This window comes from Mycobacterium sp., assembly GCF_004298145.1.
Lineage (GTDB): Bacteria > Actinomycetota > Actinomycetes > Mycobacteriales > Mycobacteriaceae > Mycobacterium.
This window is the reverse complement of the sequence record NZ_SCRH01000015.1, coordinates 115,344-173,014: the sequence shown is the minus strand read 5'-3', so window position 1 is coordinate 173,014 and position 57,671 is coordinate 115,344. Positions and strand designations below refer to the sequence as shown.

45 protein-coding genes and 1 pseudogene (2 of these 46 cut by a window edge) are annotated in these 57,671 nt (G+C 66.0%); 29 read left to right on the top strand and 17 right to left on the bottom strand.

Annotated elements, in window-relative coordinates:
* The 6 genes in view from EPN51_RS06385 to EPN51_RS06360 are tightly spaced (at most 10 nt apart) and all read left to right on the top strand, a layout consistent with a single transcriptional unit that may run on beyond the window.
* A protein-coding gene (locus tag EPN51_RS06385; protein ID WP_293038757.1) for a tubulin-like doman-containing protein crosses the window boundary here: on the top strand, positions 1–3,237 show its 3' portion. Its footprint begins 339 nt before the window's first position; 3,237 of the gene's 3,576 nt are visible here — the last part of the coding sequence; its start codon lies beyond the left edge, outside the window; it ends in the stop codon at positions 3,235–3,237.
* Positions 3,238–3,239: 2 nt separating this feature from the next.
* Entirely contained in the window at positions 3,240–5,861 is a 2,622-nt protein-coding gene (locus EPN51_RS06380) for a hypothetical protein (protein ID WP_293038755.1), read from the top strand.
* The gene (locus tag EPN51_RS06375) at positions 5,861–7,864 is read left to right on the top strand and encodes a hypothetical protein (RefSeq protein ID WP_293038753.1); all 2,004 of its coding nucleotides are present in this window, start codon (positions 5,861–5,863) and stop codon (positions 7,862–7,864) included. Before EPN51_RS06380 ends, EPN51_RS06375 begins: the two co-directional genes overlap by 1 nt.
* Positions 7,861–8,937: a hypothetical protein gene (locus tag EPN51_RS06370; protein ID WP_293038751.1), complete on the top strand. Its 1,077-nt coding sequence runs from the start codon at positions 7,861–7,863 to the stop codon at positions 8,935–8,937. Before EPN51_RS06375 ends, EPN51_RS06370 begins: the two co-directional genes overlap by 4 nt.
* Positions 8,937–9,857: a hypothetical protein gene (locus tag EPN51_RS06365; RefSeq protein ID WP_293038749.1), complete on the top strand. Its 921-nt coding sequence runs from the start codon at positions 8,937–8,939 to the stop codon at positions 9,855–9,857. Before EPN51_RS06370 ends, EPN51_RS06365 begins: the two co-directional genes overlap by 1 nt.
* Positions 9,858–9,867: 10 nt before the next feature.
* Entirely contained in the window at positions 9,868–11,028 is a 1,161-nt protein-coding gene (locus EPN51_RS06360; RefSeq protein ID WP_293038990.1) for a hypothetical protein, read from the top strand.
* Positions 11,029–11,085: 57 nt separating this feature from the next.
* Here EPN51_RS06360 and EPN51_RS06355 read toward each other — a convergent pair whose 3' ends face one another.
* The 5 genes from EPN51_RS06355 to EPN51_RS06335 all read right to left on the bottom strand — a co-directional run bounded on the left by EPN51_RS06355 (position 11,086) and on the right by EPN51_RS06335 (position 16,216).
* A complete protein-coding gene (locus EPN51_RS06355) occupies positions 11,086–11,910 on the bottom strand; it encodes an LLM class F420-dependent oxidoreductase (RefSeq protein WP_293038747.1) in 825 nt (274 codons plus the stop codon).
* Between the two features lie 8 nt (positions 11,911–11,918).
* On the bottom strand, positions 11,919–12,998 hold the full coding sequence (locus tag EPN51_RS06350) for a poly-gamma-glutamate hydrolase family protein (RefSeq protein ID WP_293038745.1): 1,080 nt from the start codon (positions 12,996–12,998) through the stop codon (positions 11,919–11,921).
* The gene (locus tag EPN51_RS06345) at positions 12,999–14,240 is read right to left on the bottom strand and encodes an Nramp family divalent metal transporter (RefSeq protein WP_293038987.1); all 1,242 of its coding nucleotides are present in this window, start codon (positions 14,238–14,240) and stop codon (positions 12,999–13,001) included.
* A gap of 83 nt (positions 14,241–14,323) precedes the next feature.
* Entirely contained in the window at positions 14,324–15,400 is a 1,077-nt protein-coding gene (locus tag EPN51_RS06340) for a diacylglycerol kinase (protein WP_293038743.1), read from the bottom strand.
* A gap of 24 nt (positions 15,401–15,424) precedes the next feature.
* On the bottom strand, positions 15,425–16,216 hold the full coding sequence (locus tag EPN51_RS06335) for an SDR family oxidoreductase (RefSeq protein ID WP_293038741.1): 792 nt from the start codon (positions 16,214–16,216) through the stop codon (positions 15,425–15,427).
* A gap of 244 nt (positions 16,217–16,460) precedes the next feature.
* Between EPN51_RS06335 and pstS (EPN51_RS06330) the strand changes: the two genes are divergently transcribed.
* The 4 genes from pstS (EPN51_RS06330) to pstA all read left to right on the top strand — a co-directional run bounded on the left by pstS (EPN51_RS06330) (position 16,461) and on the right by pstA (position 20,866).
* On the top strand, positions 16,461–17,567 hold the full coding sequence (pstS, locus tag EPN51_RS06330; RefSeq protein ID WP_293038739.1) for a phosphate ABC transporter substrate-binding protein PstS: 1,107 nt from the start codon (positions 16,461–16,463) through the stop codon (positions 17,565–17,567).
* A gap of 254 nt (positions 17,568–17,821) precedes the next feature.
* Positions 17,822–18,934: a phosphate ABC transporter substrate-binding protein PstS gene (pstS, locus tag EPN51_RS06325; protein ID WP_293038737.1), complete on the top strand. Its 1,113-nt coding sequence runs from the start codon at positions 17,822–17,824 to the stop codon at positions 18,932–18,934.
* A 6-nt stretch (positions 18,935–18,940) separates the two neighbouring features.
* Entirely contained in the window at positions 18,941–19,939 is a 999-nt protein-coding gene (gene pstC / locus EPN51_RS06320; protein WP_293038735.1) for a phosphate ABC transporter permease subunit PstC, read from the top strand.
* 24 nt (positions 19,940–19,963) lie between these two features.
* A complete protein-coding gene (gene pstA / locus EPN51_RS06315; protein ID WP_293038733.1) occupies positions 19,964–20,866 on the top strand; it encodes a phosphate ABC transporter permease PstA in 903 nt (300 codons plus the stop codon).
* 15 nt (positions 20,867–20,881) lie between these two features.
* On the opposite strand, the gene EPN51_RS06310 is transcribed toward pstA, so the two are convergent.
* The gene (locus tag EPN51_RS06310; protein ID WP_293038731.1) at positions 20,882–21,775 is read right to left on the bottom strand and encodes a Ku protein; all 894 of its coding nucleotides are present in this window, start codon (positions 21,773–21,775) and stop codon (positions 20,882–20,884) included.
* Positions 21,776–21,928: 153 nt separating this feature from the next.
* Positions 21,929–22,870 (bottom strand): carbohydrate kinase, encoded by a 942-nt coding sequence (locus tag EPN51_RS06305; RefSeq protein ID WP_293038729.1) that lies wholly within the window; start codon positions 22,868–22,870, stop codon positions 21,929–21,931.
* A gap of 11 nt (positions 22,871–22,881) precedes the next feature.
* On the opposite strand from EPN51_RS06305, the gene EPN51_RS06300 reads away from it, so the two are divergent.
* The 3 genes from EPN51_RS06300 to EPN51_RS06290 all read left to right on the top strand — a co-directional run bounded on the left by EPN51_RS06300 (position 22,882) and on the right by EPN51_RS06290 (position 28,093).
* Positions 22,882–25,158, top strand: coding sequence for an ATP-dependent DNA ligase (locus EPN51_RS06300; protein WP_293038727.1), 2,277 nt, complete (start codon positions 22,882–22,884; stop codon positions 25,156–25,158).
* Positions 25,155–27,098 carry a fumarylacetoacetate hydrolase family protein gene (locus EPN51_RS06295; protein WP_293038725.1) on the top strand — a complete coding sequence of 648 codons (1,944 nt, stop codon included), beginning with the start codon at positions 25,155–25,157 and terminating at the stop codon, positions 27,096–27,098. Before EPN51_RS06300 ends, EPN51_RS06295 begins: the two co-directional genes overlap by 4 nt.
* Positions 27,099–27,286: 188 nt before the next feature.
* Positions 27,287–28,093, top strand: a complete 807-nt coding sequence (locus tag EPN51_RS06290; RefSeq protein WP_293038723.1) for an enoyl-CoA hydratase/isomerase family protein — start codon at positions 27,287–27,289, stop codon at positions 28,091–28,093.
* A gap of 38 nt (positions 28,094–28,131) precedes the next feature.
* Here the strand turns inward: EPN51_RS06290 and EPN51_RS06285 are convergent, their stop codons facing one another.
* From EPN51_RS06285 to EPN51_RS06270, 4 genes are all read right to left on the bottom strand, one after another.
* The gene (locus tag EPN51_RS06285; protein ID WP_293038721.1) at positions 28,132–28,998 is read right to left on the bottom strand and encodes an LLM class flavin-dependent oxidoreductase; all 867 of its coding nucleotides are present in this window, start codon (positions 28,996–28,998) and stop codon (positions 28,132–28,134) included.
* Between the two features lie 98 nt (positions 28,999–29,096).
* Positions 29,097–29,861, bottom strand: coding sequence for an STAS domain-containing protein (locus tag EPN51_RS06280; RefSeq protein ID WP_293038719.1), 765 nt, complete (start codon positions 29,859–29,861; stop codon positions 29,097–29,099).
* A 397-nt stretch (positions 29,862–30,258) separates the two neighbouring features.
* The gene (locus EPN51_RS06275) at positions 30,259–31,239 is read right to left on the bottom strand and encodes a DUF4873 domain-containing protein (protein WP_293038984.1); all 981 of its coding nucleotides are present in this window, start codon (positions 31,237–31,239) and stop codon (positions 30,259–30,261) included.
* 251 nt (positions 31,240–31,490) lie between these two features.
* The gene (locus EPN51_RS06270; RefSeq protein WP_293038717.1) at positions 31,491–32,396 is read right to left on the bottom strand and encodes a diiron oxygenase; all 906 of its coding nucleotides are present in this window, start codon (positions 32,394–32,396) and stop codon (positions 31,491–31,493) included.
* A 128-nt stretch (positions 32,397–32,524) separates the two neighbouring features.
* On the opposite strand from EPN51_RS06270, the gene cobF reads away from it, so the two are divergent.
* From cobF to EPN51_RS06245, 5 genes and pseudogenes are all read left to right on the top strand, one after another.
* Positions 32,525–33,292, top strand: a complete 768-nt coding sequence (gene cobF / locus EPN51_RS06265) for a precorrin-6A synthase (deacetylating) (protein ID WP_293038715.1) — start codon at positions 32,525–32,527, stop codon at positions 33,290–33,292.
* A 44-nt stretch (positions 33,293–33,336) separates the two neighbouring features.
* Complete coding sequence (locus EPN51_RS06260) at positions 33,337–33,987, top strand: helix-turn-helix domain-containing protein (protein WP_293038713.1); 651 nt, start codon at positions 33,337–33,339, stop codon at positions 33,985–33,987.
* Positions 33,988–34,122: 135 nt separating this feature from the next.
* Positions 34,123–34,365: pseudogene (locus tag EPN51_RS06255) on the top strand (DNA-formamidopyrimidine glycosylase family protein); the annotation flags it as partial.
* Positions 34,366–34,518: 153 nt separating this feature from the next.
* Positions 34,519–34,986, top strand: a complete 468-nt coding sequence (locus EPN51_RS06250; protein ID WP_293038981.1) for a zinc finger domain-containing protein — start codon at positions 34,519–34,521, stop codon at positions 34,984–34,986.
* A gap of 41 nt (positions 34,987–35,027) precedes the next feature.
* Positions 35,028–35,777 (top strand): SDR family oxidoreductase, encoded by a 750-nt coding sequence (locus EPN51_RS06245; RefSeq protein WP_293038711.1) that lies wholly within the window; start codon positions 35,028–35,030, stop codon positions 35,775–35,777.
* A 71-nt stretch (positions 35,778–35,848) separates the two neighbouring features.
* On the opposite strand, the gene pgi is transcribed toward EPN51_RS06245, so the two are convergent.
* From pgi to ric, 3 genes are all read right to left on the bottom strand, one after another.
* Positions 35,849–37,513, bottom strand: coding sequence for a glucose-6-phosphate isomerase (gene pgi, locus EPN51_RS06240; protein WP_293038709.1), 1,665 nt, complete (start codon positions 37,511–37,513; stop codon positions 35,849–35,851).
* A 67-nt stretch (positions 37,514–37,580) separates the two neighbouring features.
* Entirely contained in the window at positions 37,581–37,901 is a 321-nt protein-coding gene (locus EPN51_RS06235) for a chorismate mutase (protein WP_293038707.1), read from the bottom strand.
* 510 nt (positions 37,902–38,411) lie between these two features.
* Positions 38,412–39,089: an iron-sulfur cluster repair di-iron protein gene (gene ric / locus EPN51_RS06230; protein ID WP_293038705.1), complete on the bottom strand. Its 678-nt coding sequence runs from the start codon at positions 39,087–39,089 to the stop codon at positions 38,412–38,414.
* A 151-nt stretch (positions 39,090–39,240) separates the two neighbouring features.
* On the opposite strand from ric, the gene pcrA reads away from it, so the two are divergent.
* Positions 39,241–41,688 carry a DNA helicase PcrA gene (gene pcrA / locus EPN51_RS06225; protein ID WP_293038703.1) on the top strand — a complete coding sequence of 816 codons (2,448 nt, stop codon included), beginning with the start codon at positions 39,241–39,243 and terminating at the stop codon, positions 41,686–41,688.
* Positions 41,689–41,770: 82 nt separating this feature from the next.
* Here the strand turns inward: pcrA and EPN51_RS06220 are convergent, their stop codons facing one another.
* Both EPN51_RS06220 and EPN51_RS06215 read right to left on the bottom strand, forming a co-directional pair.
* Complete coding sequence (locus tag EPN51_RS06220) at positions 41,771–42,361, bottom strand: hypothetical protein (protein WP_293038701.1); 591 nt, start codon at positions 42,359–42,361, stop codon at positions 41,771–41,773.
* 1 nt (position 42,362) lies between these two features.
* The gene (locus EPN51_RS06215; protein ID WP_293038699.1) at positions 42,363–43,430 is read right to left on the bottom strand and encodes a M23 family metallopeptidase; all 1,068 of its coding nucleotides are present in this window, start codon (positions 43,428–43,430) and stop codon (positions 42,363–42,365) included.
* Between the two features lie 323 nt (positions 43,431–43,753).
* Here EPN51_RS06215 and sucC point away from each other — a divergent pair, with 323 nt between their 5' ends.
* The 3 genes from sucC to EPN51_RS06200 all read left to right on the top strand — a co-directional run bounded on the left by sucC (position 43,754) and on the right by EPN51_RS06200 (position 47,460).
* Positions 43,754–44,917, top strand: a complete 1,164-nt coding sequence (gene sucC / locus EPN51_RS06210) for an ADP-forming succinate--CoA ligase subunit beta (RefSeq protein ID WP_293038697.1) — start codon at positions 43,754–43,756, stop codon at positions 44,915–44,917.
* Between the two features lie 12 nt (positions 44,918–44,929).
* The gene (gene sucD, locus EPN51_RS06205) at positions 44,930–45,844 is read left to right on the top strand and encodes a succinate--CoA ligase subunit alpha (RefSeq protein WP_293038696.1); all 915 of its coding nucleotides are present in this window, start codon (positions 44,930–44,932) and stop codon (positions 45,842–45,844) included.
* A 95-nt stretch (positions 45,845–45,939) separates the two neighbouring features.
* On the top strand, positions 45,940–47,460 hold the full coding sequence (locus EPN51_RS06200; RefSeq protein WP_293038694.1) for an acetyl-CoA acetyltransferase: 1,521 nt from the start codon (positions 45,940–45,942) through the stop codon (positions 47,458–47,460).
* 36 nt (positions 47,461–47,496) lie between these two features.
* Here the strand turns inward: EPN51_RS06200 and EPN51_RS06195 are convergent, their stop codons facing one another.
* Complete coding sequence (locus EPN51_RS06195; RefSeq protein WP_293038692.1) at positions 47,497–48,345, bottom strand: LLM class F420-dependent oxidoreductase; 849 nt, start codon at positions 48,343–48,345, stop codon at positions 47,497–47,499.
* 253 nt (positions 48,346–48,598) lie between these two features.
* Here EPN51_RS06195 and EPN51_RS06190 point away from each other — a divergent pair, with 253 nt between their 5' ends.
* The 7 genes from EPN51_RS06190 to EPN51_RS06160 all read left to right on the top strand — a co-directional run.
* Positions 48,599–49,486 (top strand): DUF5336 domain-containing protein, encoded by an 888-nt coding sequence (locus tag EPN51_RS06190; RefSeq protein WP_293038690.1) that lies wholly within the window; start codon positions 48,599–48,601, stop codon positions 49,484–49,486.
* 38 nt (positions 49,487–49,524) lie between these two features.
* A complete protein-coding gene (locus EPN51_RS06185) occupies positions 49,525–50,925 on the top strand; it encodes a DUF6350 family protein (RefSeq protein ID WP_293038688.1) in 1,401 nt (466 codons plus the stop codon).
* A gap of 138 nt (positions 50,926–51,063) precedes the next feature.
* Entirely contained in the window at positions 51,064–51,693 is a 630-nt protein-coding gene (gene purN, locus EPN51_RS06180) for a phosphoribosylglycinamide formyltransferase (RefSeq protein ID WP_293038685.1), read from the top strand.
* Positions 51,694–51,706: 13 nt separating this feature from the next.
* On the top strand, positions 51,707–53,290 hold the full coding sequence (purH, locus tag EPN51_RS06175; protein ID WP_293038683.1) for a bifunctional phosphoribosylaminoimidazolecarboxamide formyltransferase/IMP cyclohydrolase: 1,584 nt from the start codon (positions 51,707–51,709) through the stop codon (positions 53,288–53,290).
* Positions 53,291–53,543: 253 nt separating this feature from the next.
* Entirely contained in the window at positions 53,544–54,113 is a 570-nt protein-coding gene (locus EPN51_RS06170) for a hypothetical protein (protein ID WP_293038680.1), read from the top strand.
* Between the two features lie 201 nt (positions 54,114–54,314).
* Positions 54,315–55,709: a sigma 54-interacting transcriptional regulator gene (locus EPN51_RS06165; protein WP_293038677.1), complete on the top strand. Its 1,395-nt coding sequence runs from the start codon at positions 54,315–54,317 to the stop codon at positions 55,707–55,709.
* Positions 55,702–57,671, top strand: the 5' portion of a protein-coding gene (locus EPN51_RS06160; protein WP_293038674.1) for a VWA domain-containing protein. Its footprint extends 67 nt past the window's final position; 1,970 of the gene's 2,037 nt are visible here — the first part of the coding sequence; the start codon lies at positions 55,702–55,704; its stop codon lies off the right edge, out of view. The genes EPN51_RS06165 and EPN51_RS06160 overlap by 8 nt, the downstream gene beginning before the upstream one ends.

The window sequence follows — 57,671 nt, the reverse complement described above, 5'->3', positions numbered from 1 at the left end:
TCGGCGGGCGCCGGCCAGTATCGCGCCATCGGCCGGATGATCACGCTGAGCAAGGCCGGCGAAATCCGCCAGCAGCTGCAGACCGCCTGGGATCAGCTGTTCCGGGTCGAGGCGATGTCTGAGATGGCGCAGCTGGATGTGCCCGGCATGGGGGACTTCGACCCCAACGAGCCGCCACTGGTGCTGGTGGTGTCGTCGATGGCCGGCGGCGCGGGCGCATCGATGGCGCTGGACATCTGTCGGCTGTTGACGCTGGTATCCGGACTGGACCCCAAGCTGATGGGCGTATTCATGGTCACCCCCGATATCTTCGACTCGCTGCCGGAAAGCGCACGAATCGGCGTGCGTGCCAACGCCTTAGCTCTGTTGGGCGAGGTCGTGGCCAGCCAGTTGGGGTCGGCGCGCGAACACGACGTGCGCATCCTGCGCGCGCTGGGTCAGCAACACGGCGAAGGCGAAGCGATCCCGTTCGCGCGGGTCTTTCCGGTCGGCCGCTATGTGGGTGCCGAACGGACCCTGTTCGGTGACGGCTCACAGAACGCGGTCTATCGCGGCCTGGGCCGGGGCCTGGCCGGCCTGATGATGAGCGGCATCGCTAGCGATCAGTTCGTTTCCTACGACCTGGGCAACACCTCGTCACCGGCCGGTGACCGGGATCTGTTGGGCTGGGGCAATCAGGTCTGGGATCCGTTGCCGTGGGGGACGTATGGGTTTTCCAGTCTGTCGATGGGCCGCGACCGCTACGCGGAATATGCCGCCCAGCGACTGGCCCGCAGCTGCGTGGACAAGCTGTTGTCCGGCCATTTGCAGCCAGGCAACCCCGCGTCGGGAACCGAGCAACTCGACTCGCTGATAGACAGCCAGTGGACCGCGATCTGCGACCGTCTAGGTCTACCGGCGACCTCCGGCGACGAGAAGAACCGGATGCGATTGCTCGGCGGCTGGATGACAAACACGGCGTTCCCTTCTCGCGGTGTCACCGCCACCACCGGCGCGCTCATCGACCACCAGCTGCGTGGGTACCTGCCAAACCCCGAGGGGATGACCGCCGAGCAGTGGGTACCGATCTTCCGCCAGGCGATCGCCAACCGCCGGGCATCGTTGAGCAAAGCCATCACCGACGCCGCATACCGAATGGCCTTCGGCTGGCACTGCGAATTCGTTGATCGCATCGACGCTCTGGTCGCATACGCCATCGCGAACTTCAGCCTTCCTTACGCACGCGGGGTGGTCGACAACCTGCGCCGCTACATCGACGACGAACTCGCCACCTCGATGTGCGATCTGGGGTCGATGGGGCCCAAAGACGTTGTCGCGCTGGCTCCGAACGTCGAGTCAACCATAGCCGCACTACGCGGTTCGATTTCCAACGCCGACCAGCTTCTGCACACCGCACTCGAAGGGTTCCAGGGCAACATCCGGCGGGCGGTGTACGCCGGCGCATCGGCCAAGGTGGCCGATGTGCTGAAGGTGGTCGGCGGTGAACTGCTCGCCTCGCTGAGCACCGCGATCGGCGAAGCGCAGGTGATTTTGGAGCGCGCAGAGTCCGAGCCGCCGTCGGACGTCGGGCTGGCGCGACTGGCCACCGACCAGTACGCGGCCTGGCCGGCGGACGCCGACGAGCTGGCTCCCGGCCGGTTCGCCGAAGCTAACAACGAAGTGCTGCTGATCAATTCGACGGCGTTCAAGGCGCGCTACGAACTCGATCTGCCGCAGGCACTGGTGACCGGGCAATCGGCGCCACCGTTTGCGGTTGCGGTTACCGAGAGTACCGCCCGCGTGATCGTCGGCGAGTGGCAGACCACCGGTGGCATCGCCGCCCCCGGGGGGCTACTGGAACGCACCGCGAACTGGGTGACCCGCGCCTTTGGCACTGATCCCGAGACGAGGGCGTCGCTGGTGCCGTCGCTGGCCCGGTACGACGTGCACACTCGGCCCGCCGAGCTGCTGGAGCGGGCACGCCTGTATGTGGGCCGCCCGGGTGAGGCGTTCCACGAGTTCTGCAAGCTCTCGCTGCGCGACTATGTGCAAGGTGTGGGCGCCGCCGAGTCCGAACTCGCCATGCGCCGCAACGACATCGTCGCCAAGTTCAGCGAGGCGCTGTCACTGGCGCGGCCATTGGCCAGCGTCAACGACCAGGCGCTACAGGCCGTACATCCAGGCCGACAGCTGGTGTACCGCTACAAGTTCTCCGATGTGCCCTTCCTCGGCCAGTCCGTGGCCCACGAACTGGGCAAAGTGTTGCGGTCCAACCCGCGAATCGACCAGGCATCCAAGGACAACTTCCAGCGGTCGTTGTCCGACGAGGACAGCATGACCCGCGTCGACATCTTCGGGTCGTACCCGAATTATTCACCGCTGGCTTTCGATTCGGTCCTCGGCCCGGCCGCGCAGCAGTGGTCGTCGACCGCTGGTCCGGGCCGTTCCGCGTTCTGGCGGTTCCGTCGCACCCGGCCGCTGCAGGCCTCGTTGCCGATGACTGATGCCGAACGCCGCGCGATGACGGCCGGATGGTTGCTCGGGCAGATGACCGGTCGGGTCCGTCTGCCGGTATCGCCGTACACCGAGCCGGTCCGCATTTATGACGACGACAACCAGCGCTGGATACCTTTCCCCAACCCGCTGCTCACCCCGCCGTCACAGTTCACCGCGTCGTATGACTGGTTGCCTGCGGTGCTGGAGTCGATCTTGCTCGCGATTGCGCAATGCCATGAGCCGCCGGTGATGCGCTCGCTGCGGCCCTACCGTGTGCTGCGCGAGCTTTTCGACGCCAATTCACAGGATCCGGCCAGCGGCATCGTGCAACCGGCGGCGGCCGAACGCCTCGTGGACTTCTTACGCGGCGAGGACGGCACGCAGCATGAGCTTTCGCGGATTCCCGAACTCCTGTCGGCACGGACCGCCAGGGAGCGGGCGGACACGGCTATCGAGTGGTTGACAACGGTGCGACAACTCGCCGCCGAGTATCTGCCCGAAGGCAGCGACGGAATGACAGGGTTGGGACGCTACTCGGTCATTGCGACTCGCACCAAGGCCGGCAAGACACCGATTTTCCGCGACCTCGCTCCGGATGTGTTGTGGGCCACCGAAACTCTCATCCAAATGATCCAAGAGGCCAGGGTCCGAGCCGAGGCTCAGATCCGCAACCAGTCCGTTGCGCAGCCGAATTCGGTGCCATCCGATCGGATCGCCCTTGACGCCGAGAGCATTTTGGTTCCCAATACGGGGACGTTCTGAAGGTGATCGTGCATCCGGATCCACCAACGCTGGCACTCGTGCTGGCACCACATGGCGACGTCGACGAGATCTTCGCGGTCCTCACCGATTACTCCGCTGCCGGGCTCATCGATCCATTCATCTGGGTAAGCTCGGGCGACATCGGCAGCGCATCGGTGCCCGCGACGCTGGTCACCTCTGGGCGTTCGTCCGCGGTGGTTCTGCAGCACGTGTTGACCGGTCGGCGGCATCACCGACTGCGCGTGGCGGTTCTGGTTCCCGTTGACGAATCGGAGGGTCGGCCGGCTGCGCGCGCCGCTGAGCAAACCCTCGAGCAGATCGTGCGCGCCAGCGCAGTCGGAACGCCAATCACCTTGTTGCGCTTACTCTTCAATCATGGTGCCGCCCTCGACGCGAACTACGATCCAACCCTGGTGCTGGAGGGTTGGCACAATCTCCTCGTTGCGCCCGAGGACTCCGCCGGACCGGGATTGGGGTCCATGGCGCTGGACCGGCTGACCGATCCCTTCGAGGTAGCACGGTACGTCGCACCGGTCGTCGCCGCCGCAGCCGGCCTATGGAGTGGCATCGACCGTGTCGTGTTCGACGACCTGGCGATACTGCCCGGCAGCACGCTGCGCACTGTCCGCTCTTTCTATCGTCGACTCGACGCCACGGGTGTCGAAGACCAACTACGACTCAAACTATTCGACAGTGGCGGACGGCTACCGCTGCCGCGTGGCGGCCCGGTCCCGGTGGGATACGCACCCGATGATGCGTTAGCCGCCCAAACGGTCGCGCGTGCACTGTGGACCAAACACCGCGACGTCTTGCGCGGCGCGCGTGTCGAGATCGGCAAGCCCAAACCGCAAGCGATCTCAGTGCGGGCGGCGTTGAAGATATTCTTCTCGTTCCTGTGGGCGGCGCTGCGTAATGCGCCGTCGGTGTGGCTGTCGGGTCTGGTGGGCTCGATGTCGTCGGCGCTGGCGACTACCGTGCAGCACACTGTGTTCGGCTGCTCCGATTCGGCGTTCGCGGTCGTTGCCGGCAGCGAACTCGCAAACTGGCAAGAATTCGCGCGCAGCGCCGACGAAATGAGCACCGTTCTCGAAGCGGAACGAGGAATACGGCAGCTCGCCCCGACAGATCTCACTGCACTGTGGGTCGACTACATCAACGGAGCGTTGACCCTGGCCGACGGAGGTCGGCGGTCATCGGGCATCGAACCGGTCACCGTGGGTGCGGGGGTGGGTGTGCTGCACAACAGCGCCGACGTCGTGCCAAGCGCTGCCGACGCGTTCACCGAGATCCCCGCATCACTCGCCGCGGTCATCGGGGTTCCGCAAGTCACCGCCGGTGACGTGATTGCGATTGAGGACCTCAAGAGCCGGCTGGAAAGGACATTCAACGACGGCGCCGCCGGAATTGAAGCTCGGCAAGCCTCCGCAAAACTGATTTCTTGGGAGGCGGCGGCCGAGCGAAGTTATGCGTCCCAAGTGAGTTCGATTCTCGCCGACTTCCTCGGTCGCGCTCGTGACGAAGTCAGCGACCTGGTGCAGCGGATACGGGATACCGCCGAACGGGCCCCGGTGGATGGAAAGCTCCGCCGGCGCCAGCAGGTCATCGCAGCCATCACCCGAACCGCCGGATGGACAGTGTTCGTCGCGCTGTTCGTACTGCTGGCCATCGCCGCAACGGGTTGGGTGGCATCGTCGTTCGCGTTGCTGGTCGGCGGCATTGGCGTAGCGGTGTACTTCATCGCGGCCTTGGCGCTGTTCGCGCTCGGCCAGCGCGATATCTTTGCAACACTGAACCTACAGGAGTCCCGACTCGCCGAGCTGGAGGCGATCGAATTCAATCTCCGTGCCGCACTTGAAGATGTCCGCCGATTGTCACTGGCATACGGACAATTGCTGGCCTGGAACCGAGTCCTGGGGGAGGTTCTGCGGGCGCCGTTCGGCCCGATAGAGCCGACCAAAACCGGCCGGTTCTACATCCAGGATGGTTTGCCACGCGCCATGCAGATCGGTGTGGCTGACCCCATCGGCACCGATGTCGAGGCGACCGCGCGTGCGCTGCGGCAGCAGATCTATACGACGGGATGGCTGACCGCGCCGTGGGAACGGATGCTGGAATCAGCGGAACGGGCGCTGCGTGACGAACCGTCCGCATTGCTCCAAATGCCCGGTGTCGGATCAGGTTCAGCACTGGACAATTGGTCGCATGCGGTGGCCTGTGGTGCGGTGCGCGCCGAGGGGGCCAATTCACTGTGGACTCAGGTGCAAGCCATGCTCGACGACCCGAACAGCGGTATCGCAACGGCGTTGACAGCCACTTCTTTCAGTCCTGCCGGTGAACAGCGACCTTCGCTTGGGCGGCGTGATGGCGATGATTCGCAACAACGCACCGCCCACCCCGCGCCCTTCGACGCCTCGTTGTTCACCGATACCGCGGTCACGGCTGGACATTCGGTCGTCGCGATCGATGACATTGCGGTTGACCGGCGCGGATTGAGTTACGCCGAGGTGGTCGTGCAGGTGGGTAAAGGACTGCCCGCCTATGACTTTGCGATGTTCGCACCGACCGTTCGGTCCGCTGTCGTCGATGACGACGCGCCACCGCAATCGGGAGTACTGGTGTTCTGATGACCGAACCGGGCATTCTCGAGGACGATCCCCGTTTGGCGACTCTGCTGCGGTGGCGTGAGCAACTGATCGAGACCGGCGCGATTTCGCGGTCGGCTTTCAAGGAGGCCTATCTCAGGCTGGTGCTGAGATCCGGCCGCACCGATGCAGACCAAATCCGGATGATGTTACCGGTGGCTGTCGCGGAACACGCCGGCGAGATGTCTCGGCTGCTGCAGGACACGATTGAATCGGGTGTCATAGAAGGTCAAAACCCAGCACCGTGCCTTCCTGAATCAGACCTGGCCGCACTAGATTTGACATCACAGTTGCGTTTTGCGCCGTATGTGTTCGCCGCCCAAACGCGCGACTGCCTGCCGATCTCGATGCGACGGATCTGCCATCCCGACTCACCGCAGGACCAACTCGAGGTGTCCTGGCCTCCCTACACGGTCGAAGGCCAAAGCTGTGTCATGTACCGCGTGGTCAGCACCGGGGCCGATCGCGGGTATTCCCCCGACGATGCCCAGCTCGTCGTGGCCACGGCCGCCACCGAGACGATCGACGACCGGCCGCTCGTTGAGGCGGTGCGTCATCTGCAGGTATGGGTGAACGTCGGCGAGTCGGCAGCGGAACTGTTTGAAGCACAGCCGTTTTTACATGCGTCCGGTGTCGTCATCGCCACTCTGCGGGATTGCGAGATCCGCGAGGATTCCGGGCGGGTCGTCGGCAACTGGTCCGCTATCCCCGGTGTCAGGGCGGTGCGCGTCTACCGCGTCCCCGCGGAGCTGGCAGAACGCGATGGCGCCGAGTTTCGCATCGCGACCACAGCTGAGAACCTGACCGGTTTCGTCGATTGCGACGCCGAGCGTGGGTGTCGTTATTTGTACCGCATGCGGTGCGAAGTTGAGGTCGACGGCGTCGTGCAGTTATCGGAACCCGTTGAACGCCAAGTTGCGATTCCCGCGGTGCTTGAGGCGGTGACCGACTTGAAGCTGACCACGTACGGCCCCCCCGATGCCGCCGCGTTCCGACTGGAGTGGACGGCGCCGCGGTTCGGCCATGTGCTGGTATTTCGGACGCCCACTCCGCCCGACGCCGATGCACGGGTGGCGGATCTGGATGAATCCGTGCTGGGCCAAGTCGGTCTTGGGCGCAGTGTGCAACTCACCGACCCGGTCATCGAGCAAGTCGATTCGCGTGGGGTGCGTACATCGATGCTGGCGGATGTGCCATGGCCAACAGGTTGGAATCGCGCGTATTTCACACCCGTGACCATTTTGGACGGCCGTGCGCTGCTGGGCAAGACGATATCAACGGTGCGCACCGGGACCATCACCGACGTGGCCCTCCTGGAGTACTGCAGCAAGCAGGTGCTCACGTTCGACTGGCCCGACGGAGCGGCCTTGGTCACGGTATACATCACGCCGAAAGGCCACGACCCGAGTCACGGAATTACGGGTCGGTCGTATGAGATCTCGCTCGCCGACTACGAGAAGTATGGCGGGATGCCGTTCGCGGGCGATCTGCCCAACGGCGGATGCGCGCTGCATCTGGTTCCGGTGGCGTTTAGTGGCGGTCAGCGGGTGCTCGGTGTTCCGGCATCGATCGAATACGGCGGACTGCTACGGCTCTGGTATGACGTTCATATCACCCGAGATCCGGCCGGCCTACCGATGACCGCCGCGTTGCGCATCCGCGCCGAGCAAGATGCCAGTGGGTCACCACCGTTCGTGTTGGTGAACAATCCCGACCGGCTACCGCTGAGCATCAGCGACGGCATCGCCGTGAATATGTCTTGTCCCACCGCCGGAGGCGTACGCCAATCGGGATGGTCCAAAGAGTTTCAATGGTCTGCACTCACCACGTCGGGCGAAGGCGAGGTGTGGCTTGGTGATCTGCGGCGACTGCGAGGGTGGATTCGGTTGTTCGCCAACCTACCGCCGCGACGACTCCAGTTGCTGGCGTTGCTGGATCCACCCGTCGACCACCTCCGCCTGACGCCCGAGCCGACACAGAGATGACACCGCGCTACGGGCAATTGACCTACACCTCACTCGAGGGTGACGGCATCACCGCCGGTTGGCAGGTAAAGGAGACCACCGGCGGGATCACCCCGGCGGAAGCCCGCCTGTTGGTCTCCCGGATTCGTATACCCCTGAACCCGATCGAGCAGCCACCGAGGTTCCCGACTCCTGATCAGCTGCAAGCGTTACCACGCCGATTGGCTTACTCCCGGATCAACGACAATGTCGCCGCGTACTGGCACACCGCGCCAGCCGGACTGGACGGTGCGGGTAGGCCGGGGAACGTCTTCGCCCACGTACTGCTCGACCGTGCAGCCTCGGATATGGCGCAGAATCCTCGGCCGATCGAATTGTGGCAATCTTCTCGGTGGCTGACCCCGTACGGTTGCCCAGCGGTCGCCGCCGCCATGTTGTCCGATGAGGTGCCGAAGACCGGCGGTGCGGTCACCGCCGAAAGCGTTGTGCAGTTCGTCTGCGATGTCGGCATGCGGCGCCTTCGTACGCTCTGTGGTCTGCTTGACGCGGTCAGCGCGGCACTCGACGGTGGACCCGCTGTCGTGATGGGTGTCGAATCCGCTGATATCGCGGCGCAATGGATAGGCGCGGTGAGCTTCATGATGTCACGCGGCACCGCAGGCCGACTTGGCTTCTCTACCTTCGACCGCAGCTCGGATCTCGAAGATTTATTGCGGAGCGGTTTACATCTGGTCGCGATGCCACGGGCGGATTTGGCCGACGTGCCACCGGCCGTCGTAGCCATCGACGACGCCGAATCAATTACGTTGGGCGAGTTGAACGGCCGGCAGCACCGCACGCATCGGAGCCAGAAGATCGCTGTTACCGCTTGGTCAGCGATGACGCGAGTGGCCTTCGTCGATCCCATCTCTGCCGCACAACTTCTCGTGGACATCGACGAGTCCGCTTCCGGCCTCATCGATGCCGGGCTGCCACCGGCGTTGCCAATGGCGATCTCGGCACTCGATCGCAGCTGGGGAGAAGACGTTGAGTCAGAAGCGAAGTCGGTGATCGCAACCGACCCTCAAGCGGCACGGACGTATTGGAGCCACTGATGCCGATCTATTTACTCGGATCTCGCACAGCGAGTGTGGATATTCCGAACCAGAGGGTGTCAATCTCGATCAGTGGGCCGGTCGAAGGTGCCACACTCTATGCCGACGCGACCGACCAGCAAAACGTCGTGCAAGTCAACCCACACGCTATCCTCGCACCGTCGATCACCGAACAAGTGACGGTCCGGGTGGAACCCAATGACATGGCCACCTTCGACCACGGCACGATTGTGCATCTGACGCTACGCTGCGGCTCTCCGACTGAGTCCGACCCAGTGCAGGTGCGATTCGATCCAATCAACGTGTCAGGCTGCGGCACAATGGAACTCGTTTCGCTCACCCCTCACCGCGGTCATATCGCGGTGGCGCTGCGTGCTGTGCCGGACGTGCCGCTGAGCCCGCTGGCCAGTATGGCCCGTACCGCGGCACGGCGAATCCCCGGGAGTCGCCGATCGCCGCGGGGTGGTTCACTGTCGATCGCGGTCGACACGTCAGCCTCGATGAAGCGGGCCTTCGACGACGGGAGCGTTCCCGCCGCGATCGATGCGGTCATTGGTGTGGCCAATACGCTCAGTATCCGAACTGTCACCGCGATGCTGGTCGGAGCACGATGCATCCCGATACAGGCTGCCACGGCCGAGCTGGCTCAGGTGGTCGCCCACACACCCGTGCGGTGGTCCGCTGGCACGCGGTGGTCGCTGCTGTCGGATACGGAACACACCCTCGTGATTACCGACTCAATGAACTTTGTTGATAGCCAACAGTCTCCAGCGGTCTGTGTCTCGTACGACACGAAGTTGCCGGCGACCGGCCCGGTGCTGGGCGTGCCGCCGGACGGCATGGACGCCGGACAGTACCTCAGCGCGAATCCCACGTTGGTCGATGAGTTCGCCGCCGCCTTGCTGCCGGTCCTGACGTGACAGCGCCATGCTGACCAAATGCCCGAGATGCTTCTCGGTTCTCGACGACAACAGTTACGCCTGGATGGTGCCGCCAGAAGCGGCCGGACAGAGCAACCGTGACGGGGCCGCCTCGGCGTATGTCGGCGCCGAAGTTCGTTGTGGGTCAATACATGTGCTCAAACGCCCACCCGGGTATACGGCCCCGCTACGGCCGTCCACCGCCGATATCAGCCGGCAATTGAATGCACCCGTACTCGAAATCTGCCCGGTATGCCATTTCGTCCTGCCGAATGGATGGCGTGAGGGCCACGCACTGTGCATCGCCATGGCCGGTGCCCGTGCCACCGGCAAGAGCATGTACATCGCAGTGTTGATCAAGCAGCTCGAGCTACTCTGCGAACGTCTCGGTGTATCCATGGAACCGGCAACATCGGGTACCACGACCAGTTATGCGAACAACTACGAACGGCCGCTGTTCATCCAGCGTGGGCTGATCCCGCCGACGCCCGCGGCGGATGTGCAGGCCTCTTATCAGCGTGAACCGCTCGTCTTCAATATCGGTGTGTGGCACGGGGTGCGACGCTACGTGGTGCTGCGCGATGTGGCGGGCGAGGACCTGGAGGCGGGCGATCTCGACGCCGCGCATTTTCGGTTCTTTTCCAACGCCGATGCCGTGTTTTTCATGTTCGACCCGCTGCGGGTAGAGGTGATCCGAGAGCAATTGCAAGACCTGGTGCCCCCTCAGTCTTGGAGCGGCGGCGATCCGCGATCGGTACTGAGCAACCTGTTGCGCGTGGTGGGGGAGGGTAGGCCGCGGCTCGCCGTGATCCTGCCCAAATTCGACGTGCTGCGTGCGCTGAGCCAAGTCGAGGGCTCGGCCTGGAGCCAGGTGATGTGCAATACCGGGGCGGCCTGCATCCGCGAAAGCCCCGCACTCCGGCAATATGACGATGTCGACGGGCAATTGCTGCATGAGGAAGTGCGCAGCCTGCTGCTTCGCCTCAACGGCGGTTCGATTGTGACCGGGGTGGAGAATCCGCCGAGTGGGATCCGGCTCAACCACCGTTATTTCGTGGTGTCGGCGCTCGGCCAGCCTCCGGAAGGCAATCGGCTCAACCCGCGTGGGATCGCACCGTTTCGCTGCCTCGATCCGCTGCGCTGGGTCACAGCCAGCTGCGGTGTGCTCTAGGTGGCGCGATAACCGGTTGTGTCGCGGCCCCGGTTCTCTAAGATCGAGCAGATGCGGTCAGCGCAGTTCGGCGATGACCTTCGAGAAGTTCTCGATGTTGTTGTCCTGCACGGTGAAGGACGACACACCGTACTTTTCCCGGTACGCGGACAACGTGTCGGCGATCTCGCGGGGGGAACCGCTGAGCACCGAGGGCTGGGAGAGGATCTCCGCATCGGACAGGTTCGGCGCGTAGCTGCGGGTCAGCTTGAGGTCGGGCTCGGTCTCGCCGGCCCGCGGCATCGCCGTGATCGCCAGATTCAGCTCGAGGGAGTCGAACCGATCCCCGGCGGCGTTGCGGACGAAGTCGACGCGTTCGGCGAACGGGTCCTCGACGTCGCGCACCTTGGAGCCGGTCAACCCGATGATGTCGGCGTTGCGGGCGGCGATGGTCAATACCCGGTCACCATTGCCGGCGATGATGAGTGGCGTCGACGGGTGGTGTTCCTTCAAATACTTCGTCATGTGCTCGAGGTAGTCGACCCGGGCGCCGGCGCTGGGATAGGGGATCTCGGCGGCTTCGAACTCCTCCCGGACGTAGCCGGTGCCGAGTCCGATCTCGAGGCGCCCGTCGCTGAGCAGATCCAGGGCCTGCATGTCCCGGCTGAGCAGGGCCGGCTTGTAGAACGCGGAATTGAGCACATACATGCTCAGCCGCAGCGTCGTGGTGACCATCGCGACGGCGGTCAGGGTCGGGAAGGGCGCGGCGGCACCCAAATGGTCGGGCACACAAAGAATGTCGAAGCCGGCATCTTCAGCGCGCTTGGCCTTGTCGAGCAGGACCTCGCGCGACTTGAAGAACCGCATGCTCATTCCGAAGCGAAAATCCTTGGCCACCGACAACCTCCGTTTTAACGATCCGACGATATCGACCAACAACGAGCGGCATCGGCCAACCCTTGGATCAGGGCGCTGGTGACCGACGATAAACCGTCATCGCCCGGCAGCGGGCTGCGCGGGCTGATCCCCCGGACCCGCGCCGAGAGCTCCAGCTGTGTTCCGCCCTCGCGCGCCCGGTTCACCGGGTTCCGCGGATGCAGGCCCCGCAATTCCGGTGGGACGTCGTCGAGGTCGGTGATGATCTGGTAGCCGGCCAGCCGGATGTGGCGGGCCAAGTGGGCGGCCAATTCCCGGTTGCGGCCGCCCGCCAGCAGCTGGGTGCTGCGGCCGTCGCGGCCATAGCCGTGTAGCGACACCGCGACGTCGACATGGTCGAGGAACTCGGCGAGCCGCGGCGACTCGGCCGGATCGAACAAGGCCGACGGCAGGTGATGCGGGTAGTGGTCGGGATGACGCACCACATACACCGAAGCGGCGGCGGCCTGGGCGGCACGTTCGGCGATCACATCGGTCATCTCTTCGAGCCCACCGCCGTGGATGGCGAGAAATCCGAAACGCGAACGCAATTGGCTGATCTCGCTCACCCCAGGCTCGCGTAGCAGCGCTGAAAGCGACTGTGGTGCAGGGCCGGTCGCCGATGACGATTTCGGGCGAGGCCAGCCCGCGGGGTCCCAACGGTGCAAGAACTCGAGCCAGCGTCGGGGCAACCCGTGCTGCGCGGCACCGTCGATGATCGTGTGCAGGTAGCCCGGGCGCGGTGGGCCCGGCGTCACCCGGTGGTCGATGTAGACCCAGGCCGGTGCCGGCCCGTCATCGGTGTGCACGGTCAACCGATCGCGCCGGTAGCGCACCGGCACACCCTCGGCACTGTCCAAGGTCGCCAGGTCGCCGTCGGAGATCTGCCATACCACCCCGTGCACCTGGTTTCCGGCCAACGGTTCGACGGTGGCCACGCCGCGCTGGTTGATCAGCCAGTCGTGATCGGCGAGGACCGCCGGCCGCGGATCGGCGGCGTCGGGACAGCGCCGCGCCATCTGCCTGACGCATAGGTTCGAGCCGTATGCGAAGTACAGATGCCGCAGGGCCGGCATTCAGCCGGTCACCGTCAGCCAGATGAGCACCACGTTAAGCAGACTAATCAATATGCCGACGCCCCAGCCAAGAATCGTCGTGATGCGGTGGTTGGCGTCGGTGCCCATCAGCTCGCGGTTGCTCGTCAGCTTGATCAGGGGCAGCACCGCAAACGGAATGCCGAACGAGAGCACCACCTGGGACAGCACCAAAGCGCGGGTGGGGTCGAATCCGACCGCCAGGATCACCAGGGCCGGGCACAGGGTGATCAACCGGCGCGCCACCATGGGAATCGACCGGTGCAGCAGCCCCTGCATGATCATGGCCCCGGCGTAGGCGCCCACCGACGACGACGCCAGACCGGACGCGAGCAAACCGATCGCGAACAGCACCGCGATGGTCGCGCCCAGCGTGTTGTGAATCGCGGAGTAGGCGCCCTCGATGGACGCGCTCACGTTGCGGTCTTGCAGGTTGATCGCGGCGACCAGCAGCATCGCGGCGTTCACGGTGCCGGCCACCGCCATCGCGAGGGCGACGTCCCAGCGGGTGATGCGGAGCAGCAGGCGGCGATGCGATCCGTGGTCGGGATGTCCATGCCGGTCCAGGACCAGGCCCGAGTGCATGTGCACCGCGTGCGGCATGACGGTGGCCCCCAGGATGGCGGCGGCCAGCAGCACGCTCTCGGTGCCCCGGAACCTCGGCATCAGCCCGCCGAGCACGTCATGGGGAGGCGCCGTCTTGACGAAGAAGCTGGCCGCAAACCCGATCGCGATGACGAGCAGCAGGCCGGTGATGACCCGCTCGAAGATGATCTGACCGCGCCGGTCCTGAATGCCCAGCAACAGCAAGGCCACCACGCCGGTGATCACCCCGCCGGCCAACAGCGGCAAACCGAACAGGATGTGCAAGGCGATCGCCCCGCCGACGACTTCGGCCGCATCGGTGGCGACCGCCACGAGTTCGGCCTGCGCCCAATACACCAGCCGCAGCGGACGGCTCATCCGCTTGCCCAGGACGGCCGGCAACGAGCGCCCGGTGACCAGCCCGAGCTTCGCCGACAGGTACTGCACCAGGCCCGCCAGGACGTTGGCCACGACGATCACCCACAGCAGCAGGTAGCCGTACTGCGAACCGGCGCTGACATTGGCCGCGACGTTTCCGGGGTCGACGTAGGCGATCGCGGCGACGAACGCCGGCCCGAGCAGATACCAGTTGCCCTTGAGCGAGCTCTCGGTGCGCTGCGCCAACGTGCCGACCTCGATTCACTTCACCGAATAAGAAAGTGAGGTTAGTCGAACATCCCGACGGGACCCTGCGCGGCCACGGCGTTTCCTGCCGTCGAGGCTCACTCGAGAAGGTAGAGCCCCTTGCCGGTGACCAGCGGCAAGTCGAGGGTCGTCACGATTCCCGGCCGGGCGGCCACCACCGCGGGGATCGCGTTGACGACCCGCTTCGCGGTGGCCACCAATCCGGCGTGGTTGTGATCGCCCTTGCGGCTGCTCAGGCAGATGTCCATGGCGTACGACGGTTCACCGGTGACCTCGACGCGGTAGGAGCCGCCGAGCTGGGCGGGCTGCGGCCACTCGGGGCACAGGTCCTCGCGCAGCCGGGTGACGTGCTCGAGGACGACGGCGGGATCGCCGTCGACCATGCCGAACACCTCGAAGCGCAGCGCCGCGGCGGTGCCCTTGGCGATATGGCCCGCGGCGATGTCGAAGTCCTCGGGGGCCGGTACGCGAACGTGTGACTGGGTGACCTCGTCAAGCGAAATGCCAAGTCCCGCCGCCATTTGCCGGATCACCGAACCCCAGGCCAGGCTGAGCACACCGGGTTGCAGCAGCATGGGAATCGCGTCCAGCGGCTTACCGAATCCCATGACGTCGAACATGACGGCGGCGCTGTCATAGGTGGCGTAGTCGACGATCTCCATGCACCGGATCTGCTGGATGCTCTGGCAGGTGCCGGCCAGCGCCAGGGGCAGCAGGTCGTTGGCGAAGCCAGGATCGATCCCGTTGACATACAGGCTTGAATTACCTTCGCGCGCCGCGTCTTCCAGTGGCTTGATCATTTCCTCGGGGATCACCTGCCACGGGTACTGCAAGAAGACCGGACCGCTTCCGACGATGTTGATCCCGGCCGCCAAGACGCGCCGGTAGTCCTCGAGCGCCTCGGCCAGCCGGTTGTCGGCCAGCGCGTTGTACACCGCGCATTGCGGCCCGGTGGCGAGCACGGCGTCCAGGTCGGTGCTGGCGAGCACGCCCGTCGGCTCCGCAAGCCCGGCGAGCTCCGCCGCGTCTTTGCCGGCCTTGGCGTCCGATGACACCCAGACGCCTTTCAGTTCGAACTCCGGATTGGTGATGAGCGCCCGCAGCGCGTGGATACCGACGTTGCCGGTGCCCAGTTGGACGACGGGGATGGGCATGACGTGCTCCTTAGCGGTCGGGGGTCACAGATCCGGTACGGGGATGTCGAGGTTGGGGAAGGTGAGGCCGCCGTCGACCTCGAGCGTCTTGCCGGTCAGGAAATTACCAGCCGGGGAGGCCAAATAGACTGCGGCAGCGGCAATGTCGACCGGATCGCCGAGACGGCGCATCGGGGTGACCTTCTCCATCGGTGCCCGCAGCTCGTCGTTGGAAGCAACCACATCCAGTGCGGAGGTGAGGATCGATCCCGGGGCGATCGCGTTGACGCGAATCCGTGGGCACAGGTCCAGGGCCGTGAGCCGGGTGTAGTGGGACAGCGCGGCCTTGGCGGTGCCGTAGGCCGCGAAGCCACGCCCGGCCAGCCGGCCCATGGTTGAGGTGATGTTGATGATGCTCCCGCCGCCGGAGTGCTCCAGCATCAGGGGCACCGCCGCGACGGTCAGCGCGTGGGCGGTGGCGACATTGAAGGTGAAAGCGTCCTTGAGATCTTTCGTCGAGGTCGTCAGCAACGTGTTGGGCATGGTCCCGCCGACGTTGTTGACGACGATGTCTAGTTTCCCGAACGCCTCGACGGCGCGACCGGCCAGCTCGGCGGTGGACTCCGGATGCGCCAGGTCGGCGGCCACGACCTGGGCCCGACGCCCGGTGGCGCGGACCTGTTCGGCGACGGCTTCTAGTTGGGATTCCGTTCGGGAGGCGATGAGAACATCGGCGCCTGCCTCGGCGAAGGCCAGCGCAATGGCGGCCCCGAGCCCGCGGCCTGCACCGGTGATGACGGCGACTTTGTCGTCGAGACGGAACCTGTCAAGGATCATGGCGGCCTCTCTTCTTTCGGTGTCAGCCGACACGGTAGCAAGCCGCGCCATCTCGGATCGGACATTTCTAGAACAAGTTCTACTTTTTTCTCCGGCGGGGCGATGCGGCCTTCCGATTCCGGCCGGCGGCCCGGTCGCGTCGGCGGCCTCCGCGCGCACCGCCAGACGATTTGCCCGCCGTTAACTTTGTTGCGGTTAGCTGAGGGGCGGTGATCATTTTTGGTCTTTACCGTGAGGAAGCGACTTGGGGCGCAACCGATTTGGTGCCATATTGAGTGTCCTGACCGTCGTTGCGCTGGTGTTGTCGGGATGTGGGTTTCACGGCAGCCGGGCCTGGGGAAGCGGGGCAGGCTCGTCGAGCATCGTCAATTGCGGCGGCAAGAAAGCACTGACGGCGGGCGGGTCGACGGCCCAGGCCAACGCGATGACCCGATTTGCCAGCGCCTTCGAGCACGCTTGCCCCGGTCAGACGCTGAATTACACACCCAACGGCTCCGGCGCGGGAATTGGCCAATTCACCGGAAATCAAATAGATTTCGCGGGATCAGATTCACCGCTGACCCCGATCGAATACTTCGCGGCGCAGACGCGGTGCGGATCCCCGGCGTGGAATCTGCCCGTGGTTTTCGGCCCGATCGCCATCACCTACAACGTCAAGGGCGTCAGCTCGCTGATCCTCGACGGCCCCACCACCGCCAAGATCTTCAAGGGCGTGATCACCGCCTGGAACGATCCGGCAATCCAGGCGCTCAACGCGGGCACCGTGCTGCCCGCCGAGCCCCTCCATGTCGTGTTCCGCAGCGACCAGTCCGGCACCACCGACAATTTCCAAAAATACCTGGACTCCGCGTCCGACGGTGTCTGGGATAAGGGCATCGGGAAGACATTTCACGGTGGGGTCGGAGAGGGTGCCGACGGCAACGGCGGTACGTCGGCGGCGGTCAAAGCGACCGAAGGATCTATCACCTACAACGAATGGGCGTTCGCTCTTTCACGGAAGCTGGCAATGGCCAGGATCGTCACCTCGGCCGGCCCCGACGCCGTGGCGATCAGCGACGCCTCGGTTGGGAGAACGATTTCCGGTGCCACCCTCACCGGGCAGGGCAACGACTTGGTGGTGGACACGTTCTCGTTCTACAAGCCGACCCGGCCCGGTTCCTACCCGATCGTGTTGGCGACCTACGAAATCGTGTGTTCGAAATATCCCGACCCGCAGGCCGGCGCCGCGGTGAAGGCGTTCCTGCAAAGCACCATGGGGGCCGGCCAGAATGGCTTGGCCGACAACGGGTACATCCCGGTGCCGGAGTCGTTCAAATCGCGACTGTCGGATTCGATCAACGCCATCGCATGATCTGCGGAGCCGGTAGGCGTGTCCTCGGCAGGGAGGGTGAACCTTTTGCTTGTCGGGCGCAGTCGGGGCGACGTCACGCCGAACGCCGGCCGGCGTCGCCGCAGGGTGGTCATCGCGTTCAGCGGCGATCGCCGAACAGTTTGCTCACTGTTCAATTATCACTGTTACCTTCGTGGCCGCGAGACGGGCTGGTCGGCATGCGATGGCCACTGACCGGCGGCGACGATGTTTGACACCCACCTTAAGGATGCGAATTGAAACTCAACCGATTTGGCGCCGTACTTAGTGTCTTGAGCGCTGGTGCGCTGGCGTTGTCGGGGTGCGGAAGCGATAACAACGCGACTGGCGCCAATGGACCGACCGGCTCGTCGTCGACCAAGGTGAGTTGCGGCGGCAAGAAGGCCCTCAAGGCCAGCGGGTCGACGGCCCAGGCCAACGCGATGACCCGCTTTGTCAACGCGTTCGAGCAGGCCTGCCCCGGCCAGACGCTGAACTACACGGCCAACGGATCGGGTGCGGGAATCAGCGAATTCAACGGCAAGCAAACCGATTTCGGTGGCTCCGACTCACCGCTGGCGGCCAACGAATACGCTGCTGCGCAGCAGCGTTGCGGTTCACCAGCGTGGAATCTGCCGGTCGTTTTCGGCCCGATCGCCATCACCTACAACGTGACGGGCCTGGATTCGCTCAGTCTGGACGGCCCCACGGCCGCCAAAATCTTCAACGGCACGATCACCACGTGGAACGACCCCGCGATCCAAGCGCTCAACACCGGTGTCACGTTGCCCGCCGTGCCGATTCACGTCGTATTCCGCAACGACGAGTCCGGCACCACCGATAATTTCCAGAAATACCTCAACGCCGCCTCTGACGGTGCGTGGGGCAGGGGCGCCGGAAAGACCTTCAAGGGTGGCGTCGGTGAGGGAGCCAAGGGCAACGACGGCACGTCGGCCGCCATCAAGGCCACACAAGGATCCATCACCTACAACGAATGGTCGTTTGCTCAGGCGCAGAAACTGAACATGGCGAAGGTCATCACCTCGGCCGGCCCGGATGCGGTGGCGATCAACGCCGAGTCGGTGGGCAAGACGATTGCTGGGGCCAAGATCTCCGGCCAGGGCAACGACCTCGTGCTCGACACGCTCTCGTTCTACAAGCCGAAGCAGTCCGGTTCCTACCCGATCGTGCTGGCGACCTACGAAATCGTGTGCTCGAAGTACCCCGACTCCGCGATCGGTACCGCGGTAAAGGCGTTCCTGCAAAGCACCATCGGCGCCGGTCAGAATGGCCTGGCCGACAATGGCTACATCCCGATCCCCGACGCGTTCAAGGCGAGACTGTCTGCTTCGATCAACGCCATCACATAACCTGAGATGGTCGTGACACGAGGAACAGCAACCAGCCCGTCGACCGCGGAAAAGCCGGCACCAACGGCGCTGAATGCACGCGTGGCGCGGCGGGGCGACCGGATATTCAAGCTGGTCGCCGCCGCCGCGGGTTCGACGATCGTGGTCGCCATCCTGTTGATCGCGGTATTCCTGTTGCTGCGCGCCGTTCCGTCGTTGCGCGTCAACCACGCAAACTTCTTCACCAGTGCCGAGTTCAGCACCAGCGACCCCCACAGGCTTGCCTTCGGTATCCGCGACCTGCTCATGGTCACGGTGCTCAGTTCGCTCACCGCGCTGGTGCTGTCCGTTCCCATCGCGGTCGGTATCGCCGTGTTCCTCACCCAATACGCGCCGAAGCGGTTGGCGCGCCCGTTCGGCGCCGTGGTGGACCTGCTGGCCGCGGTGCCGTCGATCATCTTCGGGCTGTGGGGGATTTTCGTGCTCGCCCCCCAGATCGAGCCGGCGGCGGCGTTTCTCAACCGCCACCTGGGGTGGTTTTTCCTGTTTAAAGAGGGCAACGTCTCGTTAGCGGGCGGCGGCACCATCTTCACCGCCGGCGTCGTGCTCTCGGTGATGATCCTGCCGATCGTCTCCGCCGTGTCGCGAGAAGTCTTCCGGCAGACCCCCCACATCCAGATGGAAGCGGCGCAGGCGCTGGGCGCCACCAAGTGGGAGGTGGTGCGGATGACCGTGCTGCCGTTCGGCCGCAGCGGCGTCATCGCGGCCTCGATGCTGGGGCTGGGCCGTGCGCTGGGCGAGACCGTGGCGGTGCTGATCATTTTGCGTTCGGCCGCCCGCCCGGGTAACTGGTCGCTGTTCGACGGCGGCTACACGTTTGCCTCCAAGATCGCCTCGGCGGCCGCGGAGTTCAGCGCACCATTGCCCACCGGGGCCTACATCTCGGCGGGGTTTGCGCTGTTCGTCCTGACGTTCATCGTCAACGCGGTCGCCCGTGCGATCGCCGGTGGCAAGGTCAACGGATGAGGCGCATGACAATGGGCGGCGCCCATGACCGTTGACGGGCTCGACCAGCCGGTCAAGGCCGAGGTGTTCAGGCCGCTCAGCTTCCGGCGGCGGATCACCAACAACGCCGCGACGATCTTCTTCCTCGGTTCGTTCTTCGTCGCGCTGGTGCCGCTGATCTGGGTGCTGTGGATCGTGGTCGAACGGGGCTGGTACGCGGTGACGCGGTCGGGGTGGTGGACCCACTCGCTGCGCGGGGTGCTGCCGGAAGAGTTCGCCGGCGGCGTCTACCACGCGCTGTACGGGACGGTGGTGCAGGCCGGGGTGGCCGCCGCCCTGGCCGTGCCGCTGGGCCTGATGACCGCGGTCTTCCTGGTGGAATACGGTTCTGGCCGCCTGGTGCGGCTGACCACTTTCATGGTCGACGTGCTGGCGGGGGTTCCCTCCATCGTCGCGGCGCTGTTCATCTTCAGCCTCTGGATCGCCACCCTGGGCTTCCAGCAGAGTTCTTTTGCGGTGTCGCTGGCCCTGGTCTTGCTGATGCTGCCGGTGGTCGTGCGCTCCGCCGAGGAAATGCTCAGGTTGGTGCCCGACGACCTGCGCGAGGCCAGCTACGCGCTGGGTGTGCCGAAATGGAAGACCATCGTGCGGATCGTCTTTCCGATCGCGATGCCGGGCATCGTCTCCGGCATCTTGTTGTCCGTCGCGCGGGTGATCGGCGAAACCGCGCCGGTGCTGGTGCTGGTCGGCTACAGCCGGTCGATCAACCTCGACATCTTCCACAACAACATGGCGTCGTTGCCGCTGCTGATCTACACCGAACTCACCAACCCCGAACACGCCGGTTTCCTGCGGATCTGGGGTGCGGCGCTGACGCTGATCATCATCGTCGCCGTGATCAACGTCGTCGCCGCGGCCACCCGCTTCTTTGCGGCGCACAAACACTGACCGGGGTACGCCGGGTCAGGACTTCGCGGCCGCTTTCCTGGCCGGAGCCTTCTTGGCGGCTGTCTTCTTGGCGGTGGTCTTTTTCGCGGTGGTCTTTTTCGCCGGTGCCTTGCCGTCCCCGGAGCGCGCCTTCACGCTGGCCTCCAGCTTGGCCAGCAGATCGGACACGTCTTCGGTCTCGTCCAGCTCCTTGGGCTGCTCCTCGGTGGTAAACGCCTCTCCGCCTTCGAGTTTGGCTTGGACCAGCTCGTGCAGCTGGTTTTGGTAGTCGTCGTGGTAGCGGTCGGGGTTGAACTCTTCGGCCATCGAGTCCACCACCTGCCCGGCCATTTTGAGTTCCGCGGGCTTGACCTCGACCTTCTTGTCCAGGATCGGAAAGTCGGGGTCACGAATCTCGTCGGGCCACAACAACGTATGGATGACCATCACGTCGCGCTTGCCGAAGTCCTTGACCCGCAACGCCGCCAGGCGGGTCTTGTTGCGCAGCGTGAAATGGACGATCGCCATGCGGTCCGACTCGGCGAGTGTCTTCGCCAGCAGCACATAGGATTTCGACGACTTGGAGTCGGGCTCCAGGAAATAGCTGCGGTCGAACAGCATCGGATCCACCTCGCTGGCCGGCACGAATTCCAGCACTTCGATCTCGCGGCTGCGTTCTTCGGGCAGGGTGGCGATGTCGTCGTCGGTGATGATGACCATCTGACCGTCATCGGATTCGTAGGCCCGGGCAATGTCACGGTATTCGACGACTTCGCCGTCCACCTCGCACACGCGCTGGTATCGGATGCGGCCGTTGTCCTTGGCGTGCACCTGGTGGAACTTGATGTCGTGGTCCTCGGTGGCGCTGTACACCTTGACCGGGACGTTCACCAGCCCGAACGCGATGGAACCCTTCCAGATGGAGCGCATGTAAGTCAGTATGCCCATACTGTTCGCTGCCTAACAGCAGCCGGGCCGTCGCACCGCTGCTCAGGAGCACGCGAGCGTAACGGTACGGCGAGATCGTGCTCGAATTTTCGCCGTGGCGTTACGCCCGCGAGCACCCGGAAGCCTGGCGAGACGCTACCGCGGCTGGTTTGCCCCGGCCCGCAGCGCGGCCCGATCGGGGAGGTCGGCGCCGGCCCGGGCAATAGTGAGCGCCGACGCCAGGGTGGCCGCCTCGAGTGCTGCCGTCAGGGTGTCGAGCCGGATCCGTCGCAGGGCGGACCGGCGTTCGGCGCCCACCAAATCCAGGGACCACAGCGCATCGAGCATGCCGACCATGAACGCGTCGCCGGCGCCGACCGTGTCGACCACCCGGACCGGCCGGGCAGCCACCCGGGCGTCCCCGGCCGCGCAGAACGCCACGGCGCCCCGGCTGCCCAATGTCACGACGACGATCGCGGGTCCGGACGCCAGCCAGCCCCGGGCGGTGCGCTGCGGCTCGTGGTCGGGGTCGATCCACCTCAAGTCCTCGTCACTGACCTTGACGATGTCGCTGCGCTCGACCAGATGGGCGATGCGGGCCTGCGCCGCGTCGCGCTCGGCGATCAGCGACGGTCGCACATTGGGATCGAAGGTGATGCTGGCCGAGACGCGATAAGCCTCGAGCAGCGCCGCGACCGCCAAGCATCCCGGTTCGCGCACGGCGGCGATGGATCCCGTGTGCACCAGCAACGGTGGCGCGACCTCGGGTGTACCGGAAAGCTGCCATTGCAGATCGAAACTGTAAGCGGCCGAGCCGTCGTCGGCAATCGTCGCGACCGCGGTCGGCGTACGCTCGGCCGAGATGCTTCCCGGAACAAGTTGTACACCAGAGGTTTTCAGGTACTCCGCGATACGCCGGCCGGGTTCGTCATCGGCGATGTGGGTCAAGAAGTCGACCTCGCGTCCCAGCCGGGCCAGTCCGACCGCGACGTTGAGCGGGCTGCCCCCGACATGCTCGACGGCGCCGCGCCGCTCGACAGCGCTCTGCTTTTCGACCCTGTCGATCAGCGCTTCACCGATCACCAGCGCGCGGCCCATAGACTCACCTTATGAGTTCGACGGCGGGCCCGCGGGTCAAGCTGACCAACGCCGAAAAAGTGCTGTATCCCGCCACCGGAACCACCAAGAGCGACGTCTTCGACTATTACACGCGGATCGCCGAGGTGATGATCCCGCACATCGCCGGGCGTCCGGCCACGCGCAAACGCTGGCCCGACGGCGTCGAACGGGAATCGTTCTTCGAGAAGCAGCTGGCCGCCTCGGCGCCCGATTGGCTGCCGCGCGCCAGCGTGACCCACCGATCCGGAACGACGACCTATCCGATCATCGACGACCCCGACGGTCTGGCCTGGATCGCCCAACAGGCGGCGCTGGAGGTCCACGTGCCGCAGTGGCGGTTCGTCGCCGAGTGGACCCGCAGCCGGGCCGAAGAACTCAAGCCCGGCCCGGCGACTCGATTGGTGTTCGACCTCGACCCCGGCGAACGCGTGACCATGGCCCAGATGGCCGAGGTGGCGCGCGCCGTCCGCGAGCTGATCGCCGGGATCGGGCTGACCACGTTCCCGCTCACCAGCGGCAGCAAGGGCCTGCACCTCTACGCGCCGTTGCAGGAGCCGGTGAGCAGCAAAGGCGCCACGGTGTTGGCCAAACGCGTTGCGCAACAGCTGGAAAAGACGATGCCGAAGCTGGTCACGTCGACCATGACCAAGAGCCTGCGGGCGGGGAAGGTTTTTCTGGACTGGAGTCAGAACAACGGCTCGAAGACGACCATCGCGCCGTACTCGCTGCGCGGACGCGAAAAGCCGACCGTCGCGGCGCCGCGCACCTGGGACGAACTCGACGACCGGGCGCTGTGCCAGCTGCGGTATGACGAAGTACTGGCTCGGGTCGCGCGCGACGGCGATCTGCTGGCGCCGTTGGACGAGCAAGCACCGGTCCGGGATCGGCTGACCAAGTACCGCGGCATGCGCGACGCGTCGAAGACCCCCGAGCCGGTGCCCGCCGGAGAATCAGGGAAATCCGCTGCCGGGCAAGGGAACACCTTCGTCATTCAAGAACATCATGCCCGACGGCTGCACTACGACTTCCGGCTGGAACGCGACGGCGTGCTGGTGTCCTGGGCGGTGCCGAAGAACCTGCCCGAAGCCACGTCGGTAAACCACCTGGCGGTGCATACCGAGGATCACCCGCTGGAATACGGCGGGTTCGAAGGCGTCATTCCCAAGGGCGAATACGGTGCCGGCAAGGTGATCATCTGGGACTCCGGAACCTACGACGCCGAGAAGTTCCTTGACGACGAGGTCATCGTCAACCTGCACGGCAGCAAGATTTCCGGACGCTATGCGCTGATTCAAACCAACGGCGACCAGTGGCTGGCGCACCGGATGAAGGACCAGAAGGTCTTCGACTTCGACACGATCGCTCCCATGCTTGCCACCCATGGTTCGGTGTCGGCCCTGAAGGCCAGCCAGTGGGCGTTCGAGGGCAAATGGGATGGCTACCGGCTTTTGATCGAGGCCGACCACGGTACCTTGCGGATACGGTCCCGGAGCGGCCGCGAAGTCACCCAGGAGTACCGTGAACTACGTTCGCTGGCAGAAGATCTCGCCGAGCATCATGTGGTGCTCGACGGCGAGGCCGTCGTCCTGGACTCCTCCGGTGTGCCCAACTTCCACGAGATGCAAAACCGTGGTCGGGGCTCACGGGTCGAATTCTGGGCGTTCGACCTGCTTTACCTCGACGGCCGCTCGGTGCTGAAGGCCCGCTACCGGGATCGGCGAAAGCTGCTGGAAATGCTGGCCGCCGGCAGCAACCTGATTGTCCCCGAGCTGCTGCCCGGCGACGGCAAACAGGCGCTGGAGCACTCCGGCGAGCGCGGCTGGGAGGGTGTGATCGCCAAGAAGCGCGACTCCACCTATCAACCGGGCCGCCGTTCGGCGTCGTGGATCAAGGACAAGCACTGGAACACCCAGGAAGTCGTCATCGGCGGCTGGAAGGCCGGTGCAGGTGGACGCAGCAGCGGCATCGGTTCACTGCTGATGGGCATTCCCGGCGCGGGCGGGCTGCGTTTCGCCGGGCGCGTGGGGACCGGGTTCACCGAACGCGACCTGACCAATTTGAAGAGGACGCTGGCGGAGCTGCACACCGACGAATCCCCTTTCGCCCCGCCGCTTCCCAGCAGCGAAGCCAGGGGTGTGACGTTCGTCGAGCCGGTTCTGGTGGGGGAGGTGCGCTACAGCGAGTGGACCCCGGATGACCGGCTACGCCAATCGAGTTGGCGGGGGCTGCGGCCGGACAAGGATGCAAGTGAGGTGGTACGAGAGTGAAATGGGTTACTTACCAAGATGATTCGGTTGGTGAACGCGTCGGCGTCCTCTCGGGTGACACGATCCATGCAATGCCGTCGGGCGCGACGCTCCTCGATCTCGTCGCACGTGGTACCGATGGCTTGCGGCGAGCCGGGGAGGATGCGCGGCGATCCCCGGCGGCGGTCGTCCCGCTGGCGGAGGTGAGGTTGCTGGCGCCGATCCCACGCCCGCCGTCGATCCGGGATTCCCTGTGCTTTCTTGACCACATGCGCAACTGCCAGGCCGCGCTGGGCGCCGGGCGGGTGCTCGGTGACTCGTGGTACCGGATACCCGCGTTTTACTTCGCCTGCCCGGCAACAATTTTGGGTCCGTACGACGACGCCCCGACGGCACCCGGAAGCGCCTGGCAGGACTTCGAATTGGAGATCGCCGCGGTGATCGGATCCGGTGGCAAGGATCTCACCGTCGAACAGGCGGAACGGGCGATCATCGGGTACACCATCTTCAACGACTGGTCCGCACGCGATCTGCAGCAGATGGAGAGTCAACTAGGGATCGGGCAAGGCAAGGGCAAAGACAGCGGGGTCACGCTGGGCCCCTACCTGGTGACCCCCGACGAGCTCGAGCCGTATCGACGGGACGGCAGGCTGGACCTTCGGGTCACCGCCCTGGTCAACGACGTCGTCATCGGTTCCGGATCGACCGCCCAGATGGACTGGACCTTCGGCGAAGTCATCTCCTACGCCTCGCGCGGCGTCACCCTCGCGCCCGGTGACGTCATCGGCTCCGGGACGGTGCCCACCTGCACGCTGGTCGAGCACCTCAATCCGGCGGCGCTGGAATCGTTTCCGGGCTGGCTGCACGACGGCGACGTCGTCACGCTCCAGGTCGAAGGCCTCGGGGAGACTCGGCAAACCGTCCGCGCGAGCGGCGCGCCCCACCCGTTGGCCGCCCGTCCCAACCCGGATACCGCCCCCGCCCCGCGGCGGGTCAACCGGGCGCCCGCACGGGTGCCCTACACCCGCGGGCTGCACGAGGTCGCCGACCGGGTGTGGGCCTGGACGCTGCCCGATGGCGGCTATGGATGGAGCAACGCCGGGCTGATCACCGGCGACGGCGCCTCCCTGCTGGTGGACACCCTGTTCGACCTCGCGTTGACTCGCGAAATGCTCACCGCGATGCAGCCGATCACCGTGACCGCGCCGATCATCGACGCGGTGATCACACACTCCAACGGCGACCACACGCACGGCAACCAACTGCTCGATCCCTCGGTGCGGATCATCGCCGCACGCGGCACCGCCGAGGAGATCGAGCACGGGATGGCACCGGAGATGCTGGCCATGGCGCAAACCGCCAACCTTGGGCCGGTCGCAACTCCGTACACGCGAGAACGCTTCGGGCACTTCGACTTCAGCAACATCACGTTGCGCAACGCCGACCAGACGTTCGAGCGCAACCTCGCCGTCGAGGTGGGCGGGCGACGCATCGATGTGCTGAATCTGGGTCCCGCGCACACCGCCGCCGACTCGGTGGTGCACGTGCCGGACGCGGGGGTGCTGTTCGGCGGCGACCTGTTGTTCATCGGCTGCACGCCCATCGTGTGGGCCGGCCCGATCGCCAACTGGATCGCGGCGTGTGACGCGATGATCGCGCTGGATGCGCCGACGGTGATACCCGGCCACGGCCCGGTCACCGATCCCGATGGAATCCGTTCGGTGCGTGGCTATCTCGTGCACGTCACCGAACAAGCCGAGGCCGCCTACGCCGAGGGCCTGTCGTGGGCCGAGGCCGCCGACACCATCGACCTCGGCGAGTACGCGACCTGGCTGGACGCCGAGCGTGTCGTCGTCAACGTCTATCAGCGATACCGCGAACTCGACTCGGAGACACCGCAATTGGAGGTCATGGCCCTGCTCGTGATGCAGGCCGAGTGGCTGGCCAAACGGTCCTCGTGACCGCCCGCCGGCCGCGAGACTGCAACTACCAAGGCAGGTCGCGAGAAGGGGTGTCAACAGTTAGAGTTTCGCGGTCAGGTCTTGCACCAGCGGCCAGGTCCCAGGTGTCACCTTCGGTTCGTGCCGTGGCTTCTCCTTCATGGGTGGCCAAACCACGGTATGCCCGATCGGTCGCCTACGGTCTCGGTATGCCTTCAGTCAAACTGGAAACTCTCGAGGACAACATCGCCTGCATCACCCTGAACCGGCCGGAGCGCCTCAACGCCATCGACGGATCGTTGATCGGCGGCGTCGACGACGCCTTGGACGCGCTCAGCACGGGCGAGTTCAGGGTGGCGATCCTGACGGGTGCCGGGCGCGGGTTCTGCGCCGGGGCCGATTTGAGCGGCACCGGCGAGCCCTGGACGCGCAACAAGCCGACCACCCCGGCGTTCAAGGCAAACTACGATGCCCAGGTCCGGCTGGCCAACCTGTACACCCGGATCTACGAGCTGGACATCCCGGTGATCGCGGCGGTCAACGGTGTCGCCGTCGGAGGTGGCCTGGCGTTCTCGTTGGTGAGCGATATCCGGGTCGCCTCGGATCGGGCCCGGTTCGGTTCGGTATTCATCAAGGCCGGCTTCTCGTCGATGGACATGGGCACCAGTTACCTGCTGCCGAAAATCGTCGGCGCCGGCGTGGCACGCGAACTCATGCTCACGGGTCGCATCATCGACGCGGCCGAGGCCTATCGGATCAAGCTGGTGCATGAGGTGGTCGCGTCCGACGACCTGATGCCCGCCGCGCTCAAGCTGGCCCGCTCGATCACCGAGAACAACGCTTATGGCGTGTGGCAGACCAAGATTGGACTCAACGCGGCGCTGGACGCCCCCAGCCTGCGTCATGCCATCGAGATCGAGAACCGCACGCAGATCCTCACCGGTTTCACCAACAACCCGGTCGAGGCCGCCTTGGCGCACCGGGAAAAGCGTGCTCCGAGATGGGATCCGCTGTGACGAGATAGCGACCGCCACGGCCCGATCGTGGCGGCCCGCTAAACCTTCGCGATCACGTTCTCCGCGAACATCTCCAAATTGCGGATCTTGTTCTCCAGCGGCTCGGTGTCAGTTCCCTTGATGTAGGGGATGCGGAAGCCCACGATGACGTCGGTGACGCCTTTGTCCTCGAGCCGTTTGATGCCGTCGGCGGTGTAGGCATCGACCGAGATGACGTGGATCTCGAACGGCCCGGTCTTGCCTGCCTCCTCGCGGAACTTCTTGAGCTTGGCAAGCAGGTGATCGAGTTCCTCGGGGTCACCGCCGCCGTGCATCCAGCCGTCCAAGCGGGCCGCGCGCCGCAGCGCCGCGTCGGCGTGACCGCCGATCAGGATCGGGACGGGCTTGGTCGGAGCCGGCGTCATCTTGGTCTTGGGAATGTCGTAGAACTCACCGTGGAATTCGAAGTAGTCACCGGAGGTCAGGCCCTGAATGATCTCGATGCACTCATCCATCCGCTTGCCCCGCTTGGCGAAAGGTACTCCCAGCAATTCGTAGTCCTCGGGCCACGGGCTGGTACCGACGCCGAAACCCACCCGGTTGTCGGTCATCGCTGCCAGCGACCCGATTTGCTTGGCCACCAACGCCGGTGGCCGGATGGGCAGCTTGAGGACGAAGAAGTTGAAGCGCAGCTTCGAGGTGACCGCACCCAATGCCGATGTGAGCACAAAGGTTTCGATGAACTCCTTGCCGTCCAGGAACTCCCGGTTGCCGTCCGGCGTGTAGGGGTACTTCGAGTCGGACTCGAAGGGGTAGGCGATGCTGTCGGCGATCGTCATGGCGTCGTAGCCGGCCGCCTCGGCCGCCTTGGCCAGCGGGATGTAGAACCTAAAGTCAGTCATCGCCTCTGCGTAGGTAAACCGCACGTCATCTGCCTTCCTGAAGGGGTCGTCACACGACATTAGAACGTGTTCTAGTTTCAGCACAACCGGCAGATTGGTGTGGCTGGACTGGTTGGAACGCGCTAAAGCTGGTTCTCGGGGCCGATGACCGCCCACACCGTCTTCCCGGACGACGTGGGCGTGCTACCCCAGGCGCGTGACAAGGCGTCGACGATCGCCAGGCCGGACACGTCGATGCCCTTCGCCGGAGACTGAAGTCGCGCGGCGGGCGTGTTGCTGGCGTCGGACACCGCGATGGTCGCTGTCGTGCCCTGCGCCTCGATCCGCATCAGCGGAACGCTGGCGGTGTGTTCGAGCACGTTCTCCACGAACACGTTGACGACCACCAGCGCGACGGGGATGAGCTTGGCCTGCGACCACGTGGTGAGCCACTCACGGACCAGGCGCCGCGACTCGCGCAGGCTGGTCAGGTCGGCGGGCAGGTGGGCATCGGCGCGCTGGTTGGCGCGACGACTGTTCTGGCCGAGCGCCTTGATCGCCGCCTTCTCGCTGGAATACACGGGCATGAAGTGGGCGATACCGCTGCGGGTGATCGCCTCGCGGGCCCGCCGGTTGGTGCAGACGAACACGATCGGAACGTGGGGCGCGCCGCCGATCTGCCAGTAGGCGCCCAGGAAGGTCGACCACGCCGGTTCGGCGTTCAGCTTGAGCCCGGAGACGTTGACGATAATGGCGGAGGCCTCGTTCGACGTCGCCTTGACGAGGCGGTCGCGAAGTGCGGTGGAGTTGTTGGCGTCAAGCACACCGTCGACGGTCAGAACGGCTACCGAATCATCCGTGCGCGTCGCAACGGCCAACGAACTGGCCGACTCAGCCACCGGGCTCATCCCAGCTCAATCGGGACGTCCGGATGCATTTCCCGCTCCTCGTGTTCTGCCGTGCCGACTGCTTGAGTATCCGCCCTCAACGGTAAAAGTCTAGTTCGCGGTGGACCGGCCTCAACGCGCCGAGGAACAGCAGGCCGCGATCGGGAGTCCCCCGGACCCATGCCGCAGACCCGCAATGAACACATCATGCGCCCCCCTCCGCGCCCGCCGAGACGTCGATCCGCAGCCCGCCCCGAACGCGCCCTGGAGTTCATTGCTTAGCACGCGCTTTCCTCGGGGTTACCACGCGGCGAGCGCGGCCAAACTTTCTGGTATGGCCAAAAACGGCGCATTTCCTGCAGAAATGCACCGGTGTTCGCGGTGTTGCGGCGGCCGGCGAAGCGCTGCTCGTGCCAGTTCACCCGTCGCTCAGCGGGTAGGGCGGGGCACCCACTCCGGCGACCGAGTGCGTGCCCCAAGGTGTCCGTTCGACGATGCGCGCCGGCGCGCTGCGCTGACCCACCGTCAGCGTGGCAGTCCGCGCCTGCTTGAGTTCGTCACCCGACGGTGAACCAAACAGCGTTCCCTGCCAGTGGTAGCGCCCGTCGATCGGGTCCAAATGACCGGTGAGCCGGACCCGCACGGGATGGCGGTTCCCGGCGATCTCCAGCGTGGCGGCGCCGTCGTAGGTGTCATCGCGGACGGGCGCGGTGGCCGAAAGGTCGAAGGCGGACGCCACCGGTGGGGGTTCGGCCGCCTGCAGTTGGGCACGTTCGTTGAAGACCTGCTGGCTGCTGGCGCGCACCTCCATGCGGCCGCTGCCGGTGCGCTTCATGAGTTCGAGGCACTCGACGATGTAGCGGGCTTGCGCGCCGGGATCGGGTCCGGTGATGAAGAAGTAGTTGGGAAATCCGTGAACCGCCACCCCGCAGAACGGCTCCATGCCGTCGTGCCAGGCCTGCCGGATGGGCAGCCCGCTCACGCCGGTCAGCGTCTCATCGGCGATGTGATCGGGAATCGAGAATCCGGTGCCGTAGATGATGGCGTCGACACAGTGGTGGACGCCGTCGCCGGTGCGCACGCCCGACGCGGTCACCGCCTCGATCGCCGACGAAGCGATCACCACCGAAGGTCGCGGCCGGGCCGGGCGGATGTGGCCGCGCAGCCAGTGTTTGGCGCGGGTTGACCACAGCGGCACCTCGAAGACAACTCGACGCGGTGCGCGGGCGAATACGGTGACGGATGTTGCGGTTTGGATCAGCCGGCCGAGGTGGTGGCCGGCCGCGGCGTCGGTGCCGATTATCGCGATGCGTTTGCCGAACGGGTCAAAACCCGGATCCCACTCCGCGGCGTGAAACGACTCGCCGCGAAACTGGTCGCGCCCGGCGATCCGCGGCAGCCACGGGACGTAGACGCCCCGGCCGGCGACGACGACATCAGCCCGAACGATCTCGCCACCGGCCGTGGTCAACAGCCAGGTGTCCGAGGCGTCGTCGAATCGCGAGTTGACGACTTCCTGGCCGGGTGTCTCGAGCAGGACCAGATCGGTGAACCCGGCGCCCGACAACGCGGCCCGGGCGCGCTGAGCGCCGGCCGCCGCGCCGACAATGACGATGTGGCAGCGGGTCTCGTCGCCGGCGCGCGGCGGCGTCACAGAAACCTGCTGCGCTTCCAGCCGCGGCGCGCGAGGCGGCCCATCAGGCCTACCTCGGTCAAAAACGCCGCCAGTGGAGCGAAGCCGGCAACCTGGATGTCGCGGCGATGCGGGCTGGTGCGCGCGGTCCTTCGGGCCCGTAGCGGGTCGAGACCCGTTCGCGCATAAGGGATTGGGTTGCTGAACAGATAGTTGAAGAAGTAGCCGCCCAGCCCGTTGATGTTGGCCATGAACCAGCGGTTGACCCGAGGCATTTCGGCGACGCGTTTGCGCGCGCCGTCGCGCGCGAATTGGATGTGGCGCGCCTCCTCGGTGACGTGAATACGCATGAGCCGCTGAATGATTGGCTGCAGTTCGGGGTCGTCCATCATCTGCCGCTGCAGCGAGTCGAAGATTTCCTCACCGATCAGGGCGGCCACCCACAGCATCGAGCCGCGCTGAAACGCCAGCGGAAGCAGGTTGATGATCATGCGGTGAAACAGCCGGGGCCGCACCGGTTTTGCGCCGATGCGCTCGATGGCCTTGCCGAACATGACCATGTGCCGGGTCTCGTCGCCCAGTTCGGTCAGCTTGTAGTGCGTCGACCTACTGGTCGGGTCTTCGTGCAGGATCGTGCGCAGCAACGCTTGGTTGAGCATGTTCTCGAACCAGATCCCGGCCGAGAGCGTGTTGACCAATTCCTGGCGGGACAGTTCGATCTGCTGTTCGCGGCTCATCTCGTCCCACATCGGGGTGCCGTACAGCGACACCAGCCGCGGTGGCAGATAGAACTTGTCGGGATCGAGCGGGGCATCCCAATCGATGTCGACGACGGGCTCATAGGACTTCTTGACCGAGCCCTTGAGCAACCGCTCAGAGAACTCCTCACGACTCGGCCCACCTGGCTTCACCGCAGTGGTCATCGCTCGCGTCCCTCCATTGGGCGTTTCATACAGTACCCATGGTACTGGGTACTTCTGGTCCCGACTAGGCCTTTGCGGTGTCGATTCGGCAATGTGGGCGGAGCAGCGACGCGAGTCAGGAGAGTCCATTGGGTCGGCACATCCACGTCATCGGCATCGGCGCCGGGGATCCCGATTATGTGACCGTGCAGGCGATCGAGGCCCTCAACGACACGCAGGTGTTTTTCGCGATGGACAAGGGCGAGCGGAAAAGCGACCTGGTGGCGCTGCGACGCGAGATCTGCACCAGGTTCATCCGCGAGCCGGGCTACCGGTTCGTCGAGCTGCCCGACCCCACGCGCGCAAGCGATGTGGATTACCGGGACGCCGTCACGGATTGGCATGCCGCACGCGCGCAGATCTGGGCGAAGGCCATCTCGGCGGAGCTGAGCCCGCACGGCGTCGGCGCCTTCTTGGCCTGGGGCGACCCGTCGCTCTACGACAGCACCTTGCGCATCCTCGACACCGTCGCCGCGCAAATCGATTTCACGTTCGACGTGATCCCGGGCATCACCGCGGTGCAGGCGTTGACCGCCCGGCATCGCATCCCGCTCAACGAGGTCGGCGAACCCGTTCTCATCACCACCGGCCGGCAGTTGCGCGCGCACGGGTTGGCCGGAGCGGCGGTCGTGATGCTCGACGCCGACTGCTCGTTTCAGGTGTGCCCGCCCGACACCCGGATCTGGTGGGGCGCCTACCTGGGCACCGACGACGAACTGCTCATCGCCGGCACCGTCGGCGAGGTGGGGCCCCGCATCGTTTCGCTGCGCGCCGAAGCCCGTGCTCGACACGGCTGGATCATGGACACCTATTTGCTCAGGACGCGCCCAGGATCGGGAGCTTCTTCCGACGGGTGAGGGTAGCGCCGCAACCTCGTCCTTGCCCTCGAACCGTACGAGATTTGTCATCGGGGAGTGAAAGACGACGTCGGGCGTCCTACGGGCAGTTCTGCGGCCTGGCACGCGCGCTGGATGTGGTGGGTGATCGCTGGAGCCTGCTGATCGTCCGTGAGCTGCTGGCCGGCCCGATGCGCTACGGCGAACTCATGGCTTCGTTGGGCGGGATTGCCACCAACCTGCTCTCAGATCGCCTGCGGAGCCTGGAATCGTCGGGAGTGATCGAGCGGCGGCTGGGTCAGACCAAGGGTGTCCTTTATGCCCTGACGCCCTGGGGCGGCCAACTCCGTGAAGCGGTCGAGGCGCTCATCCGCTGGAGCGTCCCGCTGATGGCACCGGGACCGGGTGGCGACCCGATGCAGCCGCGATGGCTGGCTATCGCGCTCCCGGCGCTGCTCCGCGAAAGGACGTCGAAGCGCCCCATTGAGCTCGGCATTGAAGTTGCCGATTCATTGATGACCCTGCGGATCGACAAGGATGGCTCCCACGTGACCGTCCAACCCGAGCGGCGCCCTGGCACGATCCTTGAAGCGGAGCCAGAGGTGGTCCTCGGACTCTTCGCCGGTGCGATCACCATCGACGAAGCACTGTCCCGGGCCCGCGTCCACGGCGACCCGGACATCCTTATCGCGGTCCTGCGAATACCGCAGACATGAGCGGGCTGCTCGACGAGGTCCTCACGGCCTACGGCGGTCTTGAACGGTGGCGCGCGGTGACCGCCCTGACCGTCGACCGAACCCGGGGTCAGAGCGCGATAGACACCACAGCGCCGCGATCGGCACACTGAAACCGTGCCCGAACTGCCCGAGATCGAAGCGCTGGTGGACCATCTACGGCGCCATGCCGCGGGCCTGACGGTCGGCCGGGTCGATATCGCCGCCCTGTCCGTGCTGAAGACCTTCGATCCGCCGATCAGCGCGCTGCACGGCCAGACCGTGGTCGGTGCCGATCGCTGGGGCAAATACCTGGGGCTGCGGACGGACAAGCTTTTCCTGATCGCTCATTTGTCGCGGGCGGGCTGGTTGCGGTGGTCCGACAAGCTGGCCGCGGCGCCGCTGCGGCCCGGCAAGGGGCCGATCGCGCTGCGGGTGCACCTGGGCAGGCCCGGTGAGGCGCCCGGCTTCGACCTGACCGAGGCCGGCACCCAGAAGCGGCTGGCGGTGTGGCTGGTGGGTGATCCACGGCAGATCCCGCAGCTTGCCGCCCTCGGGCCGGACGCGCTGGAGCTCGACCGCGACGGTCTGGCCCGCGTTCTGGCCGGCAACACCGGCCGGATCAAGACCGTGATCACCGACCAGAAGGTGATCGCGGGCATCGGCAACGCCTACAGCGACGAGATCCTGCACGTCGCGAAGATCTCGCCGTTCGCCACGGCCGGCAAGCTGTCCGACAAGCAGCTCGCCACGCTGCACGATGCCATGATCACGGTGCTCACCGACGCGGTGAGCCGATCCGTCGGCCAGGGCGCGGCCACGCTCAAAGGCGAGAAGCGCTCCGGATTACGCGTGCACGCCCGCACCGGGCTGCCCTGCCCCGTGTGCGGGGACACCGTGCGTGAAGTGTCGTTCGCGGACAAGTCTTTTCAATACTGTCCGACGTGCCAGACCGGCGGCAAAATCCTGGCCGACCGGCGGATGTCGCGTTTGCTTAAGTAGTCGCGCGTCCGGGACTCGACACCTGTCGATATGCTGCCCCGATGACTCGCCAGAAGATCCTCATCACGGGTGCCAGCTCCGGGCTGGGTGCCGGCATGGCGCGCGCCTTCGCCGCCAAGGGCCGCGACCTCGCACTGTGCGCGCGTCGCACCGACCGGCTCGATGAGCTCAAAGCCGAGCTGTCGCAGCAGTATCCGGGCATCACCATCGCGGTCGCCGCGCTGGACGTCAACGACCACGAGGCCGTCCCCAAAGTGTTTGCCGAACTCAGTGACGAGCTGGGCGGCATCGATCGCATCGTCGTCAATGCGGGGATCGGCAAGGGCGCCAAGCTCGGGTCCGGCAAGTTGTGGGCCAACAAGGCGACCATCGAGACCAACCTGGTGTCGGCGCTGGTGCAGATCGAGACCGCGCTGGAGATGTTCAACAAGAACGGGTCGGGCCACCTGGTGCTGATTTCGTCGGTGCTCGGCAACAAGGGTGTGCCGGGCGTCAAGGCGGCGTACGCGGCGAGCAAGGCCGGAGTGAGCTCACTGGGTGAATCGTTGCGCGCCGAATACGCCAAAGGGCCCGTGAAGGTCTCGGTGATCGAGCCCGGCTACATCGAGTCGGAGATGACGGCCAAGTCGAACAGCACAATGTTGATGGTGGACAACGAAACTGGCGTCAACGCGCTCGTCGCCGCCATGGAACGTGAACCCGGCCGCGCAGCGGTTCCGTGGTGGCCGTGGGCGCCGCTGGTGCAGTTGATGCGGGTGCTGCCGCCTCAGCTGACCAAGATGTTCGCCTGAGCGCTCGATTGTGAATCCGCGACGGCTTCACGGCGGGTGCCGTCGCCAGATTCACTGCCGGCATAGGACTGTCAGTTGGTGCGCCCTCGGGCGCTGCGGTAGCGGCGGACCAGGGCATCGGTCGAACTGTCCGACTGCGGCACCGGCGAACCGTCCGCGGTGAGCACCGGAAGCAGGGCTTTGGCCTGGGTTTTGCCGAGCTCCACACCCCACTGGTCGAACGAGTCGATCCCCCAGATCACACCCTCGGTGAAGACCTGATGCTCGTAGAGCGCGATCAGCTGGCCCATGGCCGACGGCGTGAGCCGGTTGGCCAGAATCGAGGTCGACGGCCGGTTACCGGGCATCACCTTGTGCGGCACGATATCCGCCGGTGTGCCTTCGGCGGCGATCTCTTCGGCGGTCTTACCGAAGGCCAGCACTTGGGTTTGGGCGAAGAAGTTGCTCATCAACAAGTCGTGCATGCTGCCGCTGCCCTCGGCGGTGGGCAGGTCGTCGATGGGTTGGCTGAAACCGATGAAGTCGGCCGGAACCAACCGAGTTCCCTGATGCAGCAACTGATAGAAAGCGTGCTGTCCGTTGGTTCCCGGTTCGCCCCAAAAGATTTCACCGGTATCGGTGGTGACCGGGCTGCCGTCCGCGCGTGCGGACTTGCCGTTGGATTCCATGGTCAGCTGTTGCAGATAGGCCGCAAAACGTGCCAGGTCGTTGGAATACGGCAACACCGCGCGCGATTGCGCGCCCATGAAGTTGGAGTACCACAGGCCGATAAGTCCAAGCAGCACAGGCGCGTTGGACTCCAGCGGGGTGGTCTTGAAATGCCGGTCGACGATGTGGAATCCGGAGAGGAAGTCCGCGAACGCTTCCCGGCCGATGACGGCCATCACCGACAGCCCGATCGCAGAGTCCACCGAGTAGCGGCCTCCGACCCAATCCCAGAACCCGAACATGTTGTCGGTGTTGATGCCGAAGTCGTCGACGAGGCGCTTGTTGGTGGAGACGGCCACGAAGTGCTGCGCCACCGCGGCGTCGCCGAGGGCGTCGGTCACCCAGCGTCGCGCGGCCGTGGCGTTGGTCAGGGTTTCCAGCGTCGAGAACGTCTTCGACGCGACAATGAAAAGTGTTGTGGCGGGGTCTAAGTCGGCCAGGGTGGCGATCAGATCGGCGGGATCGACGTTGGAGACGAAGCGCGCCGAGATGCCCGCGTCCGCGTAGTGGCGCAGGGCCTGGTAGACCATCACCGGGCCGAGGTCGGATCCGCCGATGCCGATGTTGACGACGGTGCTGATCCGTTCCCCGGTGGCTCCGGTCCATTCACCGCTGCGCAACCGGTCGGTGAAGTCACCCATCCGGTCCAGCACGGCATGCACGTCCTCGACGACGTTTTGGCCGTCGACGATCAGTTCGGCATCCCTGGGCAGTCGAAGCGCGGTGTGCAGCACCGCGCGATCCTCCGAGGTATTGATGTGGACGCCGGCGAACATCTGGTCGCGGCGCTCTTCGAGATTCGCGGTGCGGGCCAGATCGACCAAGAGCCGCAGCGTTTCTCGAGTGATGCGGTGCTTGCTGTAGTCGATATAGAGGTCGCCCACCGAGACGGTCAGCTCGCGGCCGCGATCGGGATCCTCCTCGAAAAGCTGGCGCAGCTGGGTGCGGCCGATCTGTTCATGATGCCTGCGCAGGGCGTCCCAGGCCGGGGTGGCGGTGATGTCGGGGAGGGTATGCACGGAGGTCATCCTTCGACCCTATGGGCTCCGACGTGAGGGAGCCAGGTGCGGCGGGGAGCCCAGCGCCAGACCGGGGTCAGTGACCAAGCCGGCCCCTGCCCAGCCGCAGCAGCAGTATCGCCAGGTCCTTACCCTCGGGGCCGAGTTCGCTGTAGCGCTCGATGACCTTCATCTCGCGGCTGTGGACCAGCCGCGTGCCGCCGGAGGCCATCCGGGCCTTGCCGATCGCCTGAGATACCTCGGTGCGCCGCTTGACCGCGGCGAGAATCTCGGCGTCCAACCGGTCGATCTCGTGACGTAATTCGTCGATGCCGGTGGGCTCTTGGGTTTCCACCGTCTCGATGCTCATTGCAGCTGCCTCCGCGTCTTCGTCGTGATGTGTGGGTTTTGGACTCATGCAGCATCGGGCCTCACAGAAGACGAGCCCCGGATGCCGAAAACGGGCCACGGGGCTCTGCGGAAGCAGTTAGACCACGGGCACCGCGGACCGGCACCCGTAGGGAAATCGGCGGCGCCACTCCTCGGTCGGGAAGTGTCGTCGACACTGCACATTGAGCACGAATTGAGTCTGCCACTAAGGACAGTCCGCACGCAAAAAAGCGCGCTTAAGCTGCGCTTTTTAGACTTGGGTTCAATTACGTCAACCGATCGAAGACGGTTTGGAACGTGCGTTCCGACGCGCCGATTTTTCGGGAGTCCGCTTGGCGCGGTCGGCGCCGCCCGAGCCGCCAGCCCGGTTTGACGCCTGGCCCCTTCGTGTCCCTGGGCGACGGAACGTTTGGACTGACGTCCGCTCGACGGCCTCAACCCGCAACAGCGCCAGGCGCTAGCGCATGAAGGTTCGCCGTTGGCTGGTCGTGGCGGGGTGCGTGCTCGGGGCCCCCGCCCGACCCAGCCCCGGGCGGGATCACACTCTGGCGAGCGCCCGCGCGAACAGCACGTTGTTTTCCTTGTGCACATGCAGGTGCAGGTCGGATTCGATCTCTTCCAGACCGGCCAACATCGCCGTGTACGACGCACAGGCATCCGAGGGGACAGCGTAACCGCTGGTGAGCTCGCGCAGCTCTGCCAGCAATTCACCGGCGATGTCGTGTTGCTTCATGTTCTGCTCCAGCGCGGTGCGCAGTTCACCGGAGACCGCGGCGTCACCGCGGGTGCGCAGCTCGGGGAAGATCGTGGTCTCCTCGGTGCGCAGATGAGGCTCAACTTTTTCGCGCAGTTCGCCGAACGCATTTCGGACCTTCCCGAGTTCGGGGTGGTTGTCCCCGTGCACCCGGGCCACCTTGTCTACCAGCGCCGACATCCGCGGGAATTCGTCCCACAGGAACCGGTGGTGCGTGTCGATGATGTGCTCGATCAATACCGTGTCGGCCATATCCGCCCAGTCGGCCCGCGGCCCGGGCTCCTCGCCGTTCAATGCGGTGAGAACCTCGTCGACGTCGATCTGAGCCTCGCTGCACGCCGCACCGATCGGGCGTTGGCCATGGCAGCAATAGTCGATACCGAAGCGGTCCAGTATCCGGGTGCGCGAAGGGTCGGCGGTGATGACATCGCCGAGAATGGTCTCGGACGTGTAGGTGGCCATCGCAATCTCCTTGTGGTCGGTGAGACAGGTCGTGGTCGGTGAGACAGGTCGCAGTCTAATAAATCCACATGCGCTCGTATTTATTCCGGGGTATGGCGCCAAGGCGAGGGTTGCACCGGGTGTCACCGTCTGGCGGTAGGTTAGGGACGTCATGACCGGATACCTGACCGACGCTGTGACAAGCGCATTTCCTTCCCCCCAAGCCTCCTCGGCCAGCCAGGGGCTGCTCGAGGGGCTCAACCCGCAACAGCGCCAGGCGGTGGTGCACGAGGGTTCCCCGCTGCTGATCGTGGCCGGGGCGGGCTCGGGCAAGACCGCGGTGTTGACGCGCCGCATCGCCTATCTCATCGCGGAGCGCGGGGTCGGGGTGGGCCAGGTGCTCGCCATCACCTTCACCAACAAGGCCGCGGCCGAGATGCGCGAACGGGTGGTGCGGCTGGTCGGCAACCGGGCCCGCGCCATGTGGGTGTCCACCTTTCACTCGACCTGCGTGCGCATCCTGCGCAACCAGGCCTCCCTGATCGAAGGCCTCAATTCCAACTTTTCGATCTACGACGCCGACGATTCGCGGCGGCTGCTGCAGATGATCGGGCGCGACATGGGCCTCGATATCAAGCGCTACTCGCCGCGGCTGTTGGCCAACGCCATCTCCAACCTGAAGAACGAGCTGATCGACCCCGCCGACGCGCTGTCAAACCTGACCGATGATTCCGACGAGTTGTCCCGCACGGTGGCGAGCGTTTACGGCGAGTATCAGCGGCGGCTTCGGGCAGCGAACGCGTTGGACTTCGACGACCTGATCGGGGAGACAGTGGCGGTGTTGCGGGCGTTCCCGCAGATCGCCCAGCACTACCGGCGGCGGTTCCGGCATGTGCTCGTCGACGAGTACCAGGACACCAACCACGCGCAATACGTGCTGGTGCGGGAATTGGTTGGCCGCGGCGGTTCAGCGAGGCTCGCCGGGGCTGGTCCGGGGGCCGGCGCGGGCGAGGCGCAGTGGGGACCGCCGAATCAGCCCGGTTCCGACGAGGTATCCGACCCCTCAGCTGACGAGGTGTCGCCGGCCGAGTTGTGCGTGGTCGGTGATGCCGATCAGTCGATCTATGCGTTCCGCGGCGCCACCATCCGCAACATCGAGGACTTCGAACGCGACTATCCCGACGCGACAACCATTCTGCTGGAACAGAATTACCGGTCGACACAGAACATTCTGTCGGCGGCCAACTCCGTGATCGCCCGCAACTCCGGGCGCCGTGACAAGCGCCTGTGGACCGCCGCCGGCGCCGGCGAGATGATCGTCGGCTACGTCGCCGACAACGAGCACGACGAGGCCAGATTCGTCGCCGAGGAGATCGACGCGCTTGCCGAGAAAGGCGAGATCACCTACAACGACGTCGCCGTCTTCTACCGCACCAACAACTCGTCGCGGTCGTTGGAAGAGGTTTTCATCCGCGCCGGGATTCCCTACAAAGTGGTTGGGGGAGTGCGCTTTTACGAACGCAAGGAGATTCGCGACATCGTCGCCTATCTGCGGGTGCTGGACAACCCCGGGGACACGGTCAGCATGCGGCGCATCCTCAACACCCCGCGTCGGGGCATCGGTGATCGCGCCGAGGCCTGCGTGGCGGTGTACGCCGAGAACACCGGGGCCGGCTTCGCCGATGCGCTCGTGGCCGCAGCCGAAGGCAAAGTGCCGATGCTGAATTCCCGAGCGGAGAAGGCGATCTCGGGTTTCGTCGAGCTGCTTGACGAGCTGCGGGGCCGCCTGGATGACGATCTCGGGGATCTGGTCGAGTCGGTGCTGGAACGTACCGGATACCGCAGAGAGCTGGAATCCTCCACCGATCCGCAGGAACTGGCGCGGTTGGATAACCTCAACGAACTCGTCAGTGTGGCACATGAATTCAGCACCGACCGGGCGAACGCCGCCGCGCTGGGCGAGTCCCTGCAAACCCCGGAAGACGAGGACGTGCCGGATACCGGTGTGCTGGCAGAGTTCCTGGAAAGGGTCTCGCTGGTTTCCGACAGCGACGAGATCCCCGGGGACGGCGCCGGCATGGTCACGCTGATGACCCTGCACACCGCGAAAGGCCTGGAGTTTCCGGTGGTGTTCGTCACCGGGTGGGAGGACGGGATGTTCCCCCACATGCGGTCATTGGACGATCCGGCCGAACTCTGCGAGGAGCGGCGGCTGGCCTACGTGGGGATCACCAGGGCGCGCCAGCGCCTCTACCTGAGCAGGGCCATCGTCCGGTCCTCCTGGGGGCAGCCCATGCTTAACCCGGAATCGCGGTTCCTCAGGGAGATTCCGCAAGAATTGATCGATTGGCGCCGCACCGCGCCCGCCCCGTCGTTCAGCGCGCCGGTGAGCGGCGCCGGACGATTCGGCACGCCGCGCGCGGCCCCGACCCGCTCCGGGATGAGCAAACGACCGCTACTGGTACTCGAGCCCGGCGATCGGGTGACGCACGACAAGTACGGGCTGGGCCGGGTCGAGGAGGTTTCCGGCGTCGGCGAATCGGCGATGTCGCTGATCGACTTCGGCAGCTCGGGACGGGTGAAGCTGATGCACAACCACGCCCCGCTCAGCAAGCTCTAGCCCGCACGAGAGTGTGCGACGAGCGTGCACCCAGCGCGAGAAATTCGCGAATTCCTCGCAATGACTGCGCATTCGGCGCCGGTCAGGCCTCCAGCCAGCGTTTGGTTTGCGGCAGCAGCACCAGCACCACCGTGGCGATGGGCAACAGCGGCAGCAGGTGCACGACCCACGCGACCCGGGCACCGGCGATGAACACGCCGATATAGGTAAGGAATGCGACGAATGCGCCCGCCAACAGGAGGTAGCGGCTGACCGGTCGGCGCTGCAGCAGCGTGATCACACCCGACACCGTGGTCGCGGCGAACACCAGGGCGAGAAACGCGACCGCGATGCAGAACAGGCGATCGGACTTCCACCAACCGGCGATCAGGTCGGTGGCGACCACCGACGTGGCCCACCCGCTGACGATGCTGACCGCGCAGGCGGCGACGGCCGTGCGGTCGGTGGGCTCCAGGGCCGGCGCTCCGGCATAGCTCGTCCGTCCCGCGCGAGGGCCACTCCGGTACGGCGCTGACGCCGGAACGAACTGACTAGTCGGGGAGTCCGGTGTGGTGGGGATCGGCCCGGTCGGCGCGCGGCGGATGATCCGTGTCCGTGAGTCGGAGGACGATGAGGGCTCTGCAGCGGGTTCGGGCGGACGCGGACCGGAAGGGTGTTCGTTCGGCGCGGTCACCTCAACCAGCGTAGTTGCTGACCATAAGACCACGCTTAGCCAGCCACGGCACGGGATCGATCCGCTCGGTGCCGCTCCGCAGCACCTCGAAATGCAGGTGCGGGCCGGTGGAATTGCCCCGGTTGCCCATGGTGGCGATCTGGTCACCGGCCATCACGCGCTCGCCGACGCTGACCAGGGTGGTGTTGATGTGACCATAGAGCGTGACCGTGCCGTCGGCGTGCCGCAGCTTGACCAGCATCCCGTAGCCGCCGGCCGGCCCGGCCTCGATGACGACGCCGTCGGACACCGCCACGATCGGCGTGCCGATCGAGTTGGCCAGGTCGATACCGGCGTGCAGCACGCCCCAGCGGTAACCGAAGTTCGAGGTGAATATCCCCTTCGTGGGCATCACGTAGAGCGGTTGCTGCAATCGCGCCTCGCGCTGCGCGCGGTCATTGGCGAAGGCGACGCCCCTGGCGAGTTCCTGGTTGTGCAGCGCTGCGGTCGCCGCGCGCTCCACCGCGATCACCTCGGGGCCACGGACGGTGTTGACGGTGTTGCTGCCCGATCCGCCGGTGAGCGCGGACGCGTTGGCAGTCAGCACCGCGTCGGTCTTGGGGGTGTCGGCGTGGCTGGTGGCCGTGTGGGCGGCCGCGGCGGCGGCGCCGGCGGCCATCGCCGAGATCAGCAGGCGGCCCCGGGCCGCGCTGGTCGGTTGCTTGCGGTGCTGGCCTCCGCGGCGGGTCGCGTCGACGACGTCGGTGGCGCGCGGGTGATCGAGGCGCCGTTCGGGGCGGGGCTCGAGGGTCACCCGGGGCAGCACCTCGGTGGCGGGCGCGGCCAGCCACTGTGGCCTCAGGTCGTCGGTCTCGTGGAGATCGTCGAGCTCCGGCGCCAGCAGCACCTGGGCTTCGTTGTCGAACGTCGAGTCGTTGCTGAAGTCCAGGTCGGTGTGATCGCTGACGTCGTCACTGAAATCACTGAAATCAAGGTCGCCGAAGTCAAAGCCGTCGAGCGGAAGGATCTCCGTGACTTCGGTTCGATGGGGATCCGTCGACCGGGTGGCTGCGGCGCGACCTACCCTCAAGACGCCTGTTGTTAGGGCAGAGGGCCGGGCAAAACGGTGCTGGGACAACCTGAAATGTCCTCGTATCGTGACCATAACGTTATCTGGACCCTAGGAAGGTAGCCGCTGACGCGCGGGGCTGGCAACCTCGTCGCACGATCCGGGCGGAATTGTGATTTGGATCACGCGGGCCGTCTATCCATGTCCCGTGAGCTGTGCCACATCGGCGGACGCGGCGGTAAAAGCCGTTTCGAGGGTGGATACAGTTCGTCCGTGCGAGTTGCCGGATGCGGCACCGCCCACCAAGAGGCCTAGCAGTTGAGTCGAGCGAAGACAGAGAGTCCATGGACCTTTTCGAGTATCAAGCAAAAGAATTGTTCGCCAAGCACAACGTACCGACTACGCCGGGGCGCGTGACCGACACCGCCGAGGGTGCTCGCGAGATCGCCACCGAGATCGGTCGTCCGGTGATGGTCAAGGCGCAGGTGAAGGTCGGCGGACGTGGCAAGGCGGGCGGCGTCAAGTACGCGGCGACGCCCGAGGACGCCTACGAACACGCCAAGAACATCCTCGGTCTCGACATCAAGGGACACGTCGTCAAGAAGCTTCTGGTCGCCGAGGCCAGTGACATCGCCGAGGAGTACTACATCTCCTTTCTGCTCGATCGCGCCAACCGCACCTACCTGGCCATGTGCTCGGTCGAGGGCGGCATGGAAATCGAGGAGGTGGCCGCCACCAAGCCCGAGCGGCTGGCCAAGGTTCCGGTGAACGCCGTCAAGGGTGTCGACCTGGCGACCGCGCGTTCCATCGCCGAACAGGGCCACCTGCCGGCCGAGGTGCTCGACGCGGCCGCGGTCACCATCAACAAGCTGTGGGAGGTCTTCGTCGCCGAGGACGCCACCCTGGTCGAGGTCAACCCGCTGGTGCGGGATCCGCAAGACCGGATCCTGGCGCTGGACGGCAAGGTCACCCTGGACGCCAACGCCGACTTCCGTCAGCCCGGCCACGCCGAGTTCGAGGACCGCGACGCCACCGACCCGCTGGAACTCAAGGCCAAGGAGCACGACCTCAACTACGTCAAGCTCGACGGCGCCGTCGGCATCATCGGCAACGGCGCGGGCCTGGTGATGTCCACGCTCGACGTCGTCGCCTACGCGGGTGAAAAGCACGGCGGGGTCAAGCCGGCCAACTTCCTGGACATCGGCGGTGGCGCGTCGGCCGAGGTGATGGCCGCGGGCCTCGACGTCATCCTGCACGACAAGCAGGTCAAGGCCGTGTTCGTGAACGTGTTCGGTGGCATCACGTCGTGCGACGCCGTCGCCAACGGGATCGTGACCGCGCTGAACATGCTCGGCGCCGAGGCCAACAAACCGCTCGTGGTCCGGCTCGACGGCAACAACGTCGACGAAGGCCGGCGCATTCTGGCCCAAGCCAACCACCCGCTGGTGATCCAGGCCGAGACCATGGACGCCGGTGCCGACAAAGCCGCCGAGCTGGCGAATAAGTAAGGGAGCCAAGCAATGTCGATCTTCCTGAACAAGGACTCCAAGGTAATCGTCCAGGGCATCACCGGCGGTGAGGGCACCAAGCACACCGCGCTCATGCTGAAAGCCGGCACCCAGGTGGTGGGCGGGGTGAACGCCCGCAAGGCGGGCACCACCGTGTCGCACGTGGACGCGAAAGGCAAGGACGTCGAACTCCCGGTCTTCGGCGGCGTTGCCGAAGCGATGAAGGAGACCGGGGCCGACGTGTCGGTCGTCTTCGTGCCGCCGAAATTCGCCAAGGACGCCATCATCGAGGCCATCGACGCCGAGATCCCGCTGCTGGTGGTCATCACCGAGGGAATTCCGGTGCAGGACAGCGCATACGCGTGGGCCTACAACCTACAAAAAGGTGGAGGCAGGGCCCCGAAGACGCGCATCATCGGGCCGAACTGTCCCGGCATCATCACCCCGGGCGAGGCCCTGGCCGGCATCACCCCCGCGAACATCAGCGGCCCCGGCCCCGTCGGGCTGGTGTCCAAGTCCGGCACCCTGACCTACCAAATGATGTACGAGCTACGCGATTTCGGCTTTTCCACGTCGATCGGCATCGGCGGTGACCCGGTGATCGGCACCACCCACATCGACGCCATCGAGGCCTTCGAGAAGGACCCCGACACCAAGGTGATCGTGATGATCGGTGAGATCGGCGGTGACGCCGAGGAGCGCGCGGCCGACTACATCAAGGCCAACGTGTCCAAGCCGGTCGTCGGCTACGTCGCGGGATTCACTGCGCCGGAAGGCAAGACGATGGGCCACGCGGGCGCCATCGTGTCCGGCTCGTCGGGCACCGCGGCCGCCAAAAAGGAAGCCTTGGAGGCCGCCGGCGTCAAGGTCGGCAAGACCCCTTCGGAGACGGCCGAGCTGGCTCGCGAGATCTTGCAGAGCCTGTAGCGGACCGTGGCGATCGCGAGCGGGTCGCCACTATCGGGCCCCGCCAAGGGGCCCCGGTTCGACCGGGAGACTGCCCTGCGGTAGATAGTGGGTCTATGAATCTCGACCCGAACACCCCCGTCATCGTCGGCGTGGGGCAGGCCGCCGAGCGCATCGACGACCCGGACTACCGCGGGATGTCGCCCGTCGAGCTGGCCGCCGCGGCGGCCAGCGCCGCCGTCGACGACTGTGGCGTCGAGGACGCCGCCGCGGCCCTGGACACCGTCGCCGGCGTCAGGCAGTTCGAGATCTCGGGTGTGATCAACGCCCCGCTGGGGCGGTCGAACAACTACCCGCGATCCGTGGCCAACCGCATCGGTGCTGACCCCGCGCGCGCGATCCTCGAGATCGTCGGCGGCCAGGGGCCTCAGCACCTGATCAGCGAGCTGGCGGCGGAGATCGCGGCGGGCCGCTCGCAGGTCGCGATGGTGTTCGGTTCGGATGCGACGTCGACGCTGCGCTACTTCGCGAAAGCCGAAGCCCGGCCCGACTTCACCGAGACGGTCGACGGTGACCTGGAAGACCGGGGCCAGGGCATCGAGAAGCTCGTCTCGCGGTACACCGTCGCCCACGGGCTGACCAGCGCACCCATCCAGTACGCGCTGCTGGAGAACGCCCGACGCGCCGGGACCGGCTTGGGCCCCGCCGAATACCGGCGCCGAATGGGCGAGCTGTTCGCGCCGTTCACCAACGTCGCCGCCGGCAATCCGTTCGCCGCATCGCCGGTGCGGCGCGACGTCGACGAGCTGATCACCGTGACCGAGAGCAACCGGATGATCTGCGAGCCGTACCCCCGGCTGATGGTGTCCCGTGACCAGGTCAACCAGGGTGCGGCGGCCCTGCTGATGTCGATCGACGCGGCGCGTCGCCTGGGGGTTCCCGAGGAGAAGTGGATCTATCTGCACGGCCACGCCGACATCGAGGAACAGGCGCTGCTACAGCGCCCCGATCTCGGCCATGCGCCGTCGCACCTCTTGGCCGTGCGCGACGCGCTGTCCATGGCCGGCATCGGCATCGACGACGTCGCCACGTTCGATCTGTACAGCTGCTTTCCCGTCCCGGTGTTCAACATCTGCGACGGTATGGGGATCGCTCCGGACGACCCGCGCGGCCTGACGTTGACCGGTGGACTGCCGTTCTTCGGCGGTGCCGGCAACAACTATTCGATGCACGCCGTCGCCGAGACCGTCAGCCGAATGCGAACGCTACCCGGGCAATTCGGCCTGGTCGGCGCGAACGGCGGCATCCTGAGCAAGTACTCGGTCGGTGTCTACTCGACCACGCCGGTGGAGTGGAAGCCCGACCGCAGCCCGCAGCTGCAGGCCCAGGTCGCCGGCTGGCCGACCGAGGCGGTCACCGAGAACGCCGACGGCACCGGCACCGTCGAGACCTACACGGTTCGGCGCGACGACGGGCGGCCGACGGGGATCGTCATCGGCCGGCTGGATGACGGCAGCCGGTTCCTGTCGACCACCGAAGACGACGAGTCGATCGCCCTGCTGATCGACGGCGACCCGCTCGGACGCCAGGTCCGGGTGCGTTCCTTCGACTACGGCAATCGCTGCACGCTGGCCTAGCGTCCTCGCCGAGCTCTCACGGAAACGGAGGCGCGCCTAAACGAGGGCCGCTAGTTTCCCGGCGAGCCGCTCGACGTAGGCGGCGACCTCGTCGTCGGACTTATCCGGCAACCCGAACAGCACCTCGGTCACCCCGAGTTCGGCCCATTTGGCGAGCTTCTCGGGGACCGGCTTGAAGTCCAGCGCCACGATCTGCGGGGCGCCGTCGCGGCCGGCGGCCGCCCAGGTGTCCTGCAGCAGCTTGACCGGTCCGTCGATGTCGAAGTCGCGGGGCGTGGTGATCCAGCCGTCGGCGCTGCGCGCGATCCACTTGAAGTTCTTTTCGGTGCCCGCGGCACCCACCAGCACCGGGATGTGCGACTGCACCGGCTTGGGCCAGGCCCAGCTGGGACCGAACTTGACAAACTCACCGTCGTAGGAGGCTTCTTCCTCGGTCCACAGTGCCCGCATCGCCTCGATGTACTCACGCAGCATGGTGCGCCGGCGGCCGGGCGGCACGTTGTGGTCGGCGAGCTCGTCGGTGTTCCAACCGAATCCGACGCCCAGGCTGACCCGTCCGCCGGAGAGATGGTCAAGGGTGGCAATACTTTTCGCCAGGGTGATCGGGTCGTGTTCGACCGGCAGCGCCACCGCGGTGGACAGCCGCACCCGCGACGTGACGGCGCACGCCGCGCCCAGACTCACCCAGGGGTCCAGCGTGCGCATGTAGCGGTCATCGGGCAGCGACGCGTCACCGGTCGTCGGGTGCGCGGCCTCCCGCTTGATCGGGATATGAGTGTGTTCTGGCACGTAGAAGGTCTCGAAGCCGTGGTCGTCGGCAAGCTTCGCGGCCGTCGCCGGAGAGATGCCACGGTCGCTGGTAAAAAGCACAAGCCCGTAATCCATGCAGAGAATTAGAACGTGTTCTACCTCTGATGAGCAAGCTCTGGTGATACGGACCGTCTCGCCGGAGGTCCGCGGCATCGTCGCCGCGGGCCCCGCCGTCCAAGCCACTGGAAGCGGCACCGGTTGCCGCACGTGCGCTAGCGTGGGTGATCGACCGCGTCGCAATGCAGTGACGCGCCTGCAAGCACAGCGTCGCATTGCACCCGTGGCGCCCGCTCGGCACTTAAAAGCACTGGACGCAACAGGAGGAGCCATGACCTACTCTCCCGGTAGCCCCGGATACCCACCGGCGCAGCCTGGCGGCGCCTATGTGGGCGCCACACCATCGTTCGCCAAAGACGACGACGGCAAGAGCAAGCTTCCGCTGTATCTGAACATCGCGGTGGTGGCGCTCGGGTTCGTGGCCTATCTCCTGAACTTCGGTCCCACGTTCACCATCAGCGCCGACCTCGGCCCGGGCATCGGTGGTCGCGCCGGCGATGCGGGCACCGCGGTCGTCGTTGCCCTGCTGGCCGCGCTGCTCGCCGGGCTGAGCCTGCTGCCGAAGGCCAAAAACTACGTGGGAGTCGTCGCGGTCATCGCGGTACTGGGTGCGTTGCTGGCCATCACCGAGACGATCAACCTGCCCGCCGGTTTCGCGATCGGCTGGGCGATGTGGCCCCTGGTGGCTGCCACCGTGCTGCAGGCGATCGCCGCGGTCGTCGTCGTTTTGCTGGACTCCGGGGTGATCACGGCGCCGGCGCCGCGCCCCAAATACGACCCCTACTCGCAGTATGGCCAGTACGGGCAATACGGCCAGTACGGCCAGCAGCCCTACTACGGCCAGCCGGCTGGACAGCAGCACTCGCCGCAGGGGTACGGATCGCAATACAGCGGTTATGCACCGAGCGGGTCGCCGACCCAGAGCGGCGTTCCGACCGGTGGTTTCGGTGCCCAACCGGCGCCGCAGCCGTCCGCGCAGCACCAGGGCTCGTCGACGCCCCCCACCGGCTTCCCCAGCTTCAGCCCGCCACCAAACGTCGGCGGCGGATCGGATGCCGGTGCGGCTACCAGCAACTACTCCGAGCAGGCCGGCGGCCAATCCTTCGGCCAGGAGGAGCAGCAATCGCCGTCATCACCGTCTGGGCCAGCGCCCGCGTAACCGTGCGCTGTCGCGCCTAGTCGGGGACGTGCCCAAGAGTGACACGGCTAGAGGACAACCGGGCAGCGGGCGCTCGCCAGGCACGTGACCTTGTCAGGGTCGCGTTCGCCCCGGCCGTGGTGGCGTTGGTCATCATCGCCGCGGTCACGCTGATCCAACTGCTGATCGCCAACAGCGACATGACCGGCGCCCTGGGCGCCATCGCCAGCATGTGGCTCGGCGTGCACCAGGTACCGATCTCCATCGGCGGCCGCGAACTGGGCGTCATGCCGCTGCTGCCAGCGCTGCTCATGGTGTGGGCCACCGCGCGCAGCACGGCGCGGGCCACCTCGCCCCACTCGTCGTGGCTCATCGTTCGGTGGGTGGTCGCCTCGGCGCTGGGCGGCCCGTTGCTGATGACGGCGATCGCCCTGGCGGTCATCCACGACGCGTCGTCGGTGATCACCGAGCTGCAAACACCCAGCGCGCTGCGTGCGTTTTTCAGCGTGCTCGTGGTCCACGCCGCCGGCGCCGGGATCGGTGTGTGGTCCCGGGTGGGGCCACGCGCGCTGGCGGCGTCGTCGCTGCCCTACTGGCTGGGCGATTCGCTGCGCGCCGCATCCGCGGGCCTGCTGGCGTTGCTCGGGCTCTCCGGGTTCGTGACGGCCGGGTCGCTGATCGTGCATTGGTCGACCATGCAGGAGCTCTACGGCATCACCGATTCGATCTTCGGTGAGTTCAGCCTCACCCTGCTGTCAATGCTCTACGCGCCCAACGTGATTGTGGGCACCGCGGCGGTCGCCGTCGGATCCAGCGCTCATATCGGTTTCGCGACGTTCAGTTCCTTCACCGTGTTCGGCGGCGACATCCCGGCCCTGCCGGTGTTGGCGGCGGTCCCCAGGCCGCCGCTGGGGCCGGTGTGGGTGGCGCTGCTCATCATCGGTGCCTCGTCCGGCGTGGTGGTCGGACAGCAATGCGCCCGGCGTGCGCTGCCGCCGGTTGCGGCGATGGTCAAGCTGCTGGTCGCGTCGGTCGCCGGGGCTTTGGTGATGTCGCTGCTCGCATACGGCGGAAGCGGCCAGCTGGGCAACTTCGGCCATGTCGGCGTCGATCAGGGCGCATTGTTTCTCGGTGTCTACTTCTGGTTCGCGGTGATTGGCGGGATCACCGTGGTGATGAGCGGCGGGATCACTCGTCGCCCCAGACGGCTCAAGACCAAACCCGCGCCCGCCGCACCGGCCGAGGAGCCGGCCGATTTCGCCGATGTCTTCGACGAACGGGAGCCCGAGGCCGACGAACCGGAGCCGTTGGCGGAGCCCGACGAACCGAAGCCGATCGCGGAGCCCGACGAACCGGAGCCGTTGGCGGAGCCCGATGAACCGGAGCCGACCGCGGCCGAGCGCGATCCCGGGGCAGGCGAACCGGAGCCGACCGCGGCCGAGCGAGATCCCGGGGAATAGGTTGAGTTGCCCGCCTCTGAGCGACAACGGCGGTGCGGGCGGGTGTGCGTTTGGCGGTTGTCGCTCAGAGGCGGGCAATTCGCCTATTGACCAGCCTGTCGTCTGGTCGGCACGAGGCGCCCGACTAGGCTCGCCGATGTGGTCGAACCCCTCCATGTGCCCCCCAACGCGTCGGCGCGGGTCGTGGTACTGGCATCGGGCACGGGATCGCTGCTGAACTCCCTGATCGGCGCCGCCATCGCGGACTATCCGGCCCGGGTGGTCGCGGTCGGCACCGACCGCGACTGCCTGGCCGCCGAGATCGCCGCGGCCGCGTCCATCCCCACCTTCACGGTCCGGCTCGGCGATCACCCCGACCGCGCCGCCTGGGACGCGGCGATCACCGAAGCCACCGCCGCCCACTCGCCCGATCTGGTGGTCTCGGCGGGATTCATGAAAATCCTTGGACCGCAGTTCCTTTCACGATTCCATGGACGCGTCATCAACACCCACCCGGCGCTGCTGCCGGCGTTCCCGGGTGCACACGGGGTTGCCGACGCGTTGGCCTACGGTGTGAGGGTCACGGGCTGTACGGTGCACCTGGTGGACGCCGGGACGGACACCGGGCCGATATTGGCGCAGCAATCCGTTCCGGTGCTCGACGGCGACAACGAAGAGACCCTGCACGAACGCATCAAAGTCACCGAACGGAAGCTGCTGGCGGACGTGGTGGCCGCGATCGCAACCGGCGGCCTGACCCTGGTCGGGAGAAAAGCGACGATCGGATGAAAGGCGACAACCGATGAGCACCGACGACTGGCGGGAGAACGCCAAAAGACCGATCCGCCGCGCCTTGGTCAGCGTGTACGACAAGACCGGGCTCATCGACCTGGCCCGGGGGTTGACCGAGGCGGGCGTCGAGATCGTCTCGACCGGATCCACCGCGAAGAACATTGCCGAAAAAGGCATTCCGGTTACCCGGGTCGAGGAGCTGACCGGCTTTCCCGAAGTGCTCGACGGCCGGGTCAAGACCCTGCACCCACGCGTGCACGCGGGCCTGTTGGCCGATCTTCGCAAACCCGAGCACGCCTCGGCGCTCGAGCAGCTCGGCATCGCGGCCTTCGAACTCGTCGTCGTCAACTTGTACCCGTTCAGTGAGACCGTCGACTCCGGCGCCAGCATCGACGAATGCGTCGAACAGATCGACATCGGCGGCCCGTCGATGGTGCGCGCCGCCGCGAAGAACCATCCCAGCGTGACGGTGGTCACCGACCCCCAGGGCTACGGCGGGGTGCTGGCCGCGGTCCGGCACGGCGGATTTACCCTCGCCGAGCGAAAAAAGCTGGCATCGCTGGCGTTTCGGCACACCGCGGAATACGACATCGCGGTGGCGACCTGGATGGAGTCGACCCTGGCTCCCGAACATCCGCCAACCGCCTTCCCGAAGTGGCTCGGGCGCAGCTGGCGCCGCTCGGCGATGCTGCGCTACGGCGAGAATCCGCACCAGCAGGCCGCGCTCTACAGCGACCCGAGCGCGTGGCCGGGGTTGGCGCAGGCCGAGCAGCTGCACGGAAAAGAGATGTCCTACAACAACTTCACCGATGCGGACGCGGCCTGGCGGGCCGCCTTCGACCACGAACAGAAATGCGTGGCAATCATCAAGCACGCCAACCCATGTGGGATCGCGATCTCATCGACATCGGTCGCGGACGCGCATCGCAAGGCCCACGAATGCGATCCGTTGAGCGCATTCGGCGGAGTCATCGCGGCCAACACCGAAGTCAGCGTTGAGATGGCCGAATACGTCAGCACCATCTTCACCGAAGTCATCGTCGCCCCCGCCTACCAGCCGGCCGCCCTGGACGTCCTGACACGCAAGAAGAACATCCGGGTGTTGGTGGCCTCCGAGCCGTTGGCCGGTGGTACCGAGCTGCGGCCGGTCAGTGGCGGGCTTTTGGTTCAGCAACGCGACGAGCTTGACGCCCACGGGGACAACCCGGTGAATTGGACCCTGGCGACCGGGTCGCCCGCGGATCCGGCGACGCTGGCGGACCTTGTTTTTGCGTGGCGCGTTTGTCGCGCCGTCAAATCGAATGCGATTGTGATCGCCGGCGGTGGCGCCACCATCGGCGTCGGCATGGGCCAGGTGAACCGGGTCGACGCCGCGCGGCTGGCCGTCGAACGCGGCGGTGATCGCGTGCGCGGCGCGGTGGCGGCCTCGGATGCGTTCTTCCCGTTTCCCGACGGACTCGAGACCCTGACCGGTGCCGGGGTGAAGGCGATCGTGCACCCCGGAGGGTCGGTGCGCGACGACGAGGTGACCGCCGCGGCCGCCTCCGCCGGTGTCACGCTGTATCTCACCGGAGCGCGTCACTTCGCTCACTAGGTTTCTCCTGGATGTGCGCTGATATCGGTGTGAACTTGGGCGCTAGGGATAGCCACCGGCATCGAGCCGGCCCGCTTCGTGATGAGGGTCACAAAAATTGGCCGGACCCGCGCTCAGTACGATCCGTTCGGGGGAAGGCTTGCCGGACCCTCGTGCATTGCGCGATTTCCGTCGGGTAGGTCGCGGATCGACCTGACTTTCCCTTTTTTCGATACGCGGACGGCGAGTCCCGTCCATTGTCGAGAGGAATGAGATGCGCGAGATGACAAAACGAACGGCGGCTTTCTCCGTTGCGCTTGCGGGGTTCGCGCTGATTGGTGGCGGGTGCAGCAAGGCAAACAACGCCGGCCAAACAACCAGTCCTGCCAGTTCTTCGGTGACGTCCTCCGCAACCGCGGGAACATCCGCAACCGCGGCGCCATCGGAAAGCCCGGGCGCGAGCGGCGCCCCGAGTTCGACGCAGATCAACGGTGCCAACGGCACTCCGTACACGGTCGAGGGACCGATCCTGGCGAAGTACAACGCCCTTGACGAGAAGGCGCGGACAGACCTGGGTGCGCCGACCGGCAACGAGCAGAAGAACCCGGATGGCGGCGTCTACCAGCAATTCGACGGCGGCGTGATCGTTTACAAGACCCAGGCCTACGTCGTGTGGGGCAAGATTCGCGACAAATGGAACCAGCTCGGCGGGTCGCAGGGCCAGCTGGGATATCCGACCAGCGACGAGGTGGACACCCCCGACGGCTTGAAGAAGTCGACATTCGAGCACGGCACCATCACCTGGAAACCCGGGGACGCCGAGGCCACCGTCACGAACAGTTAGTCGATCCCGGCCCGCCGCCGCGGCGCGGTGGGTCTCGACGATTCAGCACGAGGGCCGGGCAACCGATTCGCGTTGCCCGGCCGTCGTGCCCAGCGCGCCGCTGTGGCGTGAGCGGCTTACCGCCCCAATAGTCGCGTGTGTCAATAAGCCTGCAGTGAACGCCCTTCCCATGACGCGTCTGAGCGCGCGTCGTAGCGTGGAGTGGTGACGTCACCGAGCAACCTGCCCCGCACCGTCGGCGAACTGCGTGCCGCCGGTCACCGTGAACGGGGAGTCAAGCAGGAAATCCGCGAAAATCTGCTGACCGCATTGGCCGACGGGCCGGACACCGCAGCCATCTGGCCGGGCATTCTGGGATTCGACGACACCGTCTTGCCCCAACTCGAGCGGGCCTTGATCGCGGGTCACGACTTCGTCCTGCTCGGCGAACGCGGCCAGGGCAAGACCCGGCTGCTGCGTGCGCTGGTCGGATTGCTCGATGAGTGGACGCCGGTGATCGCCGGGGCCGAACTGGGTGAGCATCCCTTCTCGCCGATCACGCCGGAGTCGATCCGCAAGGCCGCGACCCTGGGCGACGACCTGCCCGTGGACTGGAAGCACCGCAGCGAGCGCTACACCGAAAAGCTCGCGACCCCCGATACCAGCGTTGCCGACCTCGTTGGCGACATCGACCCGATCAAGGTCGCCGAGGGCCGCAGCCTGGGGGACCCGGAAACGATCGCCTACGGGCTGATCCCGCGCGCGCACCGCGGCATCGTCGCGGTCAACGAACTTCCCGACCTCGCCGAGCGCATCCAGGTGTCGATGCTCAACGTGATGGAGGAACGCGACATCCAGGTCCGCGGCTACACGCTGCGCCTGCCGCTGGACGTCTTGGTGGTCGCCAGCGCCAACCCCGAGGACTACACCAACCGCGGACGCATCATCACCCCGCTCAAAGACCGCTTCGGCGCGGAGATCCGGACCCACTACCCGCTGGAGCTCGACGCCGAAGTCGGGGTGATCGTGCAGGAGGCGCACCTGTCGGCCCAGGTGCCCGATCACCTCACGCAGATCATCGCCCGATTCGCCCGCTACCTGCGGGAGTCCAACTCCGTCGATCAACGCTCCGGGGTGTCGGCGCGGTTCGCCATCGCCGCCGCCGAGACCGTCGCGGCCGCCGCCCGGCATCGCGGCGCGATCCTGGGGGAGACGGATCCGGTGGCCCGGGTGGTCGATCTGGGCACCGTGATCGACGTCCTGCGCGGCAAGCTGGAATTCGAGTCCGGCGAGGAAGGCCGCGAACAGGCGGTGCTCGAACACCTGCTGCGCCGGGCGACCGCAGACACCGCGTCGCGGGTGCTGGGCGGTATCGACGTCGGTTCGCTGGTGTCGGCGGTCGAGGGCGGTTCCGCGGTGACGACGGGCGAGCGGGTGTCGGCCAAGGACGTGCTGGCCGCGGTCGGAAGCCTGCCGGTGGTGGACAAGGTGGCGGACAAGCTCGGCGCGCGGTCGGAGGGCGAGCGCGCCGCGGCGCTGGAATTGGCACTCGAGGCTTTGTATCTGGCGAAGCGCATCGACAAGGTGTCCGAGGAGGGGCAAACCGTCTATGGTTGATTCTCCTGGTGACGACCCGCTGCGCCCGGCTTCGCCGCGCTCGCGATCGTCACGTGGGCACTCTTCGCGGTACTCGGCGTACACCGGCGGGCCCGACCCGCTGGCACCGCCGGTGGATCTGCGCGAGGCGCTCGAACAGATCGGCCAGGACGTCATGGCCGGCACATCGCCGCGCCGCGCGCTCTCCGAGCTGCTGCGCCGCGGCACCAAGAACATGCCCGGCGCGGACCGGCTCGCCGCCGAGGCCAATCGGCGACGACGGGAGTTGTTGCGGCGCAACAACTTGGACGGAACTCTGCAGGAGATCAAGAAGCTGCTGGACGAGGCCGTGCTGGCCGAACGCAAGGAGCTCGCCCGCGCGCTCGACGACGACGCCCGCTTCGGCGAACTCCAGCTGGATGCACTGCCGGCCTCGCCGGCCAAGGCCGTCCAGGAGCTCTCCGAGTACAACTGGCGCAGCGGTGAGGCCCGCCAAAAGTACGACCAGATCAAGGATCTGCTCGGCCGCGAGATGCTGGACCAACGCTTCGCGGGCATGAAGCAGGCGCTTCAGGGTGCCACCGACGAGGATCGTCAGCGCGTCAACGACATGCTCAACGATCTCAACGATTTGCTGGACAAGCACGCCCGCGGCGAGGACACCCAAGAAGACTTCGAAAACTTCATGGATGCTCATGGCGAGTTCTTCCCGGAGAACCCGCGCAATGTCGATGAGCTGCTGGACTCGCTGGCCAAGCGCGCCGCCGCCGCGCAGCGCTTCCGCAACAGTCTGAGCGCCGAGCAGCGCGCGGAGCTGGATGCCTTGGCGCAGCAGGCATTCGGCTCCCCGGCATTGATGCAGTCGCTGAATCGGCTCGATGCGCACCTGCAGGCGGCGCGGCCGGGGGAGGACTGGAGCGGGTCCGAACAGTTCTCCGGTGACAACCCGTTCGGTATGGGCGAGGGCACCCAGGCGCTGTCCGACATCGCCGAGCTCGAGCAACTGGCCGAGCAGCTTTCGCAAAGCTATCCGGGCGCCACCATGGATGACGTCGACCTGGACGCACTGGCACGCCAGCTCGGCGACGAGGCGGCCGTCGACGCCCGCACGCTCGCCGAATTGGAACGCGCGCTGGTCAATCAGGGCTTTTTGGACCGCGGTTCCGACGGCCAATGGCGGTTATCGCCGAAAGCCATGCGCAGACTTGGCGAGACGGCGTTACGCGATGTGGCACAACAACTTTCCGGTCGGCGCGGTGAGCGTGACCATCGACGCGCCGGGGCGGCCGGCGAGCTCACCGGGGCCACCCGGCCCTGGCAGTTCGGTGACACCGAACCGTGGAACATCTCGCGCACGCTGACCAACGCCGTTCTGCGCCAGGCGGGAACCGCCACCCTGGACGGACCGGACGCGCGGTTGAACATCACCGTCGACGACGTCGAGGTCTCCGAGACCGAGACCCGTACGCAGGCCGCGGTCGCGCTGCTGGTGGATACCTCGTTCTCCATGGTGATGGAGAACCGCTGGCTGCCCATGAAGCAAACGGCGCTGGCGTTGCACCATCTGGTGTGCACCCGCTTTCGTTCGGATGCCTTGCAGATCATCGCGTTTGGCCGATACGCGCGGACGGTGACCGCCGCCGAGCTCACGGGTCTCGAGGGGGTTTACGAGCAGGGCACCAACCTGCATCACGCGCTGGCGCTGGCGGGCCGTCATCTGCGCCGCCACCCCAACGCGCAGCCCGTCGTGCTGGTGGTGACCGACGGTGAACCGACCGCGCACCTGGAGGACTTCGACGGTGACGGCACGACGGTGTTTTTCGATTACCCGCCGCATCCGCGGACCATCGCCCACACCGTGCGCGGGTTCGACGAAATGGCGCGCCTCGGTGCGCAGATCACGATCTTCCGGCTGGGCAGCGACCCCGGTCTGGCACGGTTCATCGACGAGGTCGCCCGGCGCGTCGAGGGACGTGTCGTGGT

Excerpts from the sequence above, each read along its gene's own strand:
- EPN51_RS06375 (WP_293038753.1), top strand. The coding sequence starts at position 5,861 with ATGACCGAACCGGGCATTCTCGAGGACGATCCCCGTTTGGCGACTCTG.
- EPN51_RS06370 (WP_293038751.1), top strand. The coding sequence starts at position 7,861 with ATGACACCGCGCTACGGGCAATTGACCTACACCTCACTCGAGGGTGAC.
- EPN51_RS06365 (WP_293038749.1), top strand. The coding sequence starts at position 8,937 with ATGCCGATCTATTTACTCGGATCTCGCACAGCGAGTGTGGATATTCCG.
- EPN51_RS06350 (WP_293038745.1), bottom strand. The coding sequence starts at position 12,998 with ATGCCGGCCCTGCGGCATCTGTACTTCGCATACGGCTCGAACCTATGC.
- EPN51_RS06340 (WP_293038743.1), bottom strand. The coding sequence starts at position 15,400 with ATGCCCATCCCCGTCGTCCAACTGGGCACCGGCAACGTCGGTATCCAC.
- EPN51_RS06335 (WP_293038741.1), bottom strand. The coding sequence starts at position 16,216 with ATGATCCTTGACAGGTTCCGTCTCGACGACAAAGTCGCCGTCATCACC.
- pstC (WP_293038735.1), top strand. The coding sequence starts at position 18,941 with ATGGTCGTGACACGAGGAACAGCAACCAGCCCGTCGACCGCGGAAAAG.
- pstA (WP_293038733.1), top strand. The coding sequence starts at position 19,964 with ATGACCGTTGACGGGCTCGACCAGCCGGTCAAGGCCGAGGTGTTCAGG.
- EPN51_RS06310 (WP_293038731.1), bottom strand. The coding sequence starts at position 21,775 with ATGCGCTCCATCTGGAAGGGTTCCATCGCGTTCGGGCTGGTGAACGTC.
- EPN51_RS06305 (WP_293038729.1), bottom strand. The coding sequence starts at position 22,870 with ATGGGCCGCGCGCTGGTGATCGGTGAAGCGCTGATCGACAGGGTCGAA.
- EPN51_RS06300 (WP_293038727.1), top strand. The coding sequence starts at position 22,882 with ATGAGTTCGACGGCGGGCCCGCGGGTCAAGCTGACCAACGCCGAAAAA.
- EPN51_RS06290 (WP_293038723.1), top strand. The coding sequence starts at position 27,287 with ATGCCTTCAGTCAAACTGGAAACTCTCGAGGACAACATCGCCTGCATC.
- EPN51_RS06280 (WP_293038719.1), bottom strand. The coding sequence starts at position 29,861 with ATGAGCCCGGTGGCTGAGTCGGCCAGTTCGTTGGCCGTTGCGACGCGC.
- EPN51_RS06270 (WP_293038717.1), bottom strand. The coding sequence starts at position 32,396 with ATGACCACTGCGGTGAAGCCAGGTGGGCCGAGTCGTGAGGAGTTCTCT.
- EPN51_RS06245 (WP_293038711.1), top strand. The coding sequence starts at position 35,028 with ATGACTCGCCAGAAGATCCTCATCACGGGTGCCAGCTCCGGGCTGGGT.
- pgi (WP_293038709.1), bottom strand. The coding sequence starts at position 37,513 with ATGACCTCCGTGCATACCCTCCCCGACATCACCGCCACCCCGGCCTGG.
- EPN51_RS06235 (WP_293038707.1), bottom strand. The coding sequence starts at position 37,901 with ATGAGTCCAAAACCCACACATCACGACGAAGACGCGGAGGCAGCTGCA.
- ric (WP_293038705.1), bottom strand. The coding sequence starts at position 39,089 with ATGGCCACCTACACGTCCGAGACCATTCTCGGCGATGTCATCACCGCC.
- pcrA (WP_293038703.1), top strand. The coding sequence starts at position 39,241 with ATGACCGGATACCTGACCGACGCTGTGACAAGCGCATTTCCTTCCCCC.
- sucC (WP_293038697.1), top strand. The coding sequence starts at position 43,754 with ATGGACCTTTTCGAGTATCAAGCAAAAGAATTGTTCGCCAAGCACAAC.
- sucD (WP_293038696.1), top strand. The coding sequence starts at position 44,930 with ATGTCGATCTTCCTGAACAAGGACTCCAAGGTAATCGTCCAGGGCATC.
- EPN51_RS06200 (WP_293038694.1), top strand. The coding sequence starts at position 45,940 with ATGAATCTCGACCCGAACACCCCCGTCATCGTCGGCGTGGGGCAGGCC.
- EPN51_RS06195 (WP_293038692.1), bottom strand. The coding sequence starts at position 48,345 with ATGGATTACGGGCTTGTGCTTTTTACCAGCGACCGTGGCATCTCTCCG.
- EPN51_RS06190 (WP_293038690.1), top strand. The coding sequence starts at position 48,599 with ATGACCTACTCTCCCGGTAGCCCCGGATACCCACCGGCGCAGCCTGGC.
- purH (WP_293038683.1), top strand. The coding sequence starts at position 51,707 with ATGAGCACCGACGACTGGCGGGAGAACGCCAAAAGACCGATCCGCCGC.
- EPN51_RS06170 (WP_293038680.1), top strand. The coding sequence starts at position 53,544 with ATGCGCGAGATGACAAAACGAACGGCGGCTTTCTCCGTTGCGCTTGCG.